Origin of the sequence: Cylindrospermopsis curvispora GIHE-G1 (genome assembly GCF_014489415.1) — a bacterium.
Lineage (GTDB): Bacteria > Cyanobacteriota > Cyanobacteriia > Cyanobacteriales > Nostocaceae > Raphidiopsis > Raphidiopsis curvispora_A.
On the sequence record NZ_CP060822.1, the window covers coordinates 2,080,515 to 2,138,185 of the forward strand.

Consider the following 57,671-nt stretch of genomic DNA (forward strand, 5'->3'; position numbering starts at 1 on the left):
TGAGTATCAAGGAGTTAAAGGAATTCATACTCATACTTCATTTCTTGTCTTTTTTGTTTGCGATACATACCATCCTTCCAGAACCAATGGCATACTCCCGCTCTAAGGTGCCACCACCATTCACTACCCGATGTAAAAATGCCATTAACACTAAATGAGGAGCAATCTCATGGTAGGGGGCACTTTTTAGCAGTGGTTCCCCCTTGTCGCGGCGCATGAATAATAAAGTAATTGCGTCCATCGATTAGTGCTTTCAAGTCCGGTAGTCGAGCGATGGGAGAGAGCATGTAGTGGATATCAGATTGGCAAGGACCAGCAGTATTAAACTGTTTAAGCATGGTGAGATCTGATCTATCAAGTGCGGGGGTTTGCGAGGGTAGTGTCAATATGTCAACCTCCCCCAGTTAGTTGTTCTGGCTGAGTTTCCACCTTTTGTCCGATTTTTGGTTCTTTACCTGCTAATAGTCTGTCAATATTACTACGGTGACGAATAATTACATACAAACCACCAAGCAAGCTAAATATAATGTAAGCCAATGGTTGTTGAAAAACTATCATCAAAATGGAAACAGCAATTGCACCAGCAATAGAACTTAAAGAAACAATTTTAGATATGGCAATAACCATTATAAAAACACCCAGGGTGCCCACACCTACCTGCCAATTTATTGCTAATAAAATACCTAAGCTAGTAGCTACTGACTTACCACCAGTAAAACCTAAAAATATGGACTTGCTATGTCCCAATATTGCCATCAACCCTACTAAGGTGACTAACCACGATTGCCATACTTCCACATTTAAACTGCTACCCATTAAGTTCAATTGACTACTGTATAATATATACACTAAATTAATGGCTAGAACTCCTTTCAAACAGTCAATGACTAGTACAAAAGCACCTGGGCCTTTACCTAAAGTTCTCAAAACATTAGTTGCACCAGTGGATCCAGATCCGACTTGTCTAATATCAATGCCTTTTAATATTTTACCTGCTAGATATCCTGTAGGGAAGGAACCCAACAAATAAGCTAATATAATTACTAACCCACACCATATTAACCAAATAGTCATAATTTAAAACCTAGAGATGTTTGGACTTGCAAAATTGGGACTTGTTTTCTTGTTTATTAGAAATCTTCATCGTATCTATCTCGCATCATTTTAGGATCAGGGGCAAAAGCTAACCACAAAGGGAACTGTAACAGTCCTAAACTGACCTGCTCTTCAGAATCATCAATAATAATCAAAGGCATTTGATTAGACTTAATTAGTCTATCCGCCTTTTGGGCTAAAGCGGTAGCTGCTTCAAATAATACCACACCTCTGTCCGGACCAAAATCAGAACGACCAATACCCAAACAATCTTGTAAACCCCTGCGCCATTCCCCTAACCTTTCGGGACTATTCGCTAAAATTAGCGTACGCAGGCGATCGCCATATAACTTGTGTAAAATTGACACAGCTGCGGAGGAAATCAAAACATTTTGCAGACGACTACTCATGGTTTGTAAAGCACCACGTCCACCCAGGGTAAAAAACCAGTTAGAGACTCGTTCCACATGAACGGGTTCAAAAGTGCGTCTTAGTTGCCATGGGGGACCATAATAGTCCGGTTGACTACGATACTGTTCTAATAATCGGTTAATCTGTTTTGTTGTTTCCTGAAACTGTTGTTGAGCGAACTGCACACTAACAGACTGCACCGCATTGGATTTAACCTCTTTCGGAAAATCCTGCTTAACTTCCCTAGTTACCGATTTAATTTTTTCTGGAATAAGAGGTAATTGTTCTGCTGCGGTTACCAAATCCTGTAAACTCCCTGTGAGGTAATCCTTAAAACCCTGCACCCGAATTGCTAGATCCTGGGAAGTACCCGCAAAAGTTGTGCGCATTTCATTTTTAATGCGTTCTTGTCTCCGTTCCAACTGCTCCACGGATATTTGTAGGCTTTGTTTACGTTGTTCTAAAATAGCTAAAGACTCCTCAACTATTTTAGAAAGAGCCTTTTGGGTCTCCGATACTTGACCTTGAAGCGTAATATAAGTAACCTGTAGTTGGGAGATTTCCGTTTTCAGTGCAGTTTCAGTAGCTTGTAAATCAGCTAACCGTTGTGTTGTAACTGCATACAAAGAGTTAAGATGGGCGTCTGAATCCACTGCTGGATTGAAATAGGATGCAGTAGCTGTGAGCATGGAGGGATTATCCGCTGTTTGAAGGGTAGCGGGTGTTTCCGATGGTGGAGGGGTTGACGGAATTGTTGCTTCCTCCCGTCCGTCATCCATCGGTTTTGCAGTTGAAGATTCCTCTTGGTTCATAAAAAATAGCCTAATTCCATATTACCATCTTGACATACTCCCGAACCAACAAAGTGACCTTAGTGGAACAGAGATCCGCATTACCATTGACACAGAAAATTTTTCAAAAAATACTTGACAGCACCCCGGAGGTAACTGCTATAGTAGTAGGGTGAAATTGATGGGGCGTAGCCAAGCGGTAAGGCAGCGGGTTTTGGTCCCGCCATCCCTAGGTTCGAATCCTAGCGCCCCAGTTCTATAGCTATCACCTTGGTATTTTATTTAGTTGGTATGAGGTGCTAGAATAAATGGCACATGGGATGGTTCCTTAATGGAATAAAATAGGAGGCGAGAATGATACCTAATCCCGCTATTATGGGGGCCATAGAAAAACTCGGCTACCGTGTTACTATAGGTGATGTGGCTAGCAGATCTGGATTGGGTCTTGCTGAAGCGAATGCAGCACTGTTGGTTTTAGCTGCTGACGCAGGTGGGCATTTACAAGTAGCAGACACAGGAGACATTGTTTATCAATTTCCACAGAATTTTAGAACAATTTTAAGAAACAAGTATGTGCAATTGCGCTTACAGGAGTGGTGGGCAAAGATTTGGCAGGTGCTGTTTTATATAATTAGGATTTCTTTCGGTATTTTACTGATTGCTTCAATAGTTATCATTACCTTAACTATAATTATCATTATTACTGCCAGCAGCTCCAATCGGGATGAAGACAATAGAGATGGAGGGTTTAGGGGATTTGATGTCTTCTTTTTTCCAGATTTGTTTTGGTATTTTAGTCCCAATTATTATAGTCAAGAAAGACAAATAGAAAGAAAAGAAAATCGAGGTAATGGGGAACTAAACTTTTTAGAAGCAGTATTTTCCTTTTTATTTGGCGATGGTAATCCTAACAGCAAATTAGAGGAAAGACGTTGGCAGCAAATTGGCACTGTAATTACTAATAATCAAGGAGCAGTAGTTGCTGAACAAATTGCCCCTTATTTGGATAATTTAGGGGAAAAATACCAACAGGAATATGAAGATTATATGTTACCAGTTTTGGTCAGATATAATGGTAAACCTCAGGTAAGTCCGGACGGACAAATTGTCTATTATTTTCCTGAACTACAGGTAAAAGCCAGCGAAAAACAAGATCAGCCAGTAGAATTATTCCTAGAAGAGAAACCATGGCAATTTAGTGCTGCTAATTCTGGACAAATTATGATGAGTGCTGGGTTGGGAGCGTTAAATCTTGTGGGAGCTTTAGTCCTAGGTAATTTACTAACTCAGACAGTTGGTTTGGAAACAGGGGGACTAGTAGGTTTTGTGCAAAGTATTTATTGGTTATTGTTGAGTTATGGAATTGGCTTTTTAGGGATACCCTTGGGACGTTATTTTTGGATTCAATCACGCAACCAAAAAATTGCCAGTCGCAACCGGGAGCGTTTAGAGCGAGTAAGAGTTCTCGCAGACCCTAGTGAAAGTTTACAAAAGAAAATAGACTTCACCCGTAACTTTGCCCAAGAAACAGTTATTGGTAAGGAAAATGTAATTTATGGTACTGATAGAGATCTGCTAGAACAAGAGTTTGAGCTTATTCTTCCTCCCCCTAAGAAACAGGACGAAGAATAGCTCAATCTCAGCTTAGTTCCATTAAGTAGGGAGGCACAATTTCACAATTATTTGTAGGATGGATTAGCGGTGGCGTAACCCGTGCGGGTGTTGGGTTTCATACTTCAACCCAACCTACGTTCATCTTATATTTACCCACCTACTTAGACAGGTCTAAAACTCACCCGCTAGGGATAAAACACATCTCTCACACAACAGGGGATGGTCCGAAGACTCTCCCACACGGGTGGAATAATTCCAACACCTATCGCATTTCTCTCCCTCCGCATTTACCACCCCTATTGTCCAATTTTCCGTGGTTGTTGTATATTGCAATTGGGACAGTTGGGTTAAATCCTCTAGGATTTCTACTTGTGATACTATGAGCAGGTATCTCAGTTCATCTACTCCATTCTCCCTATCCGGGTTGAAATGGAAGTCCTTGATAGTTTGAGATAGGGGTGAATGGGAATTGGCAAGGTGAACTAATATTTTGGCTTCTAAGGAGGAACCAATCCTTTTTTCCATCCGCACCTGCTCTAAGACCTTATTAACATCTGTGCGCAGCATCCGCAAAGTATGCCATTTCTTTTCCAATTCGGGACTTTTCCACTGGGGATCAACCTTTACCCACCCAGCTTGAAAGACTGATTTCTCACTCCTGGAATAGGGAATAAATTGCCAAATATCTTCCGCAGTATGACACAACACTGGAGCGATCGCCCTGACTAGGTTTTCCAGGGCTATGTGTAGGATTGTTTGACAACTGCGTCTTCTAAAACTATCAGCTGCGCTAATATATAGTCTATCCTTGGCAATGTCTAAATAAAAGTTAGACAGGTCTACAACGCAAAAATTCTGAACTGTTTGGAAAAATCGGAAAAATTGAAAGGTTTCAAAGGCTGATGTTACTTCGCTAAACACCTCGTACATGCGATGCAACATGTACCTATCTAGTTCAGGCAATTTTTCTAGGGGGACGGCATTTTTTTCCGGGTCAAAGTCATGTAGACTACCCAATAAAAATCTTGCCGTATTACGGATTTTATTCCTGATGTCAGCTAGTTGCTTGATGATATTACCCCCCAAGCGAACATCTCCCGAATAATCAACGGAGGAAACCCACAAGCGTAGAACATCTGCACCGTAGGCGGGGTCTTTTTTCTGATCCTTACCACCGTTAATGATAATTTGTGGATCTACTACGTTACCAATTGATTTACTCATTTTTCTTCCTTGTTCATCAAGGACAAATCCATGGGTCAATACGGTTTTATAGGGTGCAATGCCATTTACTGCTACGCTGGTTAACAGGGAAGACTGGAACCAACCCCGATGCTGATCGGAACCCTCCAAATACATATCAACGGGATAGGTTAGTTCCTGTCGCTGATTTGCCACAGCTGCCCAGGAAGAACCAGAGTCGAACCACACATCCATGGTGTCCATACCCCGGCGATATTTATGTCCATTGCTACGATAAGGTTCTGGTAAAAGGTCTTCAATTTCCAATTCCCACCAAGCATCAGAACCTCGCTGGGCAATAATAGCTTGAACGTGATTAATTGTGTCCTCGTTCAGCAACACCTCCCCCGTTTCTTGGTCGTAGAATACGGGAATAGGAAGACCCCAAGCCCGTTGACGAGAAATACACCAGTCCGATCGCTCTGCTACCATGGGGGTAATGCGGTTTTCCCCTTGGGGAGGAATCCACCTCACCGAAGCGATCGCTTTTAAAGCATCCTCTCTAAACCCATGAACAGAAGCAAACCACTGTTCTGTAGCTCGGAAGATGGTTGGTTTATTAGTACGCCAGTCATAGGGATATTTATGTTGATAAGGTTCTTCTTTTAGCAAAGAACCTGCTTGTGCAAGAGCATCAATAATTGCTTGGTTACCTTCCCCTAGGACATTCAATCCAGCAAATTTACCAGCATCTTGAGTAAAATTACCGTTTTCATCTACGGGGGCAAGGATTGGTAAGCCATAACGCTGTCCCACGATGTAATCTTCTTGACCATGACCGGGAGCTGTATGTACCAGGCCCGTACCGGAATCGGTAGTAATATAATCACCACCAATAAGCACAGGACTTTCCCGGTTAAACAGGGGATGACTGTAGATAGTATGTTCTAGATCCTCACCAGAAAAACTCACCTGCAATCTCAAATCCACATTGAGAATGGTGGTCAACCGGGGAACTAAATCAGTGGCCACAATCAGATATTTGTGGTGGAAAAGGGAAGTTTCATTAGGTAAAACTTCTACCACCGCATAATTTAATGACCCATTGACTGCGATGGCTAAATTGCCAGGTATGGTCCAGGGAGTAGTTGTCCACACAGCTAGTGCCAAATCGGGCATAAATGGTGCCAGAACTGATTTTAGCTTTTCACAAACCTTAACCACTGGAAAGACGGTGTAAATGCTTCTAGAAACGTGTCCTTCTGGATATTCTAATTCAGCCTCTGCCAAAGCGGTTTTAGAGCTAGGACTCCAATGTACAGGCTTGAGACCCCGGTAGATATATCCTTTTAAGTACATTCTGCCAAATACACCAATTTGGGCAGCTTCATACTCTGGCTGTAGGGTTAAATAGGGATGATCCCAATCACCCCATATCCCATAGCGTTTAAAACTATTCCGTTGTTCATTAACCGCTGCTAAAGCAAAATCTTTTGCTTTTTGACGTAACTGTAGGGGGGTGAGATTTTGCCGTTCTGGGGACTTCATAGCTTGCAGGACTTTCAATTCAATTGGCAGTCCGTGACAATCCCACCCAGCCACGTATCTAACTTTACGACCCTGTAGTAACTGGTAACGGTTAATAATATCTTTGAGAATCTTGTTTAAAGCGTGACCAATATGCAATGAGCCATTGGCATAGGGAGGTCCATCATGAAGTATAAATAGTTCGCCCGGGTTTTCTTGGGACAAGCGCGAGTAAATGTTATTTTCCGCCCAAAATGTTTGGATTTCTGGCTCACGTTTTATTGCGTTTGCCCGCATATCAAAATCAGTTTGGGGGAGATTAACGGTGTCCTTGTATTTTCCAGTTTCGGTCACGGTTTCATGCCTATATATTTGCTGTTATTTGGTTAATTATAGCCATCAACCGGGTGAAGGTGGGAAAGAAGGCCTATCCTGCAATTAGTTTTCCCCATCATCCTTAACACGAGTTTTACGCTCTAAAATTTCTTTCAAGACCAAAGTAACAACTGCTAAAAGTGCTAACAAAACTGCTGCAGAAAAAGCTGCTTCTGTTTCATACTGTTTATAGGCATCTTCTACAAACAAAGGTAAACTTTGGGTCGTATTAGCGATGTTTCCAGATACTACGGAAACCGCCCCAAATTCCCCCATGGATCTGGCATTCGTTAAGATTAAACCATACAGTAAACCCCAGCGAATACTAGGTAGTGTAACACGCCAAAATGTTTGCCATTCATTAGCTCCCAGGGTTTTTGCTGCTTCTTCCTGATCTTTACCAAACTCCTCCAATACTGGAATCACTTCTCTAGCAACAAATGGCATACTAACAAAACAAGTCGCTAGAACCATGCCAGGAAAGGCAAAGATAATTTGAATATCATGGGATTGCAACCAACCTCCAAACCATCCCTGTCTCCCGTATAGCAAAACAATCATTAGACCCGCTACTACGGGGGAAATGGAAAAGGGAAGGTCAATAATACTTAAAACTATTGCACGTCCAGGAAATTTATGCCGTGCGATCGCCCAAGCTGCACATAAACCAAATACCGCGTTAATAGGTACGGCAATTACTGCTAACAAGAGAGTTAACCAGGCCGCATGAAGAAAGTCTGTTTTGGTTAAGTTATCCCAGAAAGGTCCAACACCTTTAATAAAGGCTTGAACAAAAACATTAAGAGCTGGAATGTACTGTACCAGAAATAAATAACTAACTGCTATGGCAATTAAAACAGATGGTACCCAATTTTGCTGTTTTTGATATTGTGATTTTTGTCGTGATTTATTTGTTGTCATATCTTCTTGCCCAAGCCTGTAATAAATTAATTCCCACCAATAAAACCAGGGAAATCAGCAGTAAAACCACCCCTATTACTGTTGCACCTGAATAATCATATTGTTCCAATCTTTGGAAAATCAATACTGGTGCAATTAAGTCTTGAAATGGTGTGTTAGAAGAAATAATCACTGTGGAGCCATATTCACCCACAGCACGGGAAAAACCTAAAGCCACTCCGGTTAAAATTGTCGGTAATAGGGGTGGCAAAATCACTTTCATAAATGTCTGCCATGGGGAAGCGCCCAAACTCCACGCAGCTTCTTCCACATCCTTTTCCATTTCTTGCAATACAGGTTGTACAGTTCGCACCACAAAAGGCAAGGATATAAATACCATTGCTACACCTACACCTAACCGAGTAAAAGAAACTTTAATTCCCCAAGGTGCCAATAAAGAGCCCAACCAGCCATTATCACTGTAAACAGTCGCTAAGGTTAAACCAGCTACTGAAGTGGGTAAGGCAAAGGGTAAATCTACGGTGGCATCCACAATTCGTTTTAAGGGAAAATCATACCTGACCAGAACCCAGGCTACTAGGGTTCCAAACACCCCATTAACCGCCGCCGCTAAAAGAGAAGTAATAAAAGTCACATTATATGTGGCTAAAGCTATTTCACTGGTAGCAATTTGCCAAAACTTTGTTGGTGGTTCCGTACCAGCTTTGAGAAACATAGCCAAAACGGGTAAAAATAACATGACTAACAGGTAAAAAATAGTAATTCGCCATGTCCAAGATAAACGAGTCGCGCTATTTAACAATGTTCTGGCAAAACCTGGTCTTTTGGAGTTGCTCACATTTGTGGGTGTGGATAAGGTCATAATTCTAAATTCATAATTGATTCAACTATTTGCCCTGCGCTTGAATCTGATCAAATAGGGCACCATCATCAAAAAACTTTTTCTGCACACTATCCCAACCACCTAAGTCTTTTACCGTACTCAAGGTCTTAACGGGGGGATACTTATCTACAAAGGGTTTAGTTTTTGCTACCCTATTATTTACCGGACGAAAACCAACTTTGGCAAATTCCTCTTGAGCTTGGGGAGTAAACAAGAACTGAACAAAAGCCTCCACCACTTCCCTATTATTATGTTTATCAACGTTCTTATCTACAACCGCAATGGGATTATCAATGGAAATATTCACATCCGGAACTGTGTAATTTACCTTCACTCCATTTTCCTGTGCCAAAATTATCTCATTTTCATAGTTAATTAAAGCATCCCCTTGACCTTGTTTAAAGAAAGCATCCGTGGATTCCCTTGCATCTTTTGTTAATATAGGAACATTTTTATATACCTGGCTAACAAATTCTTTGGCCTTGGCTTCATCACCACCAGTTCTAATCACTGAGTTCCACAGGGTCAGGAAGTTCCAACGTGCTACCCCGGATGTTTTAGGATCGGCAGTAATTAGTTTGACATCTTCTCTGGATAGGTCAGCCCAGGTATTAATATTTTTAGGATTGCCCCCACGGGTCACCAAAGCAGCTACAGATTGGGAAACTATGGCATTATTTGGAGCCTCTTTTTCCCAATCTGGTTGAATTAAACCTGCTTTTTCAATCTTTTTAGTATCCAAACCCAAAGCTAAGTGCACAACATCAGCAGGTAAACCATCAATTACAGCACGAGTTTGTGAACCTGAACCACCATAGCTTTGTTTAAATATCACCCTTTGCCCATGCTCTTCTTGCCATTTTTCCACAAATTTGGGAATAATCGCTTCATGGGCGGTCTTTGTCACGGCGAAGGACACTAAAGTGATTTCCACATCTTTCTTACTAGAGGAATTAGTTCCCCTATCTCCACAACCACCAACCACCAAACCTAAAAATATACCCATTAAGCAAGGTGAAATAAAACTCTTGGTCGATTTTAGGCGCGGTATATTTATGGGCAATCTACAACCCCAACCCATTTGTTTTCTCCTTAGTACTTTTAAAGATCCGGGAAAGAGTAAAAAACTTGACTTTGACGATAGAGAATGAGGTGATTTTAGCAGATTTAGGATACAAGTTACTAACCACAGGGAAAAAATTATTAGATAATTATTACTTATGCAAAACCTACAAACTATGATTTAATTAAATACACCGACTATACGATAGATATTAGGAGTTTTACTCGTTGATTTTGAATGTGGGATTTGATAGAGTCCAACTAGTAGACTAATTACAAATTGTCTATCAACTTATGGTGGATTACAACAATCACAGGAAAAGTTACCATGTTTATCAAAAATAGAGCGGTTTTAAAAACTACCAATACTGTATTGGCAGTTGTTTTAGGTGTTAGCACCGTAGTACCCGTATTAGCGGGAAGTACGGATAAAAGCGCACATCAAAACAAGCTAATTAGCCAGAAACCCAAAAACGTGGAGATTACCCTAGTAAGTTATGCAGTTACAAAAGCCGCTTACAGTAAAATTATTCCCGAGTTCGTAGCCAAGTGGAAAAGGGAAAAAGGTCAAGATGTAATCATCAAAGAAAGTTATGGTGGTTCCGGTAGTCAAACTCGTGCGGTGATTGATGGATTACAAGCAGATGTAGTAGCATTAGCACTAGCACTGGACACTAAGAGAATAGAAAAAGCAGGTTTAATTAACCCAGGGTGGGAAAAGGAAGCACCTAATAACTCTATAGTTACCCGTTCAGTTGTAGCCATAGAAACACGAGCAGGAAATCCTAAAGGTATTAACACTTGGACAGATCTAATTAAACCAGGAGTAAAAATAGTCACAGCTAATCCCAAAACATCCGGAGGGGCAAGATGGAACTTTTTAGCTTTGTGGGGTTCAGTGACTCGAAATGGAGGTAATGAAAAACAAGCCCTAGACTTTGTGCAGAAGGTGTTCAAAAACGTAGTAGTATTACCCAAAGACGCTAGAGAAGCAAGTGACGCATTTTATAAAAAGAATCAGGGAGATGCACTACTGAATTATGAAAACGAACTAATTTTAGCAGCACAACAGGGTAAAGCAGATACAACCTACGCAGTGCCAGCAACGAATATTTCTATAGAGGGTCCTGTGACTGTAGTGGATCGAATTGTGGATAGGCGGGGTACTCGTGAAGTTGCGGAAGCATTTGTGGAATTTTTATTTACGCCACAAGCACAAAGGGAATTTGCCAAAGTTGGATTTAGACCAGTTAATTCCACAGTAGCCAAAGAGGTAGCCGGTAAATTTCCCAGAATTGTTAAGCTTTATACAGTTGCCAATTTAGGTGGTTGGGATGCAGTGCAGAAGAAATTCTTTGACGATGGTGCCATATTTGATAGAATCCAGTCTGCAAGATAATTATTAATGTTCATAGTTTTTTCCTCCCCCAATATCCCCCTAATTTTGATACCCTAGCTTAAACTGATTTGAGAAAGGTGCAAGAGTGGAAATTAAACTTGGGCGGGGAAAAAAGGCTCGCCGAGCCTATGGCATTGATGAAATTGCCCTAGTCCCCGGTAAAAGAACAGTAGATCCCAGTTTGGCGGATACTAGATGGAAAATTGGTAATATCGAAAGAGAAATACCAATTATTGCCAGTGCCATGGACGGGGTGGTTGATGTGGGTATGGCTGTAAAGTTATCTGAGTTGGGAGCTTTAGGGGTTCTCAACCTAGAAGGAATTCAAACTCGCTATGACGATCCAAATCCCATTTTGGATAAGATTGCCTCTGTGGGTAAAGAAGAGTTTGTTTCCCTCATGCAAGATCTCTATGCCGAACCAATCAAGCCCGAACTAATTAAAAAACGTATTCAGGAAATTAAACAACAGGGTGCGATCGCTGCAGTTAGTGCTACACCAGCAGGAGCTGCCAAATATGGTGAAGTGGTATCTAGTAGTGGAGCGGATTTATTTTTTATCCAAGCCACAGTGGTCTCTACTGACCACATTTCACCAGACTCCATTACCCCACTTGATTTAGTGGAGTTTTGCCGTTCTATGCCCATACCGGTGGTGTTGGGTAACTGTGTTACCTACGAAGTCACTTTGGACTTAATGAAAGCTGGTGCTGCGGCCGTCCTAGTAGGGATTGGACCCGGTGCTGCTTGTACATCACGTGGCGTGCTAGGTGTAGGTATTCCCCAAGCCACCGCTGTTGCTGATTGTGCCGCAGCGAGGGAAGATTTTTATCAAGAAACTGGTAAGTATGTTCCCATTATTGCCGATGGAGGTTTAATTACTGGTGGAGACATTTGTAAGTGTATTGCCTGCGGTGCTGACGGAGTGATGATTGGTTCACCCTTTGCTAGAGCAGTAGAAGCGCCAGGTCGGGGTTATCATTGGGGTATGGCAACTCCCAGTCCTGTTCTTCCCCGTGGTACTCGCATTCGCGTTGGTACAACAGGTACCCTGGAACAAATTGTCAAAGGTCCAGCTGGACTAGATGATGGAACTCATAATCTATTAGGGGCTTTAAAAACTAGTATGGGTACCCTAGGAGCTAAAAACCTCAAAGAAATGCAACAGGTAGAGGTTATAATTGCCCCTTCTCTGCTAACAGAGGGTAAGGTTTATCAAAAAGCTCAACAATTGGGTATGGGTAAGTAGGAATTAATAATTGAGGTTGTCCAAAAAAATTTTGCCACCATTGTCAACAACCCCGCGAAAAACCATATCTGTAGCTTACAATAGAAGTGGCGGAGACAAATGTTTCCGTTCACTCCTCACACCACACTCCGCCTGAACTATATTTCGGGCGGTTTCTTAATTATTAGATGTCAAGAGGAAAAATGAGGCATTTTCGGCAAAAGTCTCTGATCAACTCTCCAATGTGTCAAGGTGTGATAGAATTATCATAAAGCTCACGACCATAACAGATAAAGGTTTTTAGCAATGTCAGCAGCATTACAAGTTACAGACTCTTCTTTCAAGCAAGAAGTTATTGACAGTGATATTCCCGTATTAGTTGATTTTTGGGCCCCATGGTGTGGTCCTTGTCGTATGGTGGCCCCTGTAGTGGACGAAATTGCTACCCAGTATGCAGGAAAACTGAAGGTAGTCAAAATAAATACAGATGAGAACCCAAAAGTTGCAAGTGACTATGGCATTCGCAGTATTCCCACACTGATAGTTTTTAAAGGAGGAGAAAAGGTGGGTTTCCATGTAGGTGCAGTACCTAAATCCACCTTGTCTAAAACCATAGAAGATATACTCGCAAAAAAGGAGGGGTAAAGGTGGATTGTGGGTGCAGTGTCTAAATTCACCCTGTCTCAAACTTTGGAAAAAAAAGCTATAATTTCAACCTGGGCACGCTTTTCTTGCCCGGGATATTTATATATTAATATATTGAATATTGTACTCAGATATTCTAAATGTAAGGGAATTAAATATGCTGGAATTATTGGGTTCAGGTTTAATTTCTATTTGGCTGGACTTAGCGGGAATTAAAATTCAACCTGTCAGTGCTTTAGAAACATTAGCAGGACAAACCAGTCCGGGCTTTGTGATTGCCCCAGATCCCGGTCTGGTGGGAGCTACGACCACAAGGCAATATCTTCAAGGGTTAATATCTTCTAAGTTGATCCCGCCCAATTTAGTCAGTCATCAGGGAGTTTGGCTACAATCAGGTCCCATATTAATGGCCAATCACCAAGGTACCGTACCCCTACCTGCTGCATCCCTAACTAAAGTAGCTACTTCTTTGGCGAGCTTTAAAACCTTGGGTCCCAATTATCAGTTTCAAACACTAGTTGGTATTACTGGTCCCATAGTTAATCAGGTAGTCAATGGTGACCTAGTTATTACTGGTGGTGGCGATCCTATGTTTGTGGGGGAAGAAGCTATTGCTATTGGTAATACTCTAAATAAAATGGGTATTCGACAGATAAAGGGTAATTTGGTTATTAGTGGCAAGTTTGCTATGAATTTCTCTAGTAACCCCAATGTAGCAGGTCAAATCTTGAAACAAGCCCTCAGTCACAAAACTTGGAACCGTAATTTAACTTACCAGCATTCTATTATGCCCAAGGGAACATTGAAACCCCAACTGGTAATTAATGGTGCCATAAAGGTCGCCCCACCATCTCGCCACAATCAACTACTACCTCAAACTTTATTAATACGTCATCTTTCTTTACCACTACGTCAAATCATTAAAGAGATGAATGTGTATAGTAATAATGAAATTGCTGAAATGTTATCACAGCATATAGGTGGTGCAAATGTGGTTAGATCTATCTCATCTCAATTGGCTATGGTTCCTCAGTCGGAAATTCAATTAATTAATGGTTCTGGACTAGGAAGAGAAAATCGCATTTCTCCCAGAGCAGTTGCTGCTATGTTTATGGCACTTCAACGAGAAGCAATGGCGAGTAATTTGACCTTAGCTGATTTGTTTCCTACCTCTGGATTAGATAATCGCGGAACAATGCAGCATCGGAATATGCCCAATGCTACTATCATGAAAACTGGTACTCTTAGTGATGTTAGTGCATTGGCTGGAGTGCTGCCTACACGCGATCGCGGTTTAGTGTGGTTTACAATTATCAATCGTGGTAATCAAGTTTCTAGTTTTCGAGCTGAACAGGACAAGCTTTTACAACAATTGGCTAAACAGTTGGCAACATATAATATTTTTCCCAAGACCCTTACCCCTCATTCGGAGAATAACTCTGTACTATCATTGGGCTCACCCAATCGCAATGAAGTCATGTATAAAGTTGACTACCCCTGTCAAAATAGAACCCTACGAAAATTGTGTTAAAAACGCCTATCCAAGCCAACAGTACCAACCGAGGTAAAACCTCGGTGAGTATGGGTGGCTGGAATCTGTTTTTAAAAACAGCACAAGTCATCGAAAGAACCTAGTAGTACAATGCGGTGATTTCTTGCAATCTGGAAATAACAAAAGATTTTTCCAAATAAGAGAATAAACCACCCGCTTTAGGTCCTTTTTCCTTGTTTAAAAATCCTAGATATAAGGCTTTAAAAGCATCCGCTGGAGGGATGTTTAACTGTTTAGTGGTAGAGAAAATCACCGTTTGTAACGATTCTGCTTCCCAAGGGGTAGCACATTCCAGATTTTCAGCTAACTTTTGAATATAAGTTACCTGTTCTGAACTCAACCCACGGGCTTTTTCTGGCACTTGTTCCAAATACAAAACTAACTTTTCTTCCTGATCTGCATAGTCTTCTAACCATCTTTGGGCTGAAGCAATTCTTTGATTGACAATAAATTGGTCATACTCAGTTAAAGAATTAGCACTACGTTGCACAACTTCATCTTGAATATTTAACCGAGGAATTTGCAACAAAGAAATTAATGTGCTGTAATCAAAAGGCTGAAAAACCTTGACCTCATCACCCAACTGAGCATAAAACAAAGACATTAACTCTTCAGTTAATTCAGGATTAACCTTATACTTGCTAATTAAAGTATCATAATCCCGAAACAGTCGAGTAATAGTTTCATAATTGGGGGCAAAATTAATTACTGTTCTTGGCTGAGTTCTTAACATTAAAAACCTTAATAACTCAGGTGGTAATAAATTAGCAATTTCCCTAGCACTAGAACCCACACCCTTGGAAGAACTCATTTTTGTGCCATTGACAAGAATAAATTCATAAGGTGAATGAAAGGGAGGTTGTTTCTCCAAAACTTGACGACAAATGGCATTAGCCACATCCCTAGAACCGCCTTTTTGAGAGTGGTCCTTACCGGCCATTTCAATAGTTACACCCAAAACGTCCCACTTGGCTACCCATTCAACCTTCCAAGGTAATTTGCCATTACCATTCAGGGGAGACACCCAACCAGAATGACCACAACCTTGAACATAATTAGTGGAGTCCGGTTGACAAGTGTAAAAAACCTCGGAACCGTTATAATCTGTGACCACAGTGGTAGCTATCTTCCCACAATTTTCACAAATCACCTGAAAAGGATACCAGTTTTCCTGACGATCTGCCTTACTTACCTGTTTATATACTTGCCTAACCAGGTGAGCGTTTTTTAAAAAGATGTTGATATGGGAATTAAGTTTACCAGAACGATATAAATCACGTAGGAAATAGGTCTCTGGTTGGATTCCTAAATACTCAAAAATCTCAAAAAACTCACCAATGAAATAATTAGCATAGTCTGGCGCACCTTCCCCAGGAGAAGGGACATTACACAAGGGAAAACCCAAATAAGGTTTAAATTTTTCCCGGTCTAAATATTTGGGAACCGTATCTAAAGCGTCATAGTCATCCACACCATAGGTGAATTTTACAGGCTTGCCTGCATGTTTCAAGGCACGGTAAATAACGTCATGGATAACTACACCCCGCAATGATCCGACGTGAACCCTTCCCGAAGGGGTCTTAGAATCATTAACTACCTGGTAACCTTGTGCATCAGCAGCGATTTTATCAGCCCAAAACATTTGACATTCTATTTTTTCACAGTCTCCCCATTGTAACCTAATATTATTTATTATTTATATTTATTTTATGGGATAGGAATTGCCCATCTTTTTTATCATTAGTCTCCGGGTAAAAATTGGTTATTTAACACCTGTTCAGGGGTAAAAGGACACTGGGATGGGAAAGTTTCCGGTGATAATCCTGTTTCTTCCATGGTCCAATCTACAGCGGGGAGGTAGGATTCTGAAAAAATCTTCTCGTAATATTTTTTTAAATAGGGGTGTTTTTGGATGGATTTATTAATTCGGCGTCGATGTTCTTTAATACTAGCTTTCCAACTACCAGACCGCCTTTGGGGTTGATATTGCCACTTGAGTAAATGGGCTAAAATCAAAATTAAATTGTTTTCTAAGGCATCTTTTAAACTACCCCCCATTTCGGAAATCTCTTCTATTAGGTTGTCAATATCTATATGGTCAAAATTGCCCCGTTTTAAATTGTCAATGGTTGATTCTAACCACAGTTGATAGTTCTCTTCATGGAGAGATTTTATATTTGAACTATTGCTCATTTAGTGGTTAACTCCTTTACTGCTTTTTTAGTTAGATCCTCGATGGTTATTAACTCTGGTTGGGAGACTTCACCTATCATGCTCAACCATAAAAGATATTCAATATTCCCCGCAGGTCCTGTAATGGGAGAAAAGGTCAATCCCCTATAATGCCATCCCAGTTGTAAAGCAGTCTGCAAAACCTGGAAAATCGCCTGGGCCTGATCTTTGGCATCCCTCACTACCCCTTTTTTACCTACACGATCTTTGCCGACTTCAAACTGTGGTTTGACTAATAACACCGCCTCTTTTGGTGCTTGAGTTAAACGCCAAACTGCAGGTAGAACTTTGGTAAGAGAAATAAAAGAAACGTCCACAACTGCTAGATCAGCAAAGCTATCTAACCCCAGATATAATTGTTCTGGTTGTAATTCTCGTAAATTTGTTCTTTCTTTTAAAATCACCCTACCATCATTTCTGATTTTCCAGTCAACCTGTCCATAACCAACATCAATACCATAAATCTGTTTGGCACCATTTTGTAATAAACAATCGGTAAAACCTCCGGTGGAAATTCCCCCGTCTAAGCAAATGCGCTCCCTAACGGAAATTTCAAACAGTTTTATTGCTTTGGCCAGTTTTTCACCCCCTCGGGAAACAAAGGGAGGACGTTCTTTAATTTGAATTTCCGCACTTATGTCTATTTCTGTTCCTGGTTTATCTATTGTTTGTTGATTAACCATTACTTCCCCAGCTTGAATTAGTCTCTGGGCCTGCTGACGGGAACCACATAGTTCTAGTTTTAGTAATAATATGTCTAGTCTTTCTTTCATTTTTTTAATCCAACACAAAGGGTAAATTACATATTTTACCCTTTTTTATCTCTCTTCAGTTCACGAAACTGTAATTGTCACACCTAAGCTCTCATTACCCAGTCTATCTACCGCACATACTGCATAATTACCTGGTTGTACAGTTGCAAAAGTGGTACCAGCAGATAAAATTCTTTGTATTGTCCAGGTATCCTCAATTTGACGGTAGAGAGTCCAAGACCGTACGGATATATTATCTCCCCTTTGCCAATTTAGTTTTCCATCTTGAAAGGTTACATTTTGAGGAGGCGGTGGGGGTGTTTGATTTATCCACGGCATAGTAGGAACTATGGAAGGACGAGGATAATACACCCGTTTAAATTGATCCCCAATCCCTTGGCGATTTTCCGCTAGGGATTTCATGCTGAAAAAGATATTCCCTAGAGAAAAATTGTTCCTTAAGTTGCGAGAAATAACAATTTGTTTTTCAATTTCTGAATTTTTCCATACTTTACCATCTAGTTGTCCAATATTATTACCAGCGTAAACATGTCGCTGTTTAGTGTTGACTTCTGTCCACCATTTTAGCAGGGTCTCATAACTTTGTTGTGTTTGATCTGTCCGCCAATATAGTTGAGGTGCTAAATAGTCAATCCAACCTTCCTGTAACCATTTTTTTGAATCAGCATACAGAACGCTATAGGGATCTAAACCCACAATTCCTGGCGGTTGTCCCGGACGGTAAATCCCAAAGGGACTAATGCCAAATTTTACATGGGGTTTGATTTTTTTAATGCCTTCCGATAACCTCCATACCATTTGATTGACGTTTTCTCTTCGCCAATCTTCCACACTCAGTTTACCACCATTATTTTTATAAGCACTGTATGTCTTTTCGTCGGGGAATGATTGACCAGATATGGGATAGGGGTAAAAGTAATCATCCAGATGAATACCATCCACATCATAACGATTTAAAACATCAATAATAACATTATAAGCTCTGTCTTGAACAATTTTGGCACCGGGATCCATCCATAACTGATTACCCCATCTATAAACCACTTCAGGATTAGTTATGGCTATATGGGGACTAACATTAGATCCACTTTTGGTAGTGGTTTTTGCTCGGTAGGGATTAAACCAGGCGTGAACCTCTATATTACGTTTATGGCATTCCTCAATGGCAAATTCCAGGGGGTCGTAAACTGGTTCGGGAGCTTTCCCTTGAGTTCCCATAATCCACGCACTCCATGGTTCTATGGGGGAAGCATACACCGCGTCTCCTTCTGGACGTACTTGTAAGATTAGAGCGTTGAAGTTTAAGGATTGCAGTTGTTTGATGATTTCCACTAGTTCGGTTTTCTGCTGCTCCACACTTAATCCCGGTTTAGATGGCCAATCACTATTCCACACTACTGTTATCCAGGCGCCCCGAAATTCTCTCTGGTGACTCACCTTTACAGTCTTGACCCCTAAAGGTAGTGTCACAATATATGGTGAATTAATCTTTTGCACCCTACCTAAGTACACAAGGGCTTGATAGATCATCACCGCCACATCCCCACGGGTCGCGCCAGTTTGGGGGCTCAGTAGTTTGATATTTGGATAGTTCACTACTAAACTATTCCCAGATGCGATCGCAATAGAATTAATGGCATAACTAGGAATATTTGCCGCATCTTCATAGATCTGTGCCAGTCTACCCACCGATTCAGGGGAAAACTGACTGGCAATTCCCAAAGCATTAACCATAACAACTAACACATCAGCTCTAGACACCCTATCATTGGGACGGAAGGTTTGATCGGGATAACCTGTCATCACTCCTGTCTCATATACTCTCCTGATGGCATTTCTCGCCCAGTAGTTATCCGGAACGTCTTTAAACCCTATATACTCCCGTTTTACTGGCAAGTTAATAATCGCCCCCATCATGGCTGCAAACTCTCCACGACTCACGGGGTTGTCCGGGCGAAATGTACCATCAAGGTAGCCATTGAGAATTCGTCTTTGGGCTAATGCGTGAATGAATAAACTTGCCCAGTGATTTTCAAGATCTCTGAATAATGTAGTGTTAGATACCATTTTTTTAGATCATCCCCACCAATATATATTTATCCAATATATACCTTATGTATTCTACCGTGGGCTATTTGTATGCCAACCATCTATACCGTTCCTTATCAAAATTAACTATAAGCTAACAAATATAAAATCTTTTTTAAAAACAAACTCTTTAAATTTAACAAGCTTTGTTGTGACTAGACACTATGCACAACAATAAAGCACTCCAAATTTTTCCATTTAGAAAGTTATTATCAAGCTAATAGCTGTTTTAAATCACTATATTTGATAGTTCGAGCAATTTTTATAAAAACGAAGTGATTTTTATTACCTAAAAAACCATAAATTAGGGTTGAGCTGATTTTTTGGCTATTTCACCACCAGTATTATTTAATTCGTTAAAACGGTTTTTGTATACTGCTATTAATTTAGCAATAGTATATTTATTGAATTAAATAAAATAATTTTATACTGTTTTCTTGGCAAGACTGGTATAATTTTTATGTCAATGAGCTACATTTTCTTCATACCTGACATATGAATCTATAAACCTTGTGAGATGGTATTTTAAATAATCCACAGGAATATAACGAATATAATGGCAGTGGATTTTCCCTTAGAGCCTAATTTTAAGAGTAATTTTTATAACTAAGCATTTATTAAATATTGAGTTTTATATATAACTCTTATTACCAGATTGGCAATTATTGTTGGATTTAACGATCAAGATATTAGCCCAGTCAGCTAAGAGCGGGTTAATATGGCCTCCTAAGAAAAAATTATTTACCATTTGAAAAAAAATGTTACACGTCCAAAAAGCTGATTTACAAAAGGTTTGGAGTGAAAAAAGAGAATGATGACAGGAAGCAACAAAACCAGAACTACGGTAAATCCCTGATCCCCAATCCCAAAAGTTCATGTTACTGTAATCGAGTTACAAATCAAAAGTGAAAACGGAACGATTTCGCGTTGTCCCATCAGTTACCAAAACCCGGTAAAAGACACAAGGACACAAGAAGTAAAAAAAAACAAAAGTTCTAGAGTCGCTTTAAAAACAAACTCATGAATCAAAAAAATTTGTGGACTACTGCTGCCGTGTTTATATCTGTTGCGAGCCTACCTGCAATGGGTTTTACTCAAACAGCCAAGGGGAGTACCCCCATTAAACAAGCATCTACCAAAGGTGATGCAGTAAAAGTGGGAGAATACCAGTCCCCAACACGGGAACCTGAGCTAGAGGGTGTGACCAGAATTCAACCGCATAGCCTACAGGGTCGTCAAGCAGCAACTCTTTACATCCGAAACACTCCAGTTCTTACCTTTTTGGGTTCTCGCGGAGAAACAAAGGTGGGGGACCGTAGTAGTAAAGTTGTAAAATACGGCAGCGTAAACACCGGTAAGTCACCCCAAATTACCAGCGGGGGCGGTATTAGGGGTGCGAAGGAGTCTCCCAGATCCATTTTGGTCAATGACCCAGTATACAGAGCCAGTTTAGTAGCAGCGAAAATTAACCAGCTAGTGCTGGACAGTGCAGACGGTAGACAAGTTACCGTCAGTTGGAATCCCAAAGGGAAATATTCTGGCAATGAGAGTTCACCCGCTTCAGTCAGCATGGGTAACTACACAATTAGATTTGACGGTAAAGAATTGGTGGAAATTAATGAATCCACCCGTTTAGCAGATGGTACAAACAATCTGGCAAAAGATGCCTTACAAGCAACCAATAATTTGAGAAAAATTCTCGGAGAAACAGCTGAAATCAAGGAAATTGCCAACTTACCCAAGCCAGGAAATATATCTATACCCAAACTCCCCCAAAAAGTTGCCATTGGTGGGATCAGAATTAACTTTAGAGGTATGGCCTCCTGGTATGGTTATGATTGGGCTGGGAGAAAAACGGCCAACGGGGAAAGATTTAATCCTGAATCCATGACTGCGGCCCATCGTAGTTTGCCCATGGGGACAAAAGTTCGTGTCACAAACACTCACAATGGTCGTTCCGTAGTGGTGCGAATTAATGACCGTGGCCCATATATAGGCGGTCGAGTTATTGACCTTTCTGTGGGTGCGGCCCGAATCTTAGGTATGGTTAGTAGTGGTGTTGCTGCAGTACGTATTGAAGTGCTGGGAAGATAATACTCGACTCTAGCTCAACACCTTGTGATAGCTCTGGGGGTAGCCAGGGGGTTCAATTCCCTGGCTCGCAGATCCTCGGAGGTCAGGGTTTTTTCATTGGAGATTATCAGCCATACCAAAACACTTTAAAGGAATTTTGTGCGTGTACTAACAGCTATATCAGGTTTACGATGTTACTTGCAGGAGCGTCGTCAGCAAACAAATAATAAAAACAATACTCAATTATTGGGTGAAAAAGTTCGGTTGTTCCCTACCTCTGTTGGGTTGGTGCCCACCATGGGTGCACTTCACTTGGGTCATTTAAGCCTAATTCAAAGGGCTAGAGAAGAAAACCACACGGTAGTAGTCAGTGTTTTTGTTAATCCGCTTCAATTTGGACCCCAGGAAGACTATCAACGTTATCCTCGGACTTGGGAAGGGGATAAACTACTCTGCGAGCAAGCAGGAGTAGATGCCATTTTTGCACCTAGTCCAGAAGAAATGGGAATTTCTGGGAAAAATATAGAAGAAAATCAAGTTACACAAGTGTTGCCTCCATCTGGTATGATTAGCAGTTTGTGTGCTAGTTATCGACCAGGACACTTTCAAGGTGTGACAACTATTGTCACCAAACTCTTTAATGTGGTACAACCAGATCGAGCCTACTTTGGCAAAAAAGATGGTCAGCAACTGGCTATTATTAAACGTTTAGTAGCTGACTTGAATTTTCCCATAGAAATTATTGCCTGTCCCACGGTACGAGAAGCTTCAGGTTTGGCATTGAGCTCTCGTAATCAGTATTTAACGGACACCGAAAAAGAGCAGGCTGCTCTATTGCATCAAGGCTTAGTTCAAGCTGAGACAGCTTTTAGATCTGGTATTCGCCATAGTAATCAGCTTCTAGGAATAGTCCAAGCTGAAATAGCAAAATCTACGAATATCTACGTGGAATATATTGAATTAGTTGAACCAAGTACACTAATGCCTTTAAACGAAATTCAAAAAGAAGGAATGTTGGCGATCGCAGCCCGCATTGGTAATACAAGACTAATTGATAACACAATTTTATCTGATGTGAAGACTACCCCACGACAACCAATTATCGCCATTGATGGTCCTGCTGGTGCTGGTAAATCTACTGTAGCTAAACAAGTGGCAACACAGTTAGGGCTAGTGTATTTAGATACAGGAGCTATGTATAGAGCCATAACCTGGTTAGTGTTACAAACCGGCACTGATCCTGAAGATGAACAAGCGATCGCCTGTTTAGCAAGAGAGTGTAAAATAGAACTGATTGCCACGGAAAATCCAGAAATTCCGCTAGAGGTATGGATAAACAAATACAATGTTACTGGTGAGATACGCAGTGGAGAAGTAACAGCAAAAGTATCAGGTGTATCTGGTCAAAGTGCAGTTCGTCAATTCCTAGTGAGAGAACAGCAAAAATGGGGTGAGAAAGGGGGTTTAGTCGCTGAAGGGAGAGACATTGGTACTAATGTTTTTCCCGATGCGGAAGTAAAAATATTTCTTACAGCTTCAGTAGAGGAGCGGGCCCGTCGTCGCCAGCAAGACTTTATTAAACAGGGGCGAGGTGAAATAAATTTAGAGCAGTTGAAGCAAGAGATTCAGGAAAGGGACGAAAAAGATAGCACCAGAAAGATTTCCCCTTTAAGAAAAGCGTCAGACGCGTTGGAAATAGAGACTGATGGGTTAGGTCCGGAGGAAGTAACTGCGAAAATTGTAGATTGCTATCATAGGATACAACTACACCGTGCTGACTGAACTGGGAAAGGAATTAGAGTGAAAATTCATAAATGGGCGATCGCCATACTATTGTGGGGTTTTGTCTTCCGGACCACTTGTGCGATCTATCTCAATACAGGTTTTGACGAGGCTTACTATTACCTGTATACCCAAAATCTGGACTGGAGCTATTTCGATCATCCGCCCCTTGTCGCTTTTACTACAGGATTAGGCGTATGGCTTACAGGTGAAGTGACACCATTTACGATCAGAATTGGTGGAGTTGTACTGTATACAGGAACCCTAATTTTTTCCTATTTAGCTAGTCGCAAGCTATTTGGTGATCCCGTCGCCACATTAACTTTAGTGATTTTGACGACTATTCCGATTTTCCAAATTGCCTTTGGGATTCTCACACTACCAGACAACGCCTTAATGTTTTTCTGGAGTATCTGTTTGTGGCTCTGTGCTACCGAATTTTTTCCCTCTGGTGAGTCCTATGACCCTATTTATGACACAAGACCCTATCGACCCACTTATAAACTTGCGTTTGTTGGTTTGCTAGTGGGCCTATCATTTTTAGGGAAGTATCATGGAGCATTGCTAGGCTGCGGCTTAGTTTTGTTTTGCCTGATTAGTAATCGACACCGTTGCGCTCTATTCTCCATGTGGACATTGGCAGCGGTCGTGCTATTTCTCATTGCCATTTCTCCCGTGCTGTATTGGAACTCAGAGCATGAATGGGCCTCTTTTCGATTCCAAAGTGGTCGTGCGGTTCCTTCTATTGGCTATAATCTGGAACGTCTTTTAGTCACAATTTTAGTAGGGATTGGCTATCTATTTCCTACTTTTGGCTTTCCAATCTGGTGGACAAGTTTCCGTACCTTTTGGGAATGGTTACCCTTCAATAAATCTCAAACCACTTCTAATTATGCTCATACTAAGAAGATAGAACCACAGGCGATCATCCTAGATCAGCTTGCTCATGATCTAGTGGATCAAAAACGCTTGCTGATATTATGTGTGTCAATGCCAATCTTCTTTGGTTTTACCTTCATGGGTGGCTTTATCCAAATCCTTCCCTCATGGCATATGCCCGGATTTTTTGGAGCAACACTTTTGTTAGGTGAACGTGCAGCATTAGTGCAAGTCAAGCACCCCAAATTTATCCGCAATTGGCTTTGGGGCTCGGGAATGGTAATTTTGCCACTGTTGCTAATTAGTTTGCTCCATATCCATTGGGGTATCGCTCAGAAGGGAGGCAATGTGGCGATCGCTGGCGGATTCTGGGAAGCGAAGGATGATCCTTCCACGCAAATGATTGATATTGAACAGTTACGACAAGCATTTGTGGATTCACCTGACTTAAAAGCGGAACTAGAAAAGGCAGATTTTGTATTTAGCAACAATTTCTTTGTAGCAGGACAAGTGGGTATGGCTATCAAGCCTCTTGGCAAAGAAGTGACCTGTTTCGACGAAGATTTGCGAGGTTTTGCTTACTGGAGTAAAGGGACAGACTTTGTTGGCAAAACCTCTCTCTATGTCACTTCTGAGCATTTTATGGAAGATGAGCGCTTTCCCCAACCCTTAGATAAATATAAAGGTTACTTCCAATCCTTACAAAAAATTGCTGATATCGCTATTAAGCGGGGTGGGCAAACTGTTCAAATTTTCCCAGTCTATCGTGCTTCCCCCATGCTCAAACCCTATCCTAGACCCTACGGTAGACTTTAATGATTAATATTTATCGCTTCTCGGTCAGCCTTTTTCTAAGCCCGTGACGAGGATTGAACTCGTGACCTCACCCTTACCAAGGGTGTGCTCTACCACTGAGCCACACGGGCAAACCGTAATATTTTCCCACATTTAATTAAGTGGTGGGCCGGGCTAGATTCGAACTAGCGTAGGCGCAAGCCAGCGGATTTACAGTCCGCCTCCATTAACCGCTCGGACACCGACCCTTTCTACTCCACTTTCACTAGGTTAGCAGCACTTTTTGATTTTGGCAAGGGGTTAGGAAAAATTTTTTTCTGCCCCGGGCGATCGCCTATCTTGGAGTTTTGTTCTGGCAGAAAAAACCCCAGGTGATAGCGATAAACAGCTACTGGTTGGGAACCAGCACGGAAATAATCCGGATCCTGGGGAGATAGATAAACTGCGGTAACTTGCTCTGCTTCTATCAGAGGATTTGCCGCTGATGAGGAATCGAAGGTAGCAAGTGTATTACCAGGTAAGTGATGATAGTCAGTAATGGACTCTACCATGTTAAAATATGGAACTGAACCACCTTTAAAATACTGCTCAAACACTTCTGCGGTGATAAAATGTTGGTCAGGTCTCTCCGTAGCGCGATCGGTTATCAAGGAGACTAATTGTTTCTCTCCACGAAAAAAGGTAACTTGACGATTAGGAGATTGAGGATCTGCTTTTACAGCCAATATTGCCCTGTCTCCCAAATATGCTTTGAGCAAATTCCAGCTATTGAATACCCTATCAGCTACTAAAACCTTTGATTTTTCCTCTTTCTTTCCCCAAAAGTGAGACTTAGAGGTTTGTGGTGTAACCTCAATAAATCTGACTAAAAAATTGATTGGCTGGTACAATTGCTTGCGGTTATTCTCAAACCCAGGACTGATAATATCTGGTGCTAAAGGAGCTACTAAATCCACTAGAGTACTATTGACTTTCCAAGTTCCCTTCATCCACTGAGGATAGATTAAGTCCCCCTGAGCAGGTTTAACCGAAGTTAATTTTTGCCAATGACTAAAATCAGCCAATCTCTCCGCCAGTTCTCCCGCTTTAGCCTCTCCCTGGTTGAATGAGAAAAGCAGAATTAAGCAAAAAACCAAAGTAACACCCAGTAGGGGGATATTCCATGATTTCATGGCTATAAACTCGTAACCGGTAAAGGTTGCCAGACCTCACCATATTGTTCCCTTAATTCTAGCCAGTTTTCTACCTGTCCCGGTTCATATTCTCCCGGTTTACCCCATTGTAAAAATAAACTCAGCGCCGCTTCTTTCTTCTCATCTAAAAATCTGATGGCATAAGTGGTAAAATTGCCCCTTTTTGCTTCCCCTGTTTCAAACTTCACCTCCACAATTTTATCCATATTTAAATGAAATTCAAATCCATCATTGTGCATGTTAGCATATTTCCCCTTAGCTAATTCCGCATAGAATAATTTTTCTATTTTACCCCTTGCTTCTAAAACAGCAGCACTGCTAGTAACAATTAGTCGTAAAGTTCCTAAAGTTTCGCAAGCTGCCAAAAATTCCTTTAATGTTGTGTTCATATTCCGTAATATTTGTGTTTACCATTCAATTACCATCAAAACTGGCGTAGGAACCTCAAATCACTGTTATACAAACGGCGGATATCATCAATTTGATGTAAAACCATAGCAAAACGCTCCACACCAAAACCCGCAGCAAAACCACTATAAATTTCTGGATCGTAACCTACAGATTTCAATACATTAGGATCAACCATACCACAACCCATTACTTCTAACCATTTACCATTCCATTCCAAGTCTACTTCCGCTGAAGGCTCTGTAAAAGGGAAATAACTAGCTCTAAATCTTATGGGTAGATCTCCAAACATGGATTGTAAAAATACTTTTACGGTTCCTTTTAAATCTGTAAAGGTTAAACCTTCATCTACTGCTAAAAGTTCAATCTGGTGAAATACTGCTGAATGGGTAGCATCCACATCATCTCTACGATAAACCCTCCCCGGAGCAACAATTTTCACCGGTGGTTCCTCCTTCTCCATATAGTGAATCTGTACTGAGGAGGTATGAGTTCTCAATAGATTTCCATCCGGTAAATAAAAGGTATCCTGCATATCGCGCGCTGGATGGTCTGGAGGAGTGTTCAGAGCTTCAAAGTTATAGTAGTCCGTCTCCATTTCTGTTCCCTGAGCTACAGTGTAACCCATACCCATGAATATGTCTATGGCTTGGTCAATTATACCATTTAAAGGATGAATCTTTCCTTGAGGTCGATATGTGCCAGGCATAGTTACATCTAAAGTCTCTAACTCCAGTTGTCTCTCAATCTCCCGAGCTTCTAACTCCTTCCTTCTCAACTCTAGTGTTTCTTGAATGCCATCCTTAACCGTGTTGGCGATCGCACCGATTTTTGGACGTTCCTGGGGACCCATGTTTCCCATACTGCGTAAGAGCACCCCCAATTGTCCCTTTTTGCCCAAGTAATTAACTCGTAGCTCTTCCAGACGTTCCAGGGTTTCAGTTTGGGCGATCGCCGTTTGTGCTTCCTCACGTAAAGCTAAAAGTTGATCTTCTAAAGTACTAGTCATTGTTAATAAATCAGTAGTAAAAGGAAAAATACAACCTGCCAACAATTGAAGTGGGAATTTGCCAGAACCATGGCTTGAAAACCCATATCCAGAATAGCTTGACATGGTACTATAATATTCGAGGTCATAGATAAAGTTGTGATAGTGAGTTTAATGCCTAAAATGAGATTACTAGTTAGTAACGATGATGGCGTTTCTGCTTTGGGCATTCGTACTTTGGCTAACACCTTAGCTAGGGCGGGTCACGATGTAAGTGTAGTGTGTCCGGACCGAGAGCGCTCAGCAACGGGACACGGACTGACCCTACATCATCCCATTCGAGCAGAAATTGTGGAAGGGGTATTTGATGCCAATATACGAGCTTGGGCTTGTGATGGTACTCCCTCGGACTGTGTCAAGTTAGCACTCTGGGCATTATTGGATTCTCCTCCCGATTTAGTACTCTCTGGAATTAATCAGGGTGCCAATTTAGGAACCGAAATCCTTTACTCAGGAACCGTTTCTGCGGCCATGGAAGGTATGATTGAAGGTATTCCCAGTATAGCGTTTAGCCTCACCAGTCACACTCACAAGGACTTTCAACCAGCTGCTCAATTTGCCCAACTGCTGGTTGACCATCTGGGCACAGCACCCCTAGCGGATTTAATGCTACTCAACGTGAACATTCCTCCCCTTCCCTGGGAAGAAATTGCCGGTGTCACCTTAACCCGTCAAGGAGTGCGTCGCTATGTTGATGTTTTTGATAAACGGGTAGACCCCCGTGGCAAAACCTATTACTGGTTAACAGGGGAAGTGTTAGAAGAAGTAGAGCCACCTGCGGGTTTAAACCTACCCAAAAACTTTCCCACAGATGTAGAAGTCATCCGTCAAAACCTTATTAGTATTACTCCTTTACAGTATAATCTTACTTATGCTCAAGGTCTAGATAAGTTATCCATTCTGGATTTAAAGTTAACCAAAGGGAATTAATTACTTATGTCTACAAAAGATACAAAATTTATCATCGACAAAACGGACGAGGAATGGAAATCCATTTTGACACCGGAGCAGTTTCAGGTGCTACGAAAACACGGCACAGAACGTTCCCATACTAGTCCTCTGGACAAGAACTATGAACCAGGTACTTATGTCTGTGCTGGTTGTGGACAACCTCTATTTACTTCTGACACCAAGTATAATAGTGGCACTGGTTGGCCCAGCTTTTTTCAACCCATAGAAGGGGCCATTTCCACCACCGTAGACCGATCCCTATTCATGACCAGAACGGAAGTTCATTGTAGCAAATGTGGTGGACATTTGGGACACGTCTTCAATGATGGACCCCAACCCACAGGTCTAAGATACTGTATGAATGGTGTTTCTCTAAACTTTCAACCTGTTTAGAAAGTGGTGGAAGACCAGGTCTGAAAATCCATTCCTGTCTTCCATTATGGTGGATCTATGCCGATACTAGGTGTAGATCCAACCATAGTCGCGGTTGTGAGTGTTTTAGGTTAGATAATGGATCTCGTAGTAATCGTTTAGCATTCATGCAAACAACTTGAATTAGACCCATATTTTCTGCCACCTCTCTCAAAATTGCCCTTTGTGATTGTACCAAAGGCATAACATTCCCAGGACAATAGATAGCCACATATTGAAAACGTTTAGGAGGTCTTCCCCAAAAAGAAGTAACCACCTTCACATGACAGATTGCCAATATTTCCCCCAAATCGGGATAATAATGGTCAACAATTCTGGCAAATTCTTGAGCTAAGATATCTTCAGTAATCATTGGACTGATATTTCTGATGGATATTTTTGCAGTGTTAATCAGCGTTAATCACCACTATTTATGAAAATAATCATAACATAGTTTTGTTATTTAAACCTGACAATTTATATATTATTTATATTTGACCTTACCCCAGATCCCCAAGTCCTTTAACGAGAATTCCTTTCAGCTACCAAAACATCAGCAATAATGGGTGGTAAAGATTTCAAATCAACATAGCCATCAGTGCCAGAAATAGGGGATTTAAAAGTATAATTGGGGTTACAGGATCCAGAATCATAAACATGAATAAACCATCGATCCGGGAACCCCTCAACACCCAATTCTACGGTATACCAATACTCACCCATTAAGCGGGAGTGGACAATAGTAAACCAATCTCGATATTCCTCTGCTAGGTTCCAGTCAGCTAATAGGAACTCCAGGGCTATCTTTCCAGCTTCTGTTGCAGTCAATAGCATAATAACTCCTGACTTACAATCCTATGAAAGATCGGGATATAAACCCAACTGTTTAGATAATTCTCGTGCTATAAAAAACAAAAATTGCGCGCCATCTTGATTTCCCTCATGGGCAAACATGGTTGCAACTTGTAGCATTGTATGTATCAAACCAGAATCAATTAGTTCTGGTTGAGCTTCCAGCACTTCTGGTTCTTGACCATTAGGACATTTCAATAACTCATCAATCAAATTAAAATACTGATTTTGGCGTTCTTCTGACATAGTAATTTAGTTCATGGTGAATAAGTGAATGGAAGATATTCCTGATCAAATAATTGCAAATAATGGTCTTATTGTTCTATACTTTGTTGCCAAAGTCTTTCTAACATTTCTACCTGTGTCCTGAGAACAGCACTACGATAAACCAGATATCTATCGTAAACAAGTATTGTCAAACCAATACCAATAGGTACAGCGACGAGTAACCACTGTAAAATAGTCATAATTTGGTATTTTTGGACTATTTGATATAATGAACCTAAAAAATTATGGCCCGGCAATAATCTTTTATCGGTTATTCTATCACCTAGAGATGGAGGATAATTAATACTCTGGGTCTGAAGAAATGAAGGGTCAGAACATTGATTAATTTGCTCCTGATTAATTTTGGTAAATTCTTCAGCCAAATTCTGTGTTCTAACTAACTCTATATGCTTTCCCCAAATTAAATTAAAGATGATAATTCCTGGAGAAAGTACTACAAAAGTAACTAAACCAACTACCAGCAGATTCAGAATTTTTAATTTCATTTTCCGCTTTGCTAGGTAAAAGTTATTATTTAGCAAATCCATCAAATTACATCAAGGTTTCTAAAGGCAAAATTATAGAATCAAGATTTAAGAAGTCCCCCCTAGTTCACCAGACTTACGTCCAGTAAATTCGGGGGGTAGAGGGGAATCTCTGCGTAAATCCTATAAATGTTTATATCAGTCCCCATTTCAGCACTAAATTTAGCCCCAGTCATTGAAAATATTAAAATCATTAACATAGTACTCAAAGCTTGTAACCCTTACCCAGTCAAGAAAATAAAATTTTTTTGGTATGGGGGTACGAGAATTTATTTTGCAGGGTACGAGAATTTATTTATAGAGGATCCGGTTTACCTGTACTCAACTTAAACACCAATCAGCCAATAGTCTAGGGGAATTAACACTAAGATTTTCATAATTGGCTTTGTACTCAAATCCCAGTATATCATAACAAATAACTTCTTTCTCCGTAAAATGAGTGTGATATAATACTATATAGTTCTAAGATAATTACAGGAAAACAATAAGCACTATTTTATGAAAATAACATCAGAAGAAATACGTAAAAACCTGAAACAGATTTGGGGTTATGAAAATTTTCGTCCTCCTCAAGAGGAAATAGTCAATAGTTTGCTCTCACAGAAAGATGCCTTAATTATTATGCCTACGGGGGCGGGAAAATCTATTTGTTTCCAACTTCCAGCCCTCTTAAACAATGGTTTAACTCTGGTGGTTTCACCATTAATTGCTTTGATGGAAAATCAGGTTGAAGAACTAAAACAAAGAAATCAAAAGGCAGATCTTTTACATAGTGAATTACCTACTCATCAACGTCACAGGGTTTTAGAATCTATTACTAAACAACAGTTGAGATTATTATACCTATCACCAGAAACTCTCCTCAGTTCTGCTGTGTGGGAAAAAATCTCCCATCCCCACATACTAATTAGGTCTTTAATATTAGATGAAGCACATTGTTTGGTACAATGGGGAGAAACATTTCGACCAGTCTATCGTCGTTTAGCCGCCGTGCGTCCAGCTTTATTAAACACCAAACCACCAGGAACAAAAATTACTGTAGCAGCTTTCACAGCTACCGCTGACCCTACTACACAAAATATTATTAGGGATGTTTTACAATTACAACAACCAGATATTTACCAACTTAATCCCTATCGTCAAAATCTAAAACTTACTATTAAAACTGTGTGGACACCAAGAGCAAGAAAACAGCAATTATTAAAGTTTCTTCAACTCCATCCCCATCAAACTGGATTGATTTATGTTAGAACTCGCAAAGACAGTGAAGAATTAGCAAAATGGTTGATAGATCTTGGCTATGATACAGCTAGTTATCATGCAGGTTTAGGTGGAGATGAAAGACGAGCCATAGAAAAGAGCTGGTTGCATGGAAAAAAAACATTTGTGGTGTGCACTTGTGCTTTTGGTATGGGGATAAATAAAGCTGATGTTCGATGGATAGTCCATTTTCACGCTCCATATTTATTATCGGAATATGTTCAGGAAATCGGACGTGCAGGAAGAGATGGAATACTAGCAGAAGTTTTAACTTTTATTAGTGAACCAACCGGTTTTTTAGATGGGGAAGATCAAAGAAGACAACAGTTTTTTCAGCAGCAAATATTACAACAATACCAGAAAGCCCAGGAATTAATTAAAAAATTACCACTACAGGGAGAAGTTAAATCTGTACTTAAAGAATTTCAACATGGTGCTATAGCACTCTCCCTGCTTCATAGTAAAGGAAACCTAGTCTGGATTGACCCTTTTCATTATCAGATTTTAGATAAGGAGATTAAGCAGGGTGAAATAAACTTTAAAGCTGCCCGACAAATGGTTGAATATTTAAGAACTAAAAACTGTCGTTGGCAGTTTTTATTGGGGTCCTTTGGTTTTAACAAAGGTGGAGAAAATTGGCGTTGTGGACACTGCGACAACTGCAAATAATCCCTATGTGGAGTACAATGTTTCCCCATACTAACTTTAATTAACTTTAGCTTTAATTACCTTTGACTTTAATGAGTTTAGACAAAATATATAAAACTGATGTTTTAGTTGTGGGTGGAGGAACCGGGGGAACTGCTGCTGCTATTCAAGCAGCTCGCAGGGGATGTAAAACCATTCTGGTGAGTGAGTTTTCTTGGTTGGGAGGGATGCTAACTAGTGCTGGTGTATGTGCGCCTGATGGTAATGAATTAAATTCTTTTCAAACAGGAATGTGGGGAGATTTTATCCGCGAGTTACAAAAACGACAATCAGGAGGACTCAATAACAGCTGGGTCAGCTTTTTTAGTTATCAACCCCAGGTGGGAGCAGGAATTTTTGCTGATTGGGTAAAAGAACTACCCAATCTACAATGGATTACCCACAGATATCCCCTAGAAGTATTACGCCAGGAAGATCGCATTGTAGGTGTACATTTTGCAGATTGTACTATTTATGCCCATATAATTCTAGATGGTACGGAATTAGGCGATGTTCTAGCTTTGGGAGAGGTCCCTTATCGTTGGGGTTGGGAGTTGCAATCTGAATGGGGAGAACCCAGCGCCCCCTCTAGTTTTAGCCCCCTGACGGAAAAATACCCCATACAAGCACCAACATGGGTGGTAATCATGGAAGATTTTGGGGAGGTTCTCGCTCCGGAAATTCCTCCCGCACCCAATTATGACCCAGCTTTGTTTATAGGAGCTTGGGAAAACTATGGAAAAGAAAAATTTTTAAACTATGGACGTTTGCCACAAAACTGGTTTATGATTAATTGGCCGATTTGTGGCAATGACTACGGTCAACGAACCAATCGGTTGTTAGAGTCAAAAGCAAGGAATGAGTTCTATCAAGAGTGTTTCTGGCACAGTCAAAACTTCGCCCGTTACATTCAAACCAGTTTCGGTAGGCGTTATGGTCTGGCCCAAGGAGCTTTTCCTAGTGTATCTCCAGCTTTTGCCCTTCATCCCTATTTTCGTGAAGGTCGTCGCTTACAAGGGGTTACTACCATCTGTGAACAGGATATTTTGCCCCTACCAAATGGTTCAGCAGCACCTCTTATGAGGGATACGGTTGCTATTGGTAACTATGCCAATGATCATCACTATCCGGGCATAAAGTTCCCCCTACAACCTAAGTCTCTTCTCTGGGGAGGACGTTGGACAGGTACCCCTTTCACTATTCCATATTCCTCGTTAATCCCTAAATCCATAGATGGTTTACTCGTATGTGAGAAGAATATTTCTGTATCTCACATTGCTAATGGTGCAACTAGACTTCAACCGGTAGTTATGGGTATAGGACAAGCTGCTGGTATGGCAGCAGCACTCTGTTGTGAGCTGAATTGTCAGCCGAGAGATTTGCCAGTGAAGACGCTACAAATGGCTCTGTTAACTGATAAGCACTCACCCACAGCAGTTATTCCCCTATTCAATTTACCTATAAATCATCCGGATTGGTTAAACTGGCAAATTGATATTTTAAATCATCCAGAAACCTATCCCCCAAGTGGTAACATTTTGACCTCTGGGGAAGGATATCCGTTAGTTGAATTTCCATCATTTTCAGGTTTATCAATTGATGAGCATAATCAGTTAAACCATGACTGTTGGATAGGAATTTTTAGTCGCATCGGTAAACAAGATTACGAGTTTACTATCACAAATTGCCCGGACTTGTGTTTTACAACGTGGAAAATTGTTACTTTGGAGTCAGCTGTTAATCAACAGTTAGAAGTTCTCAATCACAATTGCAAGATTTGCATCAGAGGATGTTTAAATTCTTCTGGTAGCTGGATTCTTGCGGAGCATATTGAGATACTATGAAATTGGGTTTCTTCAAAATCATCCGGATCCACACCTTCAAGGTAAGTATAAGTTAAACAGAGAGTTCTAAAATAGACATCTACTATGCGTGCTGCCATTTCAATTTTAGTATCAAGTATGATACTCGGTTCCTTAGCTTTTCATCTCAAAACTGTGTCCACCAATCCCTCGCGGTTGTCAACCTCTAATTCCGGAAGGGGTTTACTGCTTGCAAACAGTTCTAAACCCAGTCCTAATCAACCCGAGGAACCAGCACCCCACCGTGGTAGTGGACGCAAAGAATCAATAGAGTTTTTCGGAGTTATTTCTTTAGCCTAAACGCATGTAGTCTAAAAGCTATTTGCTAAACCAACTACCCTTCCTTAAGGGTCTCTACTTGTAGCTAAAAGCCAAAAAATTAATGGGTGTTTAATTTTTTGTACTCTTTCCAGAACAGAAACATTCACAGTTAATGCACTACATTTTCTGTTCTTAGGTTCACAATTGATTTGTATTGACAGAAATACAACAAGTTAATGGATTGACGTTTACCCAATAACCTCTAGAACTACTAAAAGCATCAAGGTTGTTGAGATTGACGTAAGTTGATAACAGAACTCCAGCAACAAACCAAATATTTTCTGACCATATTTCCGGGTTTGACTTCTCCCTGGGTTAAACTAAACGGATGCTAGGAGAGACGGGTTTACCTGTCTCTCCTAGCGTGTTTTTGACTGTCACCTACAAGGGGATGGCAAGGTATAAACCATACGTAACTCTATTTATCAGACAGGTTTGCAAGCAATTATATACTTACTCAAGAAATGTACTTGGGTTTCCACGTGTTTAAAACCTGCTTTCTCTAATCTTGCTACTAAATCATCAAGACTATAATTGATATAGTAAGGTTCATGAAATGTGCGAGGAAAGTTGTTAATTATATCAACTAGCTCAGGAGAATCACTTATTTGAATGGAATCACAAATAATGAAAACTCCCCCTGGTTTAATAACTCGGAAACATTGTTCAATTACTGTTTGTCGCACTGCTGCTGGTAATTCATGAAATAGAAAAACACTAGTTACCCCATGGAAATAATTGTCTAAATAGGGTAGTTCTTCCGCATTGGCTTGGATGAGCTGGGGTAATTCAGTATAATTTTCAACTAGAAGTTGATTGGCCTTGCGCAAGTAGTTGGGCGATAGATCAACGCCAAATAGAGATGCTTCAGGTATTGCCCGTCTCAGTAATTTTATGGTTCTGCCAGTGCCACAACCTACGTCTAAAATACGGATATGGTTGGAGAATTTTTTCAGTTGATGCTTGAGAGGTGATAGAATACGACGTCTCATAGCGTCCCCAGTCCCACTAAATAGGATTTCTACCTGCAGGTCATACAAGTTGGCAGAAAGGTCGCTTAAATAGCCATCTGTCTGATGATGAAAGTTTTGCAAATAGTAGCTGGGATAGATTTTTTGCTCCTGTGGTTGGGAAAAATCTTGATATTGCTGACGGTTTGCTCTTTCCCACACTTTAAACATGTCTACACAGAGCGCAGGATAGTATAAACAAAAGTCTAACCAGGAATTGTCAAATAGTAGATCATAAGTATATACACCTTGTTCAGCATCCCGCCAATCCCATTCCAATAATCTATGGAGTCTTTCCTGTAAGTTAGCGATCGCCTGTTGAGAAATTGGTTGAGACTTGTTCAAGTTAGGGTAAAGATGGTTTTTAACTCGCGTACCCAAGAATTTATGAGCTAGACTAAAGTAGGTTTTTCCTTGTTGGCAAGTTTGATAGCTGAGTTTTATCAAGTCGTTGAACATAAAAGTATTTTACTAAAGATACCAGGATCAAGATTGCTTGGCGTTTTTTCCTTACTTATTGTAAACCCATAACTTGATTGTAAATTTTTGTAACAATTTGGGATTTGGTAGTTTAAGTTACGGAATTCCCTGTTATTATGAAGGAGTGGGAACAGAAAACCCATCCACATCAAAAAAGAAGAGGAAAAAAATATGTCTATCCAAGAAAAGTCCCGTGCTTTAATGGTACGTCAACACCAACAAGTTAAAAACCGTCAGCAATCAATGTTAATGCGGTCTGCCCAAGAGTTGGGACTACCCGAAGAAACTTGCCACTATTGGAGTCCAATTCAAGGGAAAGTAGATCCTACCACTCAAAGTCTTTATAGCCGTAGTGGTGCGACCATGAGCTAAAGATTCCTCATTACCTGGGCGTGCGTTAAGAATTGTCTTGATGAAGGGCGCAGGGTGTGTTTTTAGTGTGTCGTTTCTACACGGTATAAAGGACGTTTCCGCATGCCTGAAAATATTAAGGAGTACAACTGTTTACGGTTGTACTCCTGTTGTTGTCTGGAGTTAGCTTTGTAGCAGCGAAAGCTATACTGGTGGAGTTGACTGTGGAGAAAGATTCCTAAGAGAAGATTGGCATTAACAATCGTAATAAAGGAAAAATTCGTAGGGGTGAGGACGTAACTGCAACTGCTTGACCTCATTCACCAGCTTATAGTCAATCCAATTTTGGATGAAATCTTCTGAGAACACACCTGTTTCGGTTAAGAAAGCATGATCATTTTCCAGTGCTTCCAGAGCTAGTTCCAGAGAACCTGGAGTAGAAGGAATCTTAGCCAGTTCTTCTGGAGAAAGTTCATAGATGTTCCTATCCAAAGGTTCGCCAGGATGAATTTTATTCTTAATTCCATCAATACCAGCACAAAGCATAGCAGCAAAAGCTAAGTAGGGATTAGAAGTAGCATCAGGGCAGCGAAATTCTAAACGTTTAGCTTTAGGATTGTCTCCACTTAAAGGAATACGTACAGAAGCAGAACGGTTTCCTTGGGAGTAAGCTAAGTTTACGGGTGCTTCGTAACCAGGAACAAGACGTTTGTAAGAGTTAGTAGTTGGGTTTGTAATAGCTAGTAGAGCAGGTGCATGTTTGAGAATTCCCCCAATATAGTAAAGCCCCATATCACTCATACCAGCATATTTATCACCAGCAAATAAAGGCTTACCATCTTTCCAAATGGACTGATGACAGTGCATACCAGATCCATTATCACCGAAGATGGGTTTAGGCATGAAAGTAACAGTCTTACCGTACTTTCTAGCCACATTTTTGATTACATACTTATAAGTCATTAACCAGTCAGCAGCTTCAATTAGCTTGCCAAAGCGGAAGCCAAGTTCGCACTGACCACCGGTAGCTACCTCATGGTGTTGTTTTTCAATAGGGACACCACATTTAGCCATAGTTAACAACATTTCCGTGCGCATGTCGTGGAAGGTATCGGTCGGGGGCACGGGGAAATAACCTTCCTTAAAGCGGGTTTTGTAACCTAGGTTAGGACCATCCGCTTCCCCATTTTTACCCTTTCTACCAGTATTCCAACGACCTTCTACGGAATCTACGTGATAGTAACCTTCATTAGCGGTTTGGTCATAACGCACATCATCAAAGATAAAAAATTCTGCTTCTGGACCAAAAAATGCCGTATCACCTATTCCCGTGGTTCCTAAGTAATCTATAGCCTTTTGAGCAATCACCCGGGGACAGCGGTTATACCATTCACCCGTACGGGGCTCTTTAATACTACAAATAATGCTGAGAGTTGGTTCCTTCATGAAGGGGTCAATCCAAGCTGTGTTAGCATCCAACACCATGGTCATATCTGACTCTTCAATTCCCTTCCAACCTCTAATACTGGAACCATCGAAAGGTACACCACTAGTAAAAGAACTTTCGTCAATTTGATTGTGGTAAACCGTTAGATGTTGCCAGGTTCCTGGTGTGTCTATGAACTTGAGATCAATCATCTGAATGTTTTGATCCCGGATCATCTTTAACACTTCTTGTGGGGTTGTCATTTTTGCTCCTTCTGTAGCCAGTCTTTTAATTTACACTAAACTCTACTTAAGCATTTTAACCCATAGGGGTTAATTTAGCTCATAATACACCATTTGAAATATCCTAAAGACTGGAGTCCTGTCAAGGTTGTATTGTTTGTTACGATTGTTCAAGTTTTTGGGTTATGTTAAGTTTTTTAACACCATTTTTACAAGATAAGAAACTTTATATGACCAGGGTCAACTTTAACATAGAATTCTTATGTAATGGATTATTTGATATTCCCCAGTCCTAAGGGGACGACAAATATCAAATGAGTGCAACCAACTTTAATATCCAATCATAGATAGTAACTATTAACTATTGGGAGAAACACAGAATGCGCGATGCAGTTACAACTTTAATCAACAGTTATGACCTAGCTGGTAAGTATTTTGATAGAAATGCACTGGATAGTCTCAAGTCCTACTTTGACAGTGGCACATCCAGAGTCCAAGCAGCTACTGCTATTAATGCTAATGCTGCTGCTATTGTCAAACAAGCTGGGTCTAAATTATTTGAGGAATTACCAGAGTTAATTCGTCCAGGTGGCAATGCTTACACAACTCGTCGCTATGCTGCTTGCTTGCGCGATATGGACTATTATCTCCGTTATGCTACTTATGCCCTGATTGCAGCCAATATGAACGTGTTGGATGAACGGGTGTTACAAGGTCTTAGAGAAACTTATAACTCCTTGGATGTACCCATAGGTTCTACAGTGCGTGGCATTCAAATTATGAAAGACCTAGCGAGAGAACAAGCCATAGCTGCTGGTGTGGCTAACGCTGCTTTCGTAGATGAACCTTTTGATTACATCACCCGTGAGTTGAGCGAGCAGAACATTTAATCAAGTTTAATTAGGATCTGGGAAGAGCTGGAGCTAGGTTAGGTCTTACTCCGCTGATTCCCTTTTGATTTTCCACCCCGGTTTCACCACCTGACGACTTCTGGCTATCACCAAAGCATCATTTTCCACATCTTCTGTAACCGTCGACCCTGCAGCAATATATACATCATCACCTATGGTAATTGGTGCTACTAAAACACTATTGGATCCAGTTTTGGTGCGATCGCCTATTCTGGTTCTGTGTTTTTTCACCCCATCATAATTAGCAGTAATTGTCCCTGCGCCAATATTCACCTGTGTGCCCGTACTTGTATCACCCAAATAAGAAAGATGGGCCACATTCGAGCGATCGCCTAGTTGGGTATTTTTCAATTCTACAAAATTACCAATACGACAATTTTCGCCAGCTTCCACATGACCACGTAAGTGAGCGAAGGGTCCTATTTTTGTTCCTTGTTCCACCAAACTATCTGTGATTACGGAATATAGAGCCGTAACATTTGCTCCTATTTGACTATTTTCGATGAAACTTCCAGGTCCAATGCGACTACCAGAGCCAATGAAAGTTTTTCCTCGCAAATGGGTTTGAGGTTCAATAATCACATCTGCTTCCATTTCCACAGTTTCATCAATAGTAACACTACTTGGGTCCGTGATGGTCACCCCTGCTAGGAGCCATTTTTCCTTAGTGTGTTGTTGCAAAAGCTGATAAGCATCAGCCAATTGTCTTCGGTCATTAATTCCCCAAATTTCCCGTTCATCAGTCACATCTACAGCCATCACCTTACCGACTTGAACCACCGCATCGGTGAGATAATATTCCTTTTGCACATTATTGTTATCCAAATGGGGTAGTATAGTTGCTAGTTTTTGCCAATTAAAGCAATAAATACCGGCATTCACACGATTATTCTTTCTTTGTATATGGGTACAATCTTTATGTTCAACCATTTGGTGAACTATTTGATTATCATCGCAAAAAACCCTACCATAACCATCCGGTTGGGCCAGGTTAGCAGTCAGGATAGTACAAGCATTATCATTTTCCCGATGAGTTTGTAGTAACTGCTGTAAAGTTTCTGTTTTGAGTAAAGGGACATCACCATTTAAAATGAGCAGATTACCATCATAATCAGATAAATAGGGAAGCAGTTGTTGAATAGCGTGACCAGTACCCAGTTGTACAGATTGCTCCACAAACTCCAAATCAGAATGTTTACCCGAATTTTTACTTAAAGCACCCCTAACCATCTGGGATTCATATCCAACAATCACAAACTTTCTAGTAGGTGCTAGAGGTTGAACACTGTCAATTACTCTTTCCACCAAAGACTTGCCACCAAGAGGATGTAAAACCTTAGGGAGGCGTGATTTCATTCTTGTACCTTTACCAGCTGCGAGAATTGCTACTGCTACCATAACTAATTTCAGTAAATTTATTTAACAAATCATAGATAGCTGGTCCCCCCGTGGATGGGCACAGCTATAATATTCATCAAGTTCATAAAGTTCCGACAATTATATAGTAAAGTTGCCAAGAACGGAAGGGGGATGATTTTGGGTGAGCGATCGCATTCTCCTTGAAAATTCTAGTGCGATCGCTTGAGAAGGATAAGTGGAGAGAGCCTCTTTCCAAATCCATATCGAATATGGACATAAAAAGACTAGTTAGCTTTTGTCACGTCACATCTTGTTAAAAATCATTATAATTATTACGGTGTCAGAATATTACACTCCCCCCTCTTAACGGGAAATACGACTTAAAAATTACGGTTGACACCAATTCGGAAACGTATTAACTCTCATACATTATTCACAGGTAATGACAAGTTCAATCCATGAGCAAACCGTTTCAAACCCCATTTAGGTTCGGGAAACCGCCCTTAACGGACTGACTACACAAGTTCAGTATATATATCAGCGTAATTTACGGTTTCAACTAAAAACTGGTTAAATGATGCTCAACTAACTGCTGATTGTCATCAGTTGGTTCGAAAGGTTAAACATACAGTCCTTTATAATCCCATTCATTTGTAGTTATACGGAAGCAGCAGCTAAAATGGCAAAAGTAGTAGGAATTGATTTAGGCACAACTAACTCTTGCGTAGCAGTGATGGAAGGTGGAAAACCTACTGTAATTGCTAATGCTGAGGGTTTTAGAACCACTCCATCTGTGGTGGCATTCGCTAAAAATGGTGATAACCTAGTGGGTCAGATCGCTAAGCGTCAAGCGGTGATGAATCCTGAAAATACTTTTTATTCAGTAAAACGCTTTATCGGTCGCCGTTTTGACGAGGTTACCAATGAAGCTACAGAAGTTTCTTATAAGGTTCTTAGTAGTAGCGGTAATGTTAAATTACAATCTCCCGGTGCTGGTAAACAGTTTGCACCGGAGGAAATTTCTGCTAAGGTTCTGCGTAAATTGGTGGAAGATGCTAGCAAGTATCTGGGTGAAACCGTTACTCAAGCAGTGATTACTGTCCCCGCTTATTTTAACGATTCCCAACGCCAAGCTACCAAGGATGCTGGTAAAATTGCGGGCATTGAGGTACTGCGAATTATCAATGAACCCACAGCAGCTTCTTTAGCTTATGGCTTTGATAAGAAGAGTAATGAAACCATTCTAGTATTTGACCTTGGTGGTGGTACTTTTGATGTATCTGTGCTAGAAGTGGGAGACGGTGTGTTTGAAGTGCTAGCCACCTCCGGTGATACCCACTTGGGCGGTGATGACTTTGACAAGAAAATAGTTGACTTCTTGGCGGAGCAGTTCAAGCAAGTAGAGGGTATTGACCTGCGCAAAGATAAACAAGCTCTACAAAGATTAACTGAAGCAGCTGAGAAGGCTAAAATTGAACTTTCCAGCGTTACTCAGGCGGAAATTAACCTTCCTTTTATTACCGCTACCCAGGATGGTCCAAAGCATTTAGATACTACCCTAACCCGGGCTAAATTTGAAGAACTTTGCTCTGACTTAATAGACCGCTGTCGTATACCGGTAGAAAATGCGCTGCGCGATGCTAAATTAAATAAGAGCAATATTGATGAAGTGGTGCTAGTGGGTGGTTCTACCCGTATTCCTGCTGTTCAAGAGGTTGTGAAGCGAGTTTTAGGGAAAGAGCCTAATCAAAGCGTTAACCCAGACGAGGTGGTAGCCGTAGGTGCTGCAATTCAAGCTGGTGTACTTGCTGGTGACGTAACAGGTATATTATTACTAGACGTAACTCCCCTGTCTTTAGGTGTGGAAACCCTGGGCGGAGTAATGACCAAGATCATTCCTCGCAACACCACTATTCCCACCAAGAAGTCTGAGGTGTTCTCTACTGCAGTGGATGGTCAAACCAATGTGGAAATTCATGTTCTCCAAGGTGAACGAGAATTTGCCAATGATAACAAGAGTCTAGGAACTTTCCGTTTGGATGGCATTCCTCCTGCACCCCGTGGTGTTCCACAAATTGAAGTGACTTTTGATATTGACGCTAATGGTATCCTCAACGTTACCGCCAAAGATAAGGGAACTGGTAAGGAACAGTCTATTAGCATCACTGGTGCTTCTACTTTAGATAAGTCTGATGTGGAGCGCATGGTTAGGGAAGCGGAACAAAATGCTTCCACAGATAAGGAACGTCGTGAAAAGATTGAACGCAAAAACCAAGCTGACTCTTTAGCTTATCAAGCAGAGAAGCAACTACAAGACCTAGGTGATAAAGTACCACAAGCGGATAAAACCAAAATTGACAGTTTAGTCAAAGACCTGCGGGAAGCTGTAGCTAAGGAAGATGATGAGCAAATTAAGAGGTTAACACCGGAATTGCAACAAGCATTATTTGCCGTAGGTAGCAACATCTATCAGCAAACCGGCGGTACTACTCCTGATGCTGAAGCTCCCAACAGTGGAAATACTGGATCTTCTGGTGGTGATGATGTCATTGATGCCGACTTTACTGAAACTCGCTAAGACTTGAAAGACGGGGGGTCAATTCCCCGTCTCAAGGTTCAGATTGGTTAAACTGGGGGTAAGGACTGGAGGTATTTAATCTATCACTACCACCGGATGCTACTTTATAGTCCCGCACATCCCGTAAACCAATTAATCCTACCAATGAGGGAAAATTGTCAGGACGTTTAAACGACTTGTGGGAGACAACATATAGTGGATATTTTCTTTACAAGGACCTGCAATATTAAACCAGCGATTCACCATGATTTTATTATTTAGTGTATTATTTAGTGGACACTTTTATTTTAGACTATTTTGGAGTTGTTTGACTATCTAAATACTCACGCCCGAATTACGGTAATTTTCCGGTGATTTTCCGTTATTACAACTTCAGTTGATAACCTTTCTTCCATGGGTAGGGCATTTTTTCGCCTATCAAACACAAATAACCAACCAAAATCTAATCCCAAACGAGCTAAATAAGATTCCAATTGTTCAATCCCTTCAGCTTGTGGATCTCTTTTTTTATCCCGCCATACCTTTAACTCAATCCCTAAAATTACGTCTTGATAACGCAAGCATAAATCCATTCTGTCCCTACCAATTGCGTATTCTCTTTCTAAAACTCCTTCACCATTAACCACCCGATGTAAAAAAGCCATTAATACTATATGGGGGGCAATTTCATGGTAAGCAGCACTACTTAATAATGGTTCCCCATGTTGTCGCCAAAATTTAAGAAATGCTTCTAGCAAAGCATCTATATTTAATTTACCTTTTGGGGTTAACCAACTGGGACTAATCAGAGGTAAACTATCTTGGGTTCCCTGTACTAGAACGCGGGGAATAACTTCACGATAAATCGGGTTGGAAATAACTAATCCTCCCATTAGATCACGTCGTAATAGTCCTAAATCAATTAGATATTGGCGATCATCTGCTGGAGTGTCTGGTAATGTCTTCCCTGCTAAAATCGGTTCAATAATGTTTTTAACTCGGGTTTCTCTGAGTTTTTCTGCTAAACTATCTAAATGGGTATCTTGACGTATAATTAATATTTCTTTAGCTTGTAAAATATGTTCTTTGGTAATAGCTATACTTCTATCTTTCACCATTTTTTCTACTACTTCTTTAGCCAAAGCATTCACTAACCAAGGTTGTCCCTGGGTTAGATCAAATGCGGTTGCTATTGCTGCTGGTGTGAAAATTTGTCCAGTTGCTTCCGTATGTTGTTGATATAATTCTCCCACCTCTTCTGGATTAAAGTTTCGCATAGTAATAGAACTAACTTTAATATTAAAAGGACTGGAGGTATTTAATCTATCACTACCACCGGATGCTACTTTATAGTCCCGCACATCCCGTAAACCAATTAATCCTACCGATGAGGGAAAATTGTCAGGACGTTTAGGAAAACCATCTCGTAACTGTCGTAAAATAGAAATTAATGTTTGGTCTTGTAAAGAATCAATTTCATCTATAAATAATACTAGGGGACGATTTATAGCTTTTGACCAACCTCTTAAAAAAGCCTTAATTCTGTTTCCTGCTTCTTCTTGTTGCCATTGTTTAGTCGGTGGTTTTAGTTCTTGAGTTAAGCTATCCTCAATTGTATCATACCAAGCTCCCAAAATAGCTAGTTCCGCAGCGCTGGGGTCATGATTAAATGCACTTCCTACTTCCACTGATACCATTACTGCAGCATAATTTCCTGTAGCGGTAAGTTGCTTTGCTAGGGATAACATGGCAGTGGTTTTCCCCGTTTGTCTTGGTGCATGAAGTACAAAATAACTTTCTTGTTCTATTAACATTGATAAGTCGGGTAAACGACTTGTGGGAGACAACATATAGTGGATATTTTCTTTGCAAGGACCTGCAATATTAAACCAGCGATTCACCATGATTTTATTATTTAGTGTATTATTTAATGGACACTTTTATTTTAGACTATTTTGGAGTTGTTTGACTATCTAAATACTCACGCCCGAATTACGGTGATTTTCCGGTGATTTTCCGTTATTACAACTTCAGTTGATAACCTTTCTTCCATGGGTAGGGCATTTTTTCGCCTATCAAATACAAATAACCAACCAAAATCTAATCCCAACCGAGCTAAATAGGATTCCAATTGTTCAATCCCTTCAGCTTGTGGATCTCTTTTTTTATCTCGCCATACCTTTAACTCAATCCCTAAAATTACGTCTTGATAACGCAAACATAAATCCATTCTGTCGCTACCAATTGCGTATTCCCTTTCTAAAATTCCTCCACCATTAACCACCCGATGTAAAAAAGCCATTAATACTATATGGGGGGCAATTTCATGGTAAGCAGCACTACTTAATAATGGTTCTCCATGTTGTCGCCAAAATTTAAGAAATGCTTCTAGCAAAGCATCTATATTTAATTTACCTTCTGGGGTTAACCAACTGGGACTAATCAGAGGTAAACTATCCTGGGTTCCCTGTACTATAACCCGGGGAATAACTTCACGATAAATTGGGTTGGAAATAACTAATCCTCCCATCATATCACGTCGTAATAGTCCTAAATCAATTAGATATTGGCGATCATCTGCTGGAGTATCTGGTAATGTTTTCCCTGCTAAAATCGGTTCAATAATGTTTTTAACTCGGGTTTCTCTGAGTTTTTCTGCTAAACTATCTAAATGGGTATCTTGACGTATAATTAATATTTCTTTAGCTTGTAGAATATGTTCTTTGGTAATAGCTATACTTCTATTCTTTACCATTTTTTCTACTACTTCTTTAGCCAAAGCATTCACTAACCAAGGTTGTCCTTGGGTTAAATCATAAGCTGTTGCTATTGCTTCTAGTGTGAAAATTTGTCCAGTTGCTTCCGTATGTTGTTGATATAATTCTCCCACTTCTTCCGGATTAAAGTTTCGCATGGTAATAGAACTAACTTTAATATTGAAGGGACTGGAGGTATTTAATCTATCACTACCACCGGATGCTACTTTATAATCCCGCACATCCCGTAAACCAATTAATCCTACCGATGAAGGAAAATTTTCAGGACGTTTAGGAAAACCATCTCGTAACTGTCGTAAAACAGAAATTAATGTTTGGTCTTGCAAAGAATCTATTTCATCTATAAATAATACTAGGGGACGATTTATAGCTCTTGACCATGCTCTTAGATTTTCAGCAATTCTCTGTCCAGGAACATTATAAACCCAAGTTTGAGGTTGTAGTTCTGCAGGTAAGCTATCCTCAATTGTATTTCGCCAAATTCCTAAAATGGCTAATTCTGCAGCACTGGGGTCATGATTAAATGCACTTCCTACTTCCACTGATACCATTACTGCTGCATAATTTCCTGTAGCGGTAAGTTGCTTTGCTAGGGATAACATGGCGGTGGTTTTCCCCGTTTGTCTTGGTGCATGAAGTACAAAATAACTTTCTTGTTCTATTAACATTGATAAGTCGGGTAAACGACTGGTGGGAGACAACATATAGTGGATATTGTCTTTACAAGGACCTGCAATATTAAACCAGCGATTTACCATGATTTTATTATTTAGTGTATTATTTAATGGACACTTTTATTTTAGACTATTTTGGAGTTGTTTGACTATCTAAATACTCACGCCCGAATTACGGTGATTGTACGTTGATTTTCCGTTATTACAACTTCAGTTGATAACCTTTCTTCTATGGGTAGGGCATTTTTTCGCCTATCAAATACAAATAACCAACCAAAATCTAATCCCAACCGAGCTAAATAGGATTCCAATTGTTCAATCCCTTCAGCTTGTGGATCTCTTTTTTTATCTCGCCATACCTTTAACTCAATCCCTAAAATTACGTCTTGATAACGCAAGCATAAATCCATTCTGTCGCTACCAATTGCGTATTCCCTTTCTAAAATTCCTCCACCATTAACCACTCGATGTAAAAAAGCCATTAATACTATGTGGGGAGCAATTTCATGATAGCCAGTACTACCTAATAAGGGTTCTCCATGTTGTCGCCAAAATTTAAGAAATGCTGTTAACAAAGCATCTATATTTAATTTACCTTCTGGGGTTAACCAAGTGGGTGCAATCATGGGTAACGAAGCCATTGGTGTCACTGTTAATACTCTCGGTAATACTTCCCGATATATGGCATTGGCAATAGTTAATCCTCCATAGGGGTGCATTTTACATAATCCCAAATCAATCACAAATTGAATGTCATCGTTGGGTATATCTCCTAATTCTAAACCTGCTAACATCGGTTCAATAATTGCTTTAATTCTTGGTTCTCTTAACCTTTCTGCTAAACTATCTAAATGGGTATCTTGACGTATAATTAATATTTCTTTAGCTTGTAGAATATGTTCTTTGGTAATAGCTATACTTCTATCCTTGACCATTTTTTCTACTACTTCTTTAGCCAAAGCATTCACTAACCAAGGTTGTCCTTGGGTTAAATCATAAGCTGTTGCTATTGCTTCTGGTGTGAAAATTTGTCCAGTTGCTTCCGTATGTTGTTGATATAATTCTCCCACCTCTTCCGGATTAAAGTTTCGCATAGTCAGAGAACTAACTTTAATATTGAAGGGACTGGAGGTATTTAATCTATCACTACCACCGGATGCTACTTTATAATCCCGCACATCCCGTAAACCAATTAATCCTACCGATGAAGGAAAATTTTCAGGACGTTTAGGAAAACCATCTCGTAACTGTCGTAAAACAGAAATTAATGTTTGGTCTTGCAAAGAATCTATTTCATCTATAAATAATACTAGGGGACGATTTATAGCTCTTGACCATGCTCTTAGATTTTCAGCAATTCTCTGTCCAGGAACATTATAAACCCAAGTTTGAGGTTGTAGTTCTGCAGGTAAGCTATCCTCAATTGTATTTCGCCAAATTCCTAAAATGGCTAATTCTGCAGCACTGGGGTCATGATTAAATGCACTTCCTACTTCCACTGATACCATTACTGCTGCATAATTTCCTGTAGCGGTAAGTTGCTTTGCTAGGGATAACATGGCGGTGGTTTTCCCCGTTTGTCTTGGTGCATGAAGTACAAAATAACTTTCTTGTTCTATTAACATTGATAAGTCGGGTAAACGACTGGTGGGAGACAACATATAGTGGATATTTTCTTTACAAGGACCTGCAATATTAAACCAGCGATTTACCATGATTTTATTATTTAGTGTATTATTTAATGGACACTTTTATTTTAGACTATTTTGGAGTTTTTTGACTATCTAAATACTCATGCCCGAATTACGGTGATTTTCCGGTGATTTTCCGTTATTACAACTTCAGTTGATAACCTTTCTTCCATGGGTAGGGCATTTTTTCGCCTATCAAACACAAATAACCAACCAAAATCTAATCCCAAACGAGCTAAATAAGATTCCAATTGTTCAATCCCTTCAGCTTGTGGATCTCTTTTTTTATCCCGCCATACCTTTAACTCAATCCCTAAAATTACGTCTTGATAACGCAAGCATAAATCCATTCTGTCCCTACCAATTGCGTATTCTCTTTCTAAAACTCCTCCACCATTAACCACCCGATGTAAAAAAGCCATTAATACTATATGGGGGGCAATTTCATGGTAAGCAGCACTACTTAATAATGGTTCCCCATGTTGTCGCCAAAATTTAAGAAATGCTTCTAGCAAAGCATCTATATTTAATTTACCTTCTGGGGTTAACCAACTGGGACTAATCAGAGGTAAACTATCCTGGGTTCCCTGTACTATAACCCGGGGAATAACTTCACGATAAATCGGGTTGGAAATAACTAATCCTCCCATTAGATCACGTCGTAATAGTCCTAAATCAATTAGATATTGGCGATCATCTGCTGGAGTGTCTGGTAATGTCTTCCCTGCTAAAATCGGTTCAATAATGTTTTTAACTCGGGTTTCTCTGAGTTTTTCTGCTAAACTATCTAAATGGGTATCTTGACGTATAATTAATATTTCTTTAGCTTGTAAAATATGTTCTTTGGTAATAGCTATACTTCTATCCTTCACCATTTTTTCTACTACTTCCTTAGCCAAAGCATTCACTAACCAAGGTTGTCCTTGGGTTAGATCAAATGCGGTTGCTATTGCTTCTGGTGTGAAAATTTGTCCAGTTGCTTCCGTATGTTGTTGATATAATTCTCCCACTTCTTCCGGATTAAAGTTTCGCATGGTAATAGAACTAACTTTAATATTGAAGGGACTGGAGGTATTTAATCTATCACTACCACCGGATGCTACTTTATAATCCCGCACATCCCGTAAACCAATTAATCCTACCGATGAAGGAAAATTTTCTGGACGGTCAGGAAAACCATCTCGTAACTGTCGTAAAACAGAAATTAATGTTTGGTCTTGTAAAGAATCAATTTCATCTATAAATAATACTAAAGGTTGGGTTAAAGATTTTGCCCAAGCTGCTAAAAAAGCCTTAATTCTGTTTCCTGGTTCTTCCTGTTGCCATTGTTTAATAGGAGGTTGTAATTCTTTAGGTAAGCGGATATTTATTGTATTGTGCCAAGCTCCTAAAATGGCTAATTCTGCGGCGATTGGGTCATGATTAAATGCACTTCCTACTTCCACTGATACCATTACTGCTGCATAATTTCCTGCAGTGGTAAGTTGCTTTGCTAGGGATAACATGGCGGTGGTTTTACCCGTTTGTCTTGGTGCATGAAGTACAAAATAACTTTCTTGTTCTATTAACATTGATAAGTCGGGTAAACGACTTGTGGGAGACAACATATAGTGGATATTGTCTTTACAAGGACCTGCAATATTAAACCAGCGATTCACCATGATTTTATTATTTGGTGTATTATTTAGTGGACACTTTTATTTTAGACTATTTTGCGATTAAAGAGTTTGAGTATAAGTGAGATTCACACCCGAATTACAGTGATTCTACGTTGATTTTCCGTTACTACAACTTCGGTTGATAACCTTTCTTCTATGGGTAGGGCATTTTTTCGCCTATCAAATACAAATAACCAACCAAAATCTAATCCTAAACGAGCTAAATAGGATTCCAATTGTTCAATCCCTTCAGCTTGTGGATCTCTTTTTTTATCTCGCCATACCTTTAACTCAATCCCCAAAATTACGTCTTGATAACGCAAGCATAAATCCATTCTGTCGCTACCAATTGCGTATTCCCTTTCTAAAATTCCTCCACCATTAACCACTCGATGTAAAAAAGCCATTAATACTATGTGGGGAGCAATTTCATGATAGCCAGTACTACCTAATAAGGGTTCTCCATGTTGTCGCCAAAATTTGAGGAATGCTATTAACAAAGCATCTATATTTAATTTACCTTCTGGAGTTAACCAGGTGGGTGCTATCATGGGTAAGGATGCCATTGGTGTCACTGTCAATACTCTCGGTAATACTTCCCGATATATGGCATTGGCAATAGTTAATCCCCCATAGGGGTGCATTTTACATAATCCCAAATCAATCACAAATTGAATGTCATCGTTGGGTATATCTCCTAATTCTAAACCTGCTAATATCGGTTCAATAATTGCTTTAATTCTTGGTTCTCTTAACCTTTCTGCTAGACTATCTAAATGGGTATCTTGACGTATAATTAATATTTCTTTAGCTTGTAAAATATGTTCTTTGGTAATAGCTACATTTCTATCCTTGACCATTTTTTCTACTACTTCCTTAGCCAAAGCATTCACTAACCAAGGTTGTCCTTGGGTTAAATCATAAGCTGTTGCTATTGCTTCTGGTGTGAAAATTTGTCCAGTTGCTTCCGTATGTTGTTGATATAATTCTCCCACTTCTTTCAGATTAAAGTTTCGCATAGTCAGAGAAGCAACTTTAATATTAAAAGGACTAGATGTATTTAATCTATCACTACCACCAGATGCTACTTTATAATCCCGCACATCCCGTAAACCAATTAATCCTACCGATGAGGGAAAATTGTCTGGACGATTAGGAAAACCATCTCGTAACTGTCGTAAAACAGAAATTAATGTTTGGTCTTGTAAAGAATCAATTTCATCTATAAATAATACTAGGGGACGATTTATAGCTTTTGCCCAACCTGTTAAAAAATCATTAATTCTATTTCCTGGTTCTTCTTGTTGCCATTGTTTAATAGGAGGTTGTAATTCTTTAGGTAAGCGGATATTTATTGTATTATACCAAGCTCTTAAAATGGCTAATTCCGCAGCACTGGGGTCATGATTGAATGCACTTCCTACTTCCACTGATACCATTACTGCAGCATAATTTCCTGTAGCGGTAAGTTGCTTCGCTAGGGATAACATGGCGGTGGTTTTACCCGTTTGTCTTGGTGCATGAAGTACAAAATAACTTTCTTGTTCTATTAACATTGATAAGTCGGGTAAACGACTTGTGGGAGACAACATATAGTGGATATTTTCTTTGCAAGGACCTGCAATATTAAACCAGCGAGTCATCATGATTTTATTATTTAGTGGACACTTTTATTTTAGACCCTTTTTAGAGGGTGTTTGAAAAGTTTTTGGCAGTAAATAAGGTAGATAAAAGTCTCAGTAGAATGGGACTCAAGTAAGGTATAGAAGCTATACATAATAATATGAAAAAGGTTTAGCGGTGCTAAACCTCCATAGAAAGCAGTTATTCGACACACCAGCACCAATTTAAATTGACTTCTAGTCAAAATCATCTTCCTTTAGGGGGAGTTATGAATAAATCTGAACTTTTACACCCAAGATAGTAACATAAATAATATGAAATGCATTGAAGAATTTATATAACTGCAATTTATACTATGATAGACAAATTTGTTTTAAAGCCAAAAGAATAGTAACAGGCTACGAATTAACTGCGCAGATAAAAATTAATAAACATTGTAATACTGGTTAGGCTTCCAGTATGCAGCAAACATGCTTAATAGTTGGTAAGGCTTTTAAGTCGTTTAAACCATTATTGAGAGAGGCAAAAAAAGGTACTATGGACCAAAAGCCAAAAGCACCAAATTATAGAAAAACTAATGGATTATTTACTGTTAGTTACCCTAAAAGATGGCTAAAATCAGTTGAAGAATAACCCTATTTGGGGGAGAAAGGTTATTTAGTAATTATTAAATAATCCTCTTCCTTCAGTATATCAGATTATATTCATACCCACGCAGTTAAGAATCAGATACAGGAGAAAATTCAATTCAATACAAGATTTCGTCAGTCGGGAACCTATAAAATGTGGATGCAATTTAATCACAATGGTACAATTCAAACAGTGGATTTCTGGGTAAAAGTAGACTAAAAACTTCCCAGTAATTCTCGTCCTATTTTTGGGTTTATTCACATCCTAATCTATGGTAGATAATAAAAACATCTTGTTGCGTAATCTTTGGTACTATGCACTACCCAGTAGTCAGCTAAAAACAGGTAAAATGATATCACGTGTTTTGCTGAGAGAACCTATACTATTCACAAGAGACAAAAATGGTCAAGTTTTTGCCATTGAAGATATTTGTCCTCATCGTGCAGTTCCCTTGAGTTGTGGTAGATTTGATGGTGAACAGGTAGAATGTTGCTATCATGGTTGGCGCTTTGACAGTCAGGGCAAGTGTACAGAAATTCCATCACTGTTGCCAGAACAAAGTATAGACTTGAGTAAGTTTAATGTTAAATCATATCCTGTTTATGAAACTCAAGGTAATATTTGGATATACATATATGATAAAGAAGGATCTCCTGTGAATGCACAGATCAGCGATATTCCTCAAGTACCAGGTTTTAGCAATGGACAACCAGATTTAGTGGAAGTAATGAAATTTCCCTGTTTTATTGACCATGCAGTAACAGGTTTAATGGATCCTGCTCATTCTCCCTATGTTCACCAGGTATGGTGGTGGAGAAGTGGAAAACTGCATGAAGAAGTGAAACAATTTGATCCTTCTGAATATGGGTTTACAGTCAGACGCCATAAATTATCCGATAACACGGAAAATATGAGTCGATTATATTGGTTAGTGGGTGGGGGAATACCAGAAGTGGAAATTTCCTTCCGTTTACCAGGAGTGAGAATTGAAGAAATTACCTTTGGCAAACATCGAGTTTGTAATTTAACCGCAGTTACACCAATTTCTGACACAGAAACTGAAGTAAATTTTGTTCTTTATGGTATACCAGCGTGGTTAAAAATATTTACACCTTTGATTCAAATTCTAACTCGCAAATTTTTGGATCAAGATAGGAATGTGGTGGAAAAGCAACAAATTGGACTTCAATATAATCCGATTTTGCGTCTAATTAAAGATTCGGATATGCAAGCACAATGGTATTTTCAATTGAAACGGGAATTTAGCCGTGCAGCAGCAGAAAACAGAGAATTTGTTAATCCTGTAAAAAGTGTACTATTGAGGTGGCGTGCCTAATATTCTTCAAGATTCCCTAATTTTTTAATAATTTGGGGTGTGAAGGAAAAGTAAGGGAGTTTTTAAAAACAGCTAAACATATGACAATAATAGTTTTTGGTAGTATTAATATGGATCTGGTAGCAACAACTCCCAGATTGCCCATACCAGGAGAAACCTTGTTAGGAGAAAGTTTTTTTACCGCACCCGGGGGTAAGGGAGCAAACCAAGCGGTAGCATTGGCAAAATTGGGTATTCCTACACAAATGATCGGTCGTGTTGGTAATGATAACTTTGGTAGACAACTAATTAAAAATTTGGAAAGTTATGGTATAAAAACGGAGAATATTATAATTGATGACACTGTCAGTTCAGGAGTTGCGATAATTACTGTGGATCGGCGGGGTGAAAATAATATAATTGTTATACCCGGAGCCAATGGACAAGTCAACCAAGACAATATTGACAGATTATATGGTTTATTGCCATCAGCTAATGCCATACTATTGCAGTTAGAAATTCCTCTTGATATGGTAATTACTGTGGCCCAAATAGCTCACCAAGCTAAAGTCCAGGTTATTCTGGACCCCGCCCCTGTACCACCAATCAATTTGCCAGAGGAAATTTATCCATTAGTTGACATAATTACACCCAACGAAATTGAAGCCAGTCAATTGGTAGGATTTGCTGTCAATGAAGAGCAAACCGCCTTCAAAGCTGGGGAGATTTTATTAACAAAAGGTGCAAGGTGTGTGGTGATTAAGTTGGGTGCAAAAGGTGTTTATTGCGCTACTAAAGAAGAAAGGTTTTTTATTCCCCCATTTTCCGTGAATGCCATAGATACGGTTGCTGCTGGGGATGCTTTTAACGGTGGTTTAGCAGCAGGACTTTTTCATCACAAGACTCTGCGAGAAGCGGTGATTTGGGGTGGAGCTGCGGGAGCTTTAGCAACAACTCAAATGGGTGCTCAAAGTTCTTTCCCTGATATGATGACATTAAAAACTTTTTTGGACAAAATGACAAGGGAATAATAAGAATGAAACTACAAGTTAGCACCTTTACTGTCAATAAGAGGTTTGCCCTAACAATTAGTAGGGGAACAACTGCACAAACCACAAACATCTGGGTTAAGATTATGGAAGGCGGTATTGAAGGATGGGGAGAAGCATCTCCATTTAGTGTAGGAAGTTACCAAGAAACCACTGATATAATTTTCCGGTCTTTGCAAGAAATATCTCCTGTGCTAGAATCTTATAGTCCTTGGCAGCGGGATGATATTGGTAAAATTTTAACACAACATCAAATTCCCTCTGCGGCTAGGACTGCTATAGATATGGCACTACACGACTGGATGGGTAAGAACGTGGGTTTACCATTGTGGCAACTTTGGGGACTTAATATAAATACCATAGTGCCAACTTCTGTTACTATTGGTATTAACTCACCACAAGGTGCTGCAAATAGAGCAAGGGACTGGTTGCAGTATATGGACGTGCAACTACTAAAAGTTAAGTTAGGAGCAAAGGAGGGAATAGATACGGATAAAAAAATGATATTGGCAGTTAAAGAAGCTGCACCCAAGGTGGATTTATTTGTGGATGCAAATGGGGGTTGGAGTTTACCAGATGCAATTGCTATGTCCCATTGGTTGGCTGATTTAGGGGTTAAGTATCTGGAACAACCATTACCTAAAGGTGACGAGGGGAAATTACCATCTTTGAAAAAACAATCAGCTCTACCCATTTTTGTGGATGAGAGTTGCTTCACTAGCATTGACATCCCCCCATTGGCTGATTGTGTAGATGGAATTAATATTAAACTGATGAAGTCAGGAGGATTAGGGGAGGCTTGGAGAATGGTAAACACCGCTAAAGCACATAACTTGCAAGTAATGTTTGGGTGTTATTCCGATAGTTCACTAGCCAATACCGCAGCTTCTCATATAGCGCCATTAGCAGACTATTTGGACTTAGACAGTCATTTAAATTTAATAGATGATCCTTTTGTTGGTGTATCCGTCACAGAAGGACGAGTTATGCCTAATAATTTACCAGGTTTAGGAGTACAATACAGTGCGTTTGCCACTTAATCAAAAAATAGCCATTCTCTTACATGAAGGTCTGACAAAATCCCATGGCAAAACTGGTCTTTCCATTTTGCGCTATAGTGACTCACCTATTGTTGCGGTTATAGATAGAGAATGTCCGGGTCAATCTATACTAGAGTTAACAGGAATTAAAAGAAGTGTACCAATTGTGGCATCTGTAAGTGCAGCTTTGCCCTATCAACCAGAAGTTTTAGTTATTGGTATTGCACCAAAGGGTGGTATTCTTCCCGATCATTACTGGACTGAGATTAAGGAAGCATTGAGGTCGGGAATGTCCGTTGTCAATGGGCTACATACATCCCTGGCAAACATACCAGATTTAATCTCCCTCATACAACCAGGAAAGACAATTTGGGATGTGCGCAAGGAACCACCTAAGTTGGAAATCGCTTCGGGTTTAGCACGCAACCTCCCCTGTCGTCGTGTGCTAACAGTGGGTACGGATATGTCTATTGGTAAAATGTCTACTAGTCTGGAATTACATCATTCGGCAAAATTGCTAGGACTTCGCTCTAAATTTATAGCTACTGGTCAAACTGGTTTGATGTTGGAAGGGGATGGAGTAGCACTGGATGCAGTCCGGGTGGATTTTGCCGCTGGCGCTGTGGAGCAGTTGGTCATGCGTTTTGGTCAATACTATGACATCCTTCAAATTGAAGGTCAGGGCTCCTTATTACACCCCGGTTCAACGGCAACTTTGCCTTTGATTCGCGGTTCCCAACCCACCCATCTCATTTTAGTCCATCGTGCAGGACAAACTCATAACCATAATAATCCTCATGTTCCTATCCCTCCTCTCACGGATGTAATTAAAATGTATGAAATGGTAGCTAGTGCTGCTGGTGCTTTTGCTAAAGTACCTGTGGTGGCGATCGCTCTGAATACGAAAGATCTGAATGAAATTGCTGCTGAAGAGGCGATCGCCCAAACTGGGTCTGAAACTGGCTTACCTTGTACAGATCCTATACGCTTTGGTGGGGGAATACTATTAGATGCCATCATAAATAACAATTATCAAGAGTAGGGACATCAAGCTGGGGAAATGGGTTCAGATAAGTTTCCCAGAAAGGTAGTACAAATAAACTAAACAAAAATATACTGAAACACAAAAATTAATCATGCACCTAAATCACAATACAAAAATACCATTTACACTATTCAGACGGAAAAATAGAGGATTGTTGTGTTAACCCAGGTGTCTCCATAAACAACGTAAAAAAAGTCACAAAAAAAGTTGCCAAAATGGCAGTAATTTTTCGATGCAGAATCAAAGGATGCGTGCTAAGGTTTTATTTCCTTGATTGTTCCTTTATCTGTTCTTTATAGTACATCTGCCCATGTTTATAGATCACTTGCACTCCCAACACCTGGAAGAACTAGTACATGGTAGTAGTGTAAATTTACACCTAGCAATGTTAAATTTTCATTCTCTTCAGGGTATGAATGCTTATAAGCATATATTAATATCTGATAATTTACCGCGCACTAATACGGGGATGATTAAAAGCGGGTGGTTAGAGAGATATGGACACATTACAGCTGGTGGTTGGTGGTGTTCTGGTGTAGACCCGCTAAATAATTGGCAAAAAATGGAATGGGGATGTTTTAAACCCTCCCAACCGCGAAGAAACAAAAATGGCAAGTCCATTAAATATGAACATCCCCCCAGCACACCAACGCGAATATTTTGTTTGCGGGTAACTGAAGAAATTTGGCATCAAATTTCCCAACGTTATGATGTTACTATG

Annotated in this window: 48 protein-coding genes and 3 tRNA genes (1 of these 51 only partly in view); 22 read left to right on the forward strand and 29 right to left on the reverse strand. The window is 40.0% G+C overall.

Features of this window, described 5'->3' with window-relative positions; genetic code table 11:
- Positions 1-167: 167 nt before the first annotated feature.
- The 3 genes from IAR63_RS09315 to IAR63_RS09325 are packed head-to-tail and all read right to left on the reverse strand — an operon-like array spanning position 168 to position 2,318.
- Positions 168-338 carry a hypothetical protein gene (locus tag IAR63_RS09315; protein WP_235678215.1) on the reverse strand — a complete coding sequence of 57 codons (171 nt, stop codon included), beginning with the start codon at positions 336-338 and terminating at the stop codon, positions 168-170.
- A 52-nt stretch (positions 339-390) separates the two neighbouring features.
- Complete coding sequence (gene plsY, locus IAR63_RS09320) at positions 391-1,074, reverse strand: glycerol-3-phosphate 1-O-acyltransferase PlsY (protein ID WP_187705070.1); 684 nt, start codon at positions 1,072-1,074, stop codon at positions 391-393.
- Between the two features lie 56 nt (positions 1,075-1,130).
- A complete protein-coding gene (locus IAR63_RS09325; protein ID WP_187705071.1) occupies positions 1,131-2,318 on the reverse strand; it encodes a DUF3086 domain-containing protein in 1,188 nt (395 codons plus the stop codon).
- A 161-nt stretch (positions 2,319-2,479) separates the two neighbouring features.
- Between IAR63_RS09325 and IAR63_RS09330 the strand changes: the two genes are divergently transcribed.
- Positions 2,480-2,551: transfer RNA gene (locus tag IAR63_RS09330), tRNA-Gln, on the forward strand.
- Between the two features lie 100 nt (positions 2,552-2,651).
- Positions 2,652-3,929, forward strand: a complete 1,278-nt coding sequence (locus IAR63_RS09335; protein WP_187705072.1) for a hypothetical protein — start codon at positions 2,652-2,654, stop codon at positions 3,927-3,929.
- Between the two features lie 153 nt (positions 3,930-4,082).
- On the opposite strand, the gene ileS is transcribed toward IAR63_RS09335, so the two are convergent.
- The 4 genes from ileS to IAR63_RS09355 all read right to left on the reverse strand — a co-directional run bounded on the left by ileS (position 4,083) and on the right by IAR63_RS09355 (position 9,880).
- Positions 4,083-6,974, reverse strand: coding sequence for an isoleucine--tRNA ligase (gene ileS, locus IAR63_RS09340; RefSeq protein WP_187705073.1), 2,892 nt, complete (start codon positions 6,972-6,974; stop codon positions 4,083-4,085).
- Between the two features lie 84 nt (positions 6,975-7,058).
- Positions 7,059-7,916 (reverse strand): sulfate ABC transporter permease subunit CysW, encoded by an 858-nt coding sequence (gene cysW, locus IAR63_RS09345; RefSeq protein ID WP_187705074.1) that lies wholly within the window; start codon positions 7,914-7,916, stop codon positions 7,059-7,061.
- Positions 7,903-8,778 carry a sulfate ABC transporter permease subunit CysT gene (cysT, locus tag IAR63_RS09350; RefSeq protein WP_187705075.1) on the reverse strand — a complete coding sequence of 292 codons (876 nt, stop codon included), beginning with the start codon at positions 8,776-8,778 and terminating at the stop codon, positions 7,903-7,905. Before cysT ends, cysW begins: the two co-directional genes overlap by 14 nt.
- A gap of 25 nt (positions 8,779-8,803) precedes the next feature.
- Entirely contained in the window at positions 8,804-9,880 is a 1,077-nt protein-coding gene (locus IAR63_RS09355) for a sulfate ABC transporter substrate-binding protein (RefSeq protein ID WP_187705076.1), read from the reverse strand.
- 309 nt (positions 9,881-10,189) lie between these two features.
- Here IAR63_RS09355 and IAR63_RS09360 point away from each other — a divergent pair, with 309 nt between their 5' ends.
- From IAR63_RS09360 to IAR63_RS09375, 4 genes are all read left to right on the forward strand, one after another.
- Entirely contained in the window at positions 10,190-11,260 is a 1,071-nt protein-coding gene (locus tag IAR63_RS09360) for a sulfate ABC transporter substrate-binding protein (protein ID WP_187705077.1), read from the forward strand.
- Between the two features lie 85 nt (positions 11,261-11,345).
- A complete protein-coding gene (locus IAR63_RS09365; RefSeq protein ID WP_187705078.1) occupies positions 11,346-12,509 on the forward strand; it encodes a GuaB3 family IMP dehydrogenase-related protein in 1,164 nt (387 codons plus the stop codon).
- 285 nt (positions 12,510-12,794) lie between these two features.
- Complete coding sequence (trxA, locus tag IAR63_RS09370; protein ID WP_187705079.1) at positions 12,795-13,133, forward strand: thioredoxin; 339 nt, start codon at positions 12,795-12,797, stop codon at positions 13,131-13,133.
- A gap of 157 nt (positions 13,134-13,290) precedes the next feature.
- Complete coding sequence (locus IAR63_RS09375) at positions 13,291-14,664, forward strand: D-alanyl-D-alanine carboxypeptidase (RefSeq protein ID WP_187705080.1); 1,374 nt, start codon at positions 13,291-13,293, stop codon at positions 14,662-14,664.
- Between the two features lie 100 nt (positions 14,665-14,764).
- On the opposite strand, the gene lysS is transcribed toward IAR63_RS09375, so the two are convergent.
- From lysS to IAR63_RS09395, 4 genes are all read right to left on the reverse strand, one after another.
- Complete coding sequence (gene lysS, locus IAR63_RS09380) at positions 14,765-16,327, reverse strand: lysine--tRNA ligase (RefSeq protein WP_187705081.1); 1,563 nt, start codon at positions 16,325-16,327, stop codon at positions 14,765-14,767.
- 98 nt (positions 16,328-16,425) lie between these two features.
- A complete protein-coding gene (locus IAR63_RS09385) occupies positions 16,426-16,878 on the reverse strand; it encodes a DUF29 domain-containing protein (RefSeq protein WP_187705082.1) in 453 nt (150 codons plus the stop codon).
- Complete coding sequence (locus IAR63_RS09390; RefSeq protein ID WP_187705083.1) at positions 16,875-17,690, reverse strand: TlyA family RNA methyltransferase; 816 nt, start codon at positions 17,688-17,690, stop codon at positions 16,875-16,877. The genes IAR63_RS09385 and IAR63_RS09390 overlap by 4 nt, the downstream gene beginning before the upstream one ends.
- 60 nt (positions 17,691-17,750) lie before the next feature.
- Entirely contained in the window at positions 17,751-19,757 is a 2,007-nt protein-coding gene (locus tag IAR63_RS09395; RefSeq protein ID WP_187705084.1) for a glycoside hydrolase family 10-like protein, read from the reverse strand.
- Positions 19,758-20,798: 1,041 nt separating this feature from the next.
- Between IAR63_RS09395 and IAR63_RS09400 the strand changes: the two genes are divergently transcribed.
- The 3 genes from IAR63_RS09400 (at position 20,799) to IAR63_RS09410 (ending at position 25,328) form a co-directional block, all read left to right on the forward strand.
- Positions 20,799-21,872, forward strand: coding sequence for a septal ring lytic transglycosylase RlpA family protein (locus IAR63_RS09400; RefSeq protein WP_187705085.1), 1,074 nt, complete (start codon positions 20,799-20,801; stop codon positions 21,870-21,872).
- Between the two features lie 138 nt (positions 21,873-22,010).
- On the forward strand, positions 22,011-23,633 hold the full coding sequence (locus IAR63_RS09405) for a bifunctional pantoate--beta-alanine ligase/(d)CMP kinase (protein ID WP_187705086.1): 1,623 nt from the start codon (positions 22,011-22,013) through the stop codon (positions 23,631-23,633).
- 18 nt (positions 23,634-23,651) lie between these two features.
- Entirely contained in the window at positions 23,652-25,328 is a 1,677-nt protein-coding gene (locus IAR63_RS09410) for an ArnT family glycosyltransferase (protein ID WP_187705087.1), read from the forward strand.
- Positions 25,329-25,366: 38 nt separating this feature from the next.
- On the opposite strand, the gene IAR63_RS09415 is transcribed toward IAR63_RS09410, so the two are convergent.
- The 5 genes from IAR63_RS09415 to pheS all read right to left on the reverse strand — a co-directional run bounded on the left by IAR63_RS09415 (position 25,367) and on the right by pheS (position 27,917).
- Positions 25,367-25,438 (reverse strand) — tRNA-Thr (locus IAR63_RS09415).
- 31 nt (positions 25,439-25,469) lie between these two features.
- Positions 25,470-25,555 (reverse strand) — tRNA-Tyr (locus IAR63_RS09420).
- Between the two features lie 3 nt (positions 25,556-25,558).
- The gene (locus IAR63_RS09425; RefSeq protein ID WP_235678216.1) at positions 25,559-26,479 is read right to left on the reverse strand and encodes a DUF6816 family protein; all 921 of its coding nucleotides are present in this window, start codon (positions 26,477-26,479) and stop codon (positions 25,559-25,561) included.
- A 2-nt stretch (positions 26,480-26,481) separates the two neighbouring features.
- Positions 26,482-26,889, reverse strand: a complete 408-nt coding sequence (locus tag IAR63_RS09430; protein WP_096544932.1) for a ChuX/HutX family heme-like substrate-binding protein — start codon at positions 26,887-26,889, stop codon at positions 26,482-26,484.
- Between the two features lie 35 nt (positions 26,890-26,924).
- Positions 26,925-27,917: a phenylalanine--tRNA ligase subunit alpha gene (gene pheS / locus IAR63_RS09435; RefSeq protein ID WP_187705088.1), complete on the reverse strand. Its 993-nt coding sequence runs from the start codon at positions 27,915-27,917 to the stop codon at positions 26,925-26,927.
- A gap of 162 nt (positions 27,918-28,079) precedes the next feature.
- Here pheS and surE point away from each other — a divergent pair, with 162 nt between their 5' ends.
- Both surE and msrB read left to right on the forward strand, forming a co-directional pair.
- Positions 28,080-28,886, forward strand: a complete 807-nt coding sequence (surE, locus tag IAR63_RS09440) for a 5'/3'-nucleotidase SurE (RefSeq protein ID WP_187707427.1) — start codon at positions 28,080-28,082, stop codon at positions 28,884-28,886.
- Positions 28,887-28,892: 6 nt separating this feature from the next.
- A complete protein-coding gene (gene msrB / locus IAR63_RS09445; RefSeq protein ID WP_187705089.1) occupies positions 28,893-29,300 on the forward strand; it encodes a peptide-methionine (R)-S-oxide reductase MsrB in 408 nt (135 codons plus the stop codon).
- A 55-nt stretch (positions 29,301-29,355) separates the two neighbouring features.
- On the opposite strand, the gene IAR63_RS09450 is transcribed toward msrB, so the two are convergent.
- The 4 genes from IAR63_RS09450 to IAR63_RS09465 all read right to left on the reverse strand — a co-directional run bounded on the left by IAR63_RS09450 (position 29,356) and on the right by IAR63_RS09465 (position 30,943).
- Positions 29,356-29,691: a hypothetical protein gene (locus IAR63_RS09450; RefSeq protein WP_006277293.1), complete on the reverse strand. Its 336-nt coding sequence runs from the start codon at positions 29,689-29,691 to the stop codon at positions 29,356-29,358.
- Between the two features lie 149 nt (positions 29,692-29,840).
- Complete coding sequence (locus tag IAR63_RS09455; protein ID WP_061546756.1) at positions 29,841-30,152, reverse strand: hypothetical protein; 312 nt, start codon at positions 30,150-30,152, stop codon at positions 29,841-29,843.
- Between the two features lie 21 nt (positions 30,153-30,173).
- The gene (locus tag IAR63_RS09460) at positions 30,174-30,416 is read right to left on the reverse strand and encodes a hypothetical protein (RefSeq protein WP_187705090.1); all 243 of its coding nucleotides are present in this window, start codon (positions 30,414-30,416) and stop codon (positions 30,174-30,176) included.
- A gap of 68 nt (positions 30,417-30,484) precedes the next feature.
- A complete protein-coding gene (locus IAR63_RS09465) occupies positions 30,485-30,943 on the reverse strand; it encodes a hypothetical protein (protein ID WP_187705091.1) in 459 nt (152 codons plus the stop codon).
- A gap of 537 nt (positions 30,944-31,480) precedes the next feature.
- Between IAR63_RS09465 and IAR63_RS09470 the strand changes: the two genes are divergently transcribed.
- The 3 genes from IAR63_RS09470 to patX all read left to right on the forward strand — a co-directional run bounded on the left by IAR63_RS09470 (position 31,481) and on the right by patX (position 35,091).
- Complete coding sequence (locus tag IAR63_RS09470; protein WP_187705092.1) at positions 31,481-32,911, forward strand: RecQ family ATP-dependent DNA helicase; 1,431 nt, start codon at positions 31,481-31,483, stop codon at positions 32,909-32,911.
- A gap of 71 nt (positions 32,912-32,982) precedes the next feature.
- Entirely contained in the window at positions 32,983-34,773 is a 1,791-nt protein-coding gene (locus IAR63_RS09475) for an FAD-dependent oxidoreductase (protein ID WP_187705093.1), read from the forward strand.
- Positions 34,774-34,890: 117 nt separating this feature from the next.
- On the forward strand, positions 34,891-35,091 hold the full coding sequence (gene patX / locus IAR63_RS18780; protein ID WP_407927159.1) for a heterocyst-inhibiting protein PatX: 201 nt from the start codon (positions 34,891-34,893) through the stop codon (positions 35,089-35,091).
- 446 nt (positions 35,092-35,537) lie between these two features.
- Here the strand turns inward: patX and IAR63_RS09480 are convergent, their stop codons facing one another.
- On the reverse strand, positions 35,538-36,581 hold the full coding sequence (locus tag IAR63_RS09480) for a class I SAM-dependent methyltransferase (protein WP_187705094.1): 1,044 nt from the start codon (positions 36,579-36,581) through the stop codon (positions 35,538-35,540).
- 192 nt (positions 36,582-36,773) lie between these two features.
- On the opposite strand from IAR63_RS09480, the gene gifA reads away from it, so the two are divergent.
- The gene (gifA, locus tag IAR63_RS09485) at positions 36,774-36,974 is read left to right on the forward strand and encodes a glutamine synthetase inactivation factor IF7A (protein WP_006277303.1); all 201 of its coding nucleotides are present in this window, start codon (positions 36,774-36,776) and stop codon (positions 36,972-36,974) included.
- 234 nt (positions 36,975-37,208) lie between these two features.
- On the opposite strand, the gene glnA is transcribed toward gifA, so the two are convergent.
- Positions 37,209-38,642, reverse strand: a complete 1,434-nt coding sequence (gene glnA, locus IAR63_RS09490; RefSeq protein WP_187705095.1) for a type I glutamate--ammonia ligase — start codon at positions 38,640-38,642, stop codon at positions 37,209-37,211.
- 359 nt (positions 38,643-39,001) lie between these two features.
- Here glnA and apcB point away from each other — a divergent pair, with 359 nt between their 5' ends.
- Complete coding sequence (gene apcB / locus IAR63_RS09495; RefSeq protein ID WP_187705096.1) at positions 39,002-39,511, forward strand: allophycocyanin subunit beta; 510 nt, start codon at positions 39,002-39,004, stop codon at positions 39,509-39,511.
- Positions 39,512-39,556: 45 nt separating this feature from the next.
- Here the strand turns inward: apcB and glmU are convergent, their stop codons facing one another.
- Positions 39,557-40,930: a bifunctional UDP-N-acetylglucosamine diphosphorylase/glucosamine-1-phosphate N-acetyltransferase GlmU gene (glmU, locus tag IAR63_RS09500; RefSeq protein ID WP_187705097.1), complete on the reverse strand. Its 1,374-nt coding sequence runs from the start codon at positions 40,928-40,930 to the stop codon at positions 39,557-39,559.
- A gap of 82 nt (positions 40,931-41,012) precedes the next feature.
- Positions 41,013-41,168: a hypothetical protein gene (locus tag IAR63_RS09505; protein WP_187705098.1), complete on the reverse strand. Its 156-nt coding sequence runs from the start codon at positions 41,166-41,168 to the stop codon at positions 41,013-41,015.
- Between the two features lie 402 nt (positions 41,169-41,570).
- On the opposite strand from IAR63_RS09505, the gene dnaK reads away from it, so the two are divergent.
- A complete protein-coding gene (gene dnaK / locus IAR63_RS09510) occupies positions 41,571-43,469 on the forward strand; it encodes a molecular chaperone DnaK (RefSeq protein ID WP_187705099.1) in 1,899 nt (632 codons plus the stop codon).
- A gap of 323 nt (positions 43,470-43,792) precedes the next feature.
- Here dnaK and IAR63_RS09520 read toward each other — a convergent pair whose 3' ends face one another.
- The 5 genes from IAR63_RS09520 to IAR63_RS09540 form a co-directional block, all read right to left on the reverse strand.
- Positions 43,793-45,352: an AAA-like domain-containing protein gene (locus IAR63_RS09520; protein WP_223007644.1), complete on the reverse strand. Its 1,560-nt coding sequence runs from the start codon at positions 45,350-45,352 to the stop codon at positions 43,793-43,795.
- Between the two features lie 77 nt (positions 45,353-45,429).
- Positions 45,430-46,983, reverse strand: coding sequence for an ATP-binding protein (locus IAR63_RS09525; protein ID WP_187705100.1), 1,554 nt, complete (start codon positions 46,981-46,983; stop codon positions 45,430-45,432).
- Between the two features lie 77 nt (positions 46,984-47,060).
- Positions 47,061-48,614, reverse strand: coding sequence for an ATP-binding protein (locus IAR63_RS09530; protein ID WP_187705101.1), 1,554 nt, complete (start codon positions 48,612-48,614; stop codon positions 47,061-47,063).
- A 77-nt stretch (positions 48,615-48,691) separates the two neighbouring features.
- On the reverse strand, positions 48,692-50,251 hold the full coding sequence (locus IAR63_RS09535; protein ID WP_223007650.1) for an AAA-like domain-containing protein: 1,560 nt from the start codon (positions 50,249-50,251) through the stop codon (positions 48,692-48,694).
- A gap of 83 nt (positions 50,252-50,334) precedes the next feature.
- Positions 50,335-51,891: an AAA family ATPase gene (locus IAR63_RS09540; protein ID WP_187707430.1), complete on the reverse strand. Its 1,557-nt coding sequence runs from the start codon at positions 51,889-51,891 to the stop codon at positions 50,335-50,337.
- 881 nt (positions 51,892-52,772) lie between these two features.
- Between IAR63_RS09540 and IAR63_RS09545 the strand changes: the two genes are divergently transcribed.
- The 5 genes from IAR63_RS09545 to IAR63_RS09565 form a co-directional block, all read left to right on the forward strand.
- The gene (locus IAR63_RS09545) at positions 52,773-53,837 is read left to right on the forward strand and encodes an aromatic ring-hydroxylating oxygenase subunit alpha (RefSeq protein WP_096544018.1); all 1,065 of its coding nucleotides are present in this window, start codon (positions 52,773-52,775) and stop codon (positions 53,835-53,837) included.
- An 80-nt stretch (positions 53,838-53,917) separates the two neighbouring features.
- Positions 53,918-54,847 (forward strand): ribokinase, encoded by a 930-nt coding sequence (gene rbsK / locus IAR63_RS09550; RefSeq protein ID WP_096544016.1) that lies wholly within the window; start codon positions 53,918-53,920, stop codon positions 54,845-54,847.
- A gap of 5 nt (positions 54,848-54,852) precedes the next feature.
- Positions 54,853-55,905, forward strand: coding sequence for a dipeptide epimerase (locus IAR63_RS09555; RefSeq protein WP_187705102.1), 1,053 nt, complete (start codon positions 54,853-54,855; stop codon positions 55,903-55,905).
- A complete protein-coding gene (locus IAR63_RS09560) occupies positions 55,889-56,947 on the forward strand; it encodes an N-acetyltransferase DgcN family protein (protein ID WP_187705103.1) in 1,059 nt (352 codons plus the stop codon). Before IAR63_RS09555 ends, IAR63_RS09560 begins: the two co-directional genes overlap by 17 nt.
- A 313-nt stretch (positions 56,948-57,260) precedes the next feature.
- Positions 57,261-57,671: the start of a plasmid replication protein, CyRepA1 family gene (locus IAR63_RS09565; RefSeq protein WP_187705104.1), read on the forward strand. It continues 2,655 nt past the right edge of the window; 411 of the gene's 3,066 nt are visible here — the first part of the coding sequence; the start codon lies at positions 57,261-57,263; its stop codon lies beyond the right edge, outside the window.

Excerpts from the sequence above, each read along its gene's own strand:
- IAR63_RS09315 (WP_235678215.1), bottom strand. The coding sequence starts at position 338 with ATGCTTAAACAGTTTAATACTGCTGGTCCTTGCCAATCTGATATCCAC.
- plsY (WP_187705070.1), bottom strand. The coding sequence starts at position 1,074 with ATGACTATTTGGTTAATATGGTGTGGGTTAGTAATTATATTAGCTTAT.
- IAR63_RS09325 (WP_187705071.1), bottom strand. The coding sequence starts at position 2,318 with ATGAACCAAGAGGAATCTTCAACTGCAAAACCGATGGATGACGGACGG.
- IAR63_RS09335 (WP_187705072.1), top strand. The coding sequence starts at position 2,652 with ATGATACCTAATCCCGCTATTATGGGGGCCATAGAAAAACTCGGCTAC.
- cysW (WP_187705074.1), bottom strand. The coding sequence starts at position 7,916 with ATGACAACAAATAAATCACGACAAAAATCACAATATCAAAAACAGCAA.
- cysT (WP_187705075.1), bottom strand. The coding sequence starts at position 8,778 with ATGACCTTATCCACACCCACAAATGTGAGCAACTCCAAAAGACCAGGT.
- IAR63_RS09355 (WP_187705076.1), bottom strand. The coding sequence starts at position 9,880 with ATGGGTTGGGGTTGTAGATTGCCCATAAATATACCGCGCCTAAAATCG.
- IAR63_RS09360 (WP_187705077.1), top strand. The coding sequence starts at position 10,190 with ATGTTTATCAAAAATAGAGCGGTTTTAAAAACTACCAATACTGTATTG.
- trxA (WP_187705079.1), top strand. The coding sequence starts at position 12,795 with ATGTCAGCAGCATTACAAGTTACAGACTCTTCTTTCAAGCAAGAAGTT.
- IAR63_RS09375 (WP_187705080.1), top strand. The coding sequence starts at position 13,291 with ATGCTGGAATTATTGGGTTCAGGTTTAATTTCTATTTGGCTGGACTTA.
- lysS (WP_187705081.1), bottom strand. The coding sequence starts at position 16,327 with ATGTTTTGGGCTGATAAAATCGCTGCTGATGCACAAGGTTACCAGGTA.
- IAR63_RS09385 (WP_187705082.1), bottom strand. The coding sequence starts at position 16,878 with ATGAGCAATAGTTCAAATATAAAATCTCTCCATGAAGAGAACTATCAA.
- IAR63_RS09390 (WP_187705083.1), bottom strand. The coding sequence starts at position 17,690 with ATGAAAGAAAGACTAGACATATTATTACTAAAACTAGAACTATGTGGT.
- IAR63_RS09395 (WP_187705084.1), bottom strand. The coding sequence starts at position 19,757 with ATGGTATCTAACACTACATTATTCAGAGATCTTGAAAATCACTGGGCA.
- IAR63_RS09400 (WP_187705085.1), top strand. The coding sequence starts at position 20,799 with ATGAATCAAAAAAATTTGTGGACTACTGCTGCCGTGTTTATATCTGTT.
- IAR63_RS09425 (WP_235678216.1), bottom strand. The coding sequence starts at position 26,479 with ATGAAATCATGGAATATCCCCCTACTGGGTGTTACTTTGGTTTTTTGC.
- IAR63_RS09430 (WP_096544932.1), bottom strand. The coding sequence starts at position 26,889 with ATGAACACAACATTAAAGGAATTTTTGGCAGCTTGCGAAACTTTAGGA.
- pheS (WP_187705088.1), bottom strand. The coding sequence starts at position 27,917 with ATGACTAGTACTTTAGAAGATCAACTTTTAGCTTTACGTGAGGAAGCA.
- surE (WP_187707427.1), top strand. The coding sequence starts at position 28,080 with ATGAGATTACTAGTTAGTAACGATGATGGCGTTTCTGCTTTGGGCATT.
- msrB (WP_187705089.1), top strand. The coding sequence starts at position 28,893 with ATGTCTACAAAAGATACAAAATTTATCATCGACAAAACGGACGAGGAA.
- IAR63_RS09450 (WP_006277293.1), bottom strand. The coding sequence starts at position 29,691 with ATGATTACTGAAGATATCTTAGCTCAAGAATTTGCCAGAATTGTTGAC.
- IAR63_RS09455 (WP_061546756.1), bottom strand. The coding sequence starts at position 30,152 with ATGCTATTGACTGCAACAGAAGCTGGAAAGATAGCCCTGGAGTTCCTA.
- IAR63_RS09460 (WP_187705090.1), bottom strand. The coding sequence starts at position 30,416 with ATGTCAGAAGAACGCCAAAATCAGTATTTTAATTTGATTGATGAGTTA.
- IAR63_RS09465 (WP_187705091.1), bottom strand. The coding sequence starts at position 30,943 with ATGAAATTAAAAATTCTGAATCTGCTGGTAGTTGGTTTAGTTACTTTT.
- IAR63_RS09470 (WP_187705092.1), top strand. The coding sequence starts at position 31,481 with ATGAAAATAACATCAGAAGAAATACGTAAAAACCTGAAACAGATTTGG.
- IAR63_RS09475 (WP_187705093.1), top strand. The coding sequence starts at position 32,983 with ATGAGTTTAGACAAAATATATAAAACTGATGTTTTAGTTGTGGGTGGA.
- patX (WP_407927159.1), top strand. The coding sequence starts at position 34,891 with ATGATACTCGGTTCCTTAGCTTTTCATCTCAAAACTGTGTCCACCAAT.
- IAR63_RS09480 (WP_187705094.1), bottom strand. The coding sequence starts at position 36,581 with ATGTTCAACGACTTGATAAAACTCAGCTATCAAACTTGCCAACAAGGA.
- gifA (WP_006277303.1), top strand. The coding sequence starts at position 36,774 with ATGTCTATCCAAGAAAAGTCCCGTGCTTTAATGGTACGTCAACACCAA.
- glnA (WP_187705095.1), bottom strand. The coding sequence starts at position 38,642 with ATGACAACCCCACAAGAAGTGTTAAAGATGATCCGGGATCAAAACATT.
- apcB (WP_187705096.1), top strand. The coding sequence starts at position 39,002 with ATGCGCGATGCAGTTACAACTTTAATCAACAGTTATGACCTAGCTGGT.
- glmU (WP_187705097.1), bottom strand. The coding sequence starts at position 40,930 with ATGGTAGCAGTAGCAATTCTCGCAGCTGGTAAAGGTACAAGAATGAAA.
- IAR63_RS09505 (WP_187705098.1), bottom strand. The coding sequence starts at position 41,168 with ATGTCCATATTCGATATGGATTTGGAAAGAGGCTCTCTCCACTTATCC.
- dnaK (WP_187705099.1), top strand. The coding sequence starts at position 41,571 with ATGGCAAAAGTAGTAGGAATTGATTTAGGCACAACTAACTCTTGCGTA.
- IAR63_RS09520 (WP_223007644.1), bottom strand. The coding sequence starts at position 45,352 with ATGGTGAATCGCTGGTTTAATATTGCAGGTCCTTGCAAAGAAAATATC.
- IAR63_RS09525 (WP_187705100.1), bottom strand. The coding sequence starts at position 46,983 with ATGGTAAATCGCTGGTTTAATATTGCAGGTCCTTGTAAAGACAATATC.
- IAR63_RS09530 (WP_187705101.1), bottom strand. The coding sequence starts at position 48,614 with ATGGTAAATCGCTGGTTTAATATTGCAGGTCCTTGTAAAGAAAATATC.
- IAR63_RS09535 (WP_223007650.1), bottom strand. The coding sequence starts at position 50,251 with ATGGTGAATCGCTGGTTTAATATTGCAGGTCCTTGTAAAGACAATATC.
- IAR63_RS09540 (WP_187707430.1), bottom strand. The coding sequence starts at position 51,891 with ATGACTCGCTGGTTTAATATTGCAGGTCCTTGCAAAGAAAATATCCAC.
- IAR63_RS09545 (WP_096544018.1), top strand. The coding sequence starts at position 52,773 with ATGGTAGATAATAAAAACATCTTGTTGCGTAATCTTTGGTACTATGCA.
- rbsK (WP_096544016.1), top strand. The coding sequence starts at position 53,918 with ATGACAATAATAGTTTTTGGTAGTATTAATATGGATCTGGTAGCAACA.
- IAR63_RS09555 (WP_187705102.1), top strand. The coding sequence starts at position 54,853 with ATGAAACTACAAGTTAGCACCTTTACTGTCAATAAGAGGTTTGCCCTA.